At 64.9% G+C, this 57671-nt stretch carries 56 protein-coding genes (2 of these 56 running past the window's edge); 40 read left to right on the top strand and 16 right to left on the bottom strand.

Going from position 1 to position 57671, the window contains the following annotated elements:
• From pyrR to pyrF, 7 genes are all read left to right on the top strand, one after another.
• Positions 1-365: the 3' portion of a bifunctional pyr operon transcriptional regulator/uracil phosphoribosyltransferase PyrR gene (pyrR, locus tag FGL95_RS00835; protein ID WP_169584284.1), read on the top strand. It extends 304 nt beyond the left edge of the window; only the last 365 of its 669 coding nucleotides appear in the window; its start codon lies off the left edge, out of view; it ends in the stop codon at positions 363-365.
• Positions 362-1303 carry an aspartate carbamoyltransferase catalytic subunit gene (locus FGL95_RS00830; protein WP_169584283.1) on the top strand — a complete coding sequence of 314 codons (942 nt, stop codon included), beginning with the start codon at positions 362-364 and terminating at the stop codon, positions 1301-1303. The genes pyrR and FGL95_RS00830 overlap by 4 nt, the downstream gene beginning before the upstream one ends.
• 61 nt (positions 1304-1364) lie before the next feature.
• Positions 1365-2660 (top strand): dihydroorotase, encoded by a 1296-nt coding sequence (locus FGL95_RS00825; protein WP_169584282.1) that lies wholly within the window; start codon positions 1365-1367, stop codon positions 2658-2660.
• Position 2661: 1 nt separating this feature from the next.
• On the top strand, positions 2662-3192 hold the full coding sequence (locus FGL95_RS00820; protein WP_169584281.1) for a PH-like domain-containing protein: 531 nt from the start codon (positions 2662-2664) through the stop codon (positions 3190-3192).
• Positions 3189-4307 (top strand): glutamine-hydrolyzing carbamoyl-phosphate synthase small subunit, encoded by a 1119-nt coding sequence (carA, locus tag FGL95_RS00815; protein WP_169584280.1) that lies wholly within the window; start codon positions 3189-3191, stop codon positions 4305-4307. The genes FGL95_RS00820 and carA overlap by 4 nt, the downstream gene beginning before the upstream one ends.
• Positions 4307-7621, top strand: coding sequence for a carbamoyl-phosphate synthase large subunit (gene carB / locus FGL95_RS00810; protein ID WP_169584279.1), 3315 nt, complete (start codon positions 4307-4309; stop codon positions 7619-7621). Before carA ends, carB begins: the two co-directional genes overlap by 1 nt.
• On the top strand, positions 7618-8448 hold the full coding sequence (pyrF, locus tag FGL95_RS00805) for an orotidine-5'-phosphate decarboxylase (protein WP_169584278.1): 831 nt from the start codon (positions 7618-7620) through the stop codon (positions 8446-8448). Before carB ends, pyrF begins: the two co-directional genes overlap by 4 nt.
• On the opposite strand, the gene FGL95_RS00800 is transcribed toward pyrF, so the two are convergent.
• Positions 8445-9323 carry a TIGR03564 family F420-dependent LLM class oxidoreductase gene (locus FGL95_RS00800; RefSeq protein ID WP_169584277.1) on the bottom strand — a complete coding sequence of 293 codons (879 nt, stop codon included), beginning with the start codon at positions 9321-9323 and terminating at the stop codon, positions 8445-8447. The genes pyrF and FGL95_RS00800 overlap by 4 nt on opposite strands.
• A 278-nt stretch (positions 9324-9601) precedes the next feature.
• On the opposite strand from FGL95_RS00800, the gene mihF reads away from it, so the two are divergent.
• The 6 genes from mihF (at position 9602) to FGL95_RS00770 (ending at position 15499) form a co-directional block, all read left to right on the top strand.
• The gene (mihF, locus tag FGL95_RS00795; RefSeq protein ID WP_169584276.1) at positions 9602-9919 is read left to right on the top strand and encodes an integration host factor, actinobacterial type; all 318 of its coding nucleotides are present in this window, start codon (positions 9602-9604) and stop codon (positions 9917-9919) included.
• Complete coding sequence (gene gmk, locus FGL95_RS00790; protein WP_169585175.1) at positions 9909-10523, top strand: guanylate kinase; 615 nt, start codon at positions 9909-9911, stop codon at positions 10521-10523. Before mihF ends, gmk begins: the two co-directional genes overlap by 11 nt.
• Positions 10524-10549: 26 nt before the next feature.
• Positions 10550-10819, top strand: coding sequence for a DNA-directed RNA polymerase subunit omega (rpoZ, locus tag FGL95_RS00785; protein ID WP_420838017.1), 270 nt, complete (start codon positions 10550-10552; stop codon positions 10817-10819).
• 136 nt (positions 10820-10955) lie between these two features.
• Positions 10956-12194, top strand: coding sequence for a bifunctional phosphopantothenoylcysteine decarboxylase/phosphopantothenate--cysteine ligase CoaBC (coaBC, locus tag FGL95_RS00780; RefSeq protein ID WP_169584274.1), 1239 nt, complete (start codon positions 10956-10958; stop codon positions 12192-12194).
• 56 nt (positions 12195-12250) lie between these two features.
• Entirely contained in the window at positions 12251-13465 is a 1215-nt protein-coding gene (gene metK, locus FGL95_RS00775) for a methionine adenosyltransferase (protein WP_169584273.1), read from the top strand.
• A gap of 48 nt (positions 13466-13513) precedes the next feature.
• Positions 13514-15499 carry a primosomal protein N' gene (locus FGL95_RS00770; RefSeq protein ID WP_206071367.1) on the top strand — a complete coding sequence of 662 codons (1986 nt, stop codon included), beginning with the start codon at positions 13514-13516 and terminating at the stop codon, positions 15497-15499.
• Here the strand turns inward: FGL95_RS00770 and FGL95_RS00765 are convergent.
• Positions 15496-15996: a GNAT family N-acetyltransferase gene (locus FGL95_RS00765; RefSeq protein WP_169584272.1), complete on the bottom strand. Its 501-nt coding sequence runs from the start codon at positions 15994-15996 to the stop codon at positions 15496-15498. The genes FGL95_RS00770 and FGL95_RS00765 overlap by 4 nt on opposite strands.
• A gap of 92 nt (positions 15997-16088) precedes the next feature.
• Between FGL95_RS00765 and FGL95_RS00760 the strand changes: the two genes are divergently transcribed.
• Positions 16089-16742, top strand: a complete 654-nt coding sequence (locus tag FGL95_RS00760) for a PadR family transcriptional regulator (protein WP_169584271.1) — start codon at positions 16089-16091, stop codon at positions 16740-16742.
• A 61-nt stretch (positions 16743-16803) separates the two neighbouring features.
• Complete coding sequence (locus FGL95_RS00755; RefSeq protein WP_240962628.1) at positions 16804-17802, top strand: esterase/lipase family protein; 999 nt, start codon at positions 16804-16806, stop codon at positions 17800-17802.
• A 96-nt stretch (positions 17803-17898) separates the two neighbouring features.
• On the opposite strand, the gene FGL95_RS00750 is transcribed toward FGL95_RS00755, so the two are convergent.
• Positions 17899-18105 carry a hypothetical protein gene (locus tag FGL95_RS00750; protein WP_169584270.1) on the bottom strand — a complete coding sequence of 69 codons (207 nt, stop codon included), beginning with the start codon at positions 18103-18105 and terminating at the stop codon, positions 17899-17901.
• 131 nt (positions 18106-18236) lie between these two features.
• Here FGL95_RS00750 and def point away from each other — a divergent pair, with 131 nt between their 5' ends.
• From def to FGL95_RS00730, 4 genes are read left to right on the top strand one after another with little or no spacing between them, the layout of a single operon-like run.
• A complete protein-coding gene (gene def / locus FGL95_RS00745) occupies positions 18237-18791 on the top strand; it encodes a peptide deformylase (RefSeq protein WP_169584269.1) in 555 nt (184 codons plus the stop codon).
• A gap of 1 nt (position 18792) precedes the next feature.
• Complete coding sequence (gene fmt / locus FGL95_RS00740; protein ID WP_338079717.1) at positions 18793-19716, top strand: methionyl-tRNA formyltransferase; 924 nt, start codon at positions 18793-18795, stop codon at positions 19714-19716.
• Positions 19671-21044, top strand: coding sequence for an RsmB/NOP family class I SAM-dependent RNA methyltransferase (locus FGL95_RS00735; RefSeq protein WP_169585172.1), 1374 nt, complete (start codon positions 19671-19673; stop codon positions 21042-21044). The genes fmt and FGL95_RS00735 overlap by 46 nt, the downstream gene beginning before the upstream one ends.
• Positions 21044-21979: a squalene cyclase gene (locus tag FGL95_RS00730; RefSeq protein WP_169584267.1), complete on the top strand. Its 936-nt coding sequence runs from the start codon at positions 21044-21046 to the stop codon at positions 21977-21979. Before FGL95_RS00735 ends, FGL95_RS00730 begins: the two co-directional genes overlap by 1 nt.
• Here the strand turns inward: FGL95_RS00730 and FGL95_RS00725 are convergent.
• On the bottom strand, positions 21957-22355 hold the full coding sequence (locus FGL95_RS00725; protein ID WP_169584266.1) for an MmcQ/YjbR family DNA-binding protein: 399 nt from the start codon (positions 22353-22355) through the stop codon (positions 21957-21959). The genes FGL95_RS00730 and FGL95_RS00725 overlap by 23 nt on opposite strands.
• 55 nt (positions 22356-22410) lie before the next feature.
• Between FGL95_RS00725 and rpe the strand changes: the two genes are divergently transcribed.
• A complete protein-coding gene (gene rpe / locus FGL95_RS00720) occupies positions 22411-23085 on the top strand; it encodes a ribulose-phosphate 3-epimerase (protein WP_169584265.1) in 675 nt (224 codons plus the stop codon).
• A 5-nt stretch (positions 23086-23090) separates the two neighbouring features.
• Here rpe and FGL95_RS00715 read toward each other — a convergent pair whose 3' ends face one another.
• Complete coding sequence (locus tag FGL95_RS00715; protein ID WP_169584264.1) at positions 23091-23633, bottom strand: hypothetical protein; 543 nt, start codon at positions 23631-23633, stop codon at positions 23091-23093.
• 120 nt (positions 23634-23753) lie between these two features.
• Here FGL95_RS00715 and FGL95_RS00710 point away from each other — a divergent pair, with 120 nt between their 5' ends.
• The 6 genes from FGL95_RS00710 to FGL95_RS00685 all read left to right on the top strand — a co-directional run bounded on the left by FGL95_RS00710 (position 23754) and on the right by FGL95_RS00685 (position 27923).
• Positions 23754-23996: a hypothetical protein gene (locus FGL95_RS00710; RefSeq protein WP_169584263.1), complete on the top strand. Its 243-nt coding sequence runs from the start codon at positions 23754-23756 to the stop codon at positions 23994-23996.
• A 64-nt stretch (positions 23997-24060) separates the two neighbouring features.
• On the top strand, positions 24061-25053 hold the full coding sequence (ribD, locus tag FGL95_RS00705) for a bifunctional diaminohydroxyphosphoribosylaminopyrimidine deaminase/5-amino-6-(5-phosphoribosylamino)uracil reductase RibD (protein ID WP_169585171.1): 993 nt from the start codon (positions 24061-24063) through the stop codon (positions 25051-25053).
• A gap of 3 nt (positions 25054-25056) precedes the next feature.
• Positions 25057-25662 carry a riboflavin synthase gene (locus tag FGL95_RS00700; RefSeq protein WP_169584262.1) on the top strand — a complete coding sequence of 202 codons (606 nt, stop codon included), beginning with the start codon at positions 25057-25059 and terminating at the stop codon, positions 25660-25662.
• A 46-nt stretch (positions 25663-25708) separates the two neighbouring features.
• Positions 25709-26965 (top strand): bifunctional 3,4-dihydroxy-2-butanone-4-phosphate synthase/GTP cyclohydrolase II, encoded by a 1257-nt coding sequence (locus FGL95_RS00695; RefSeq protein ID WP_169584261.1) that lies wholly within the window; start codon positions 25709-25711, stop codon positions 26963-26965.
• The gene (gene ribH / locus FGL95_RS00690) at positions 26962-27435 is read left to right on the top strand and encodes a 6,7-dimethyl-8-ribityllumazine synthase (RefSeq protein ID WP_169584260.1); all 474 of its coding nucleotides are present in this window, start codon (positions 26962-26964) and stop codon (positions 27433-27435) included. The genes FGL95_RS00695 and ribH overlap by 4 nt, the downstream gene beginning before the upstream one ends.
• Positions 27432-27923 carry a PH domain-containing protein gene (locus FGL95_RS00685; protein WP_169584259.1) on the top strand — a complete coding sequence of 164 codons (492 nt, stop codon included), beginning with the start codon at positions 27432-27434 and terminating at the stop codon, positions 27921-27923. The genes ribH and FGL95_RS00685 overlap by 4 nt, the downstream gene beginning before the upstream one ends.
• Here the strand turns inward: FGL95_RS00685 and FGL95_RS00680 are convergent.
• Entirely contained in the window at positions 27898-29859 is a 1962-nt protein-coding gene (locus tag FGL95_RS00680) for a gamma-glutamyltransferase family protein (RefSeq protein ID WP_169584258.1), read from the bottom strand. The genes FGL95_RS00685 and FGL95_RS00680 overlap by 26 nt on opposite strands.
• Positions 29860-29903: 44 nt before the next feature.
• Here FGL95_RS00680 and uvrC point away from each other — a divergent pair, with 44 nt between their 5' ends.
• From uvrC to ppc, 10 genes are all read left to right on the top strand, one after another.
• Entirely contained in the window at positions 29904-31871 is a 1968-nt protein-coding gene (gene uvrC / locus FGL95_RS00675; RefSeq protein WP_169584257.1) for an excinuclease ABC subunit UvrC, read from the top strand.
• A 70-nt stretch (positions 31872-31941) separates the two neighbouring features.
• On the top strand, positions 31942-33291 hold the full coding sequence (locus tag FGL95_RS00670) for a cytochrome P450 (protein WP_169584256.1): 1350 nt from the start codon (positions 31942-31944) through the stop codon (positions 33289-33291).
• Between the two features lie 131 nt (positions 33292-33422).
• Entirely contained in the window at positions 33423-34334 is a 912-nt protein-coding gene (gene rapZ, locus FGL95_RS00665; protein ID WP_169584255.1) for an RNase adapter RapZ, read from the top strand.
• Positions 34331-35428, top strand: coding sequence for a gluconeogenesis factor YvcK family protein (locus FGL95_RS00660; protein WP_169584254.1), 1098 nt, complete (start codon positions 34331-34333; stop codon positions 35426-35428). The genes rapZ and FGL95_RS00660 overlap by 4 nt, the downstream gene beginning before the upstream one ends.
• Positions 35425-36402, top strand: a complete 978-nt coding sequence (whiA, locus tag FGL95_RS00655; RefSeq protein ID WP_206071365.1) for a DNA-binding protein WhiA — start codon at positions 35425-35427, stop codon at positions 36400-36402. The genes FGL95_RS00660 and whiA overlap by 4 nt, the downstream gene beginning before the upstream one ends.
• 85 nt (positions 36403-36487) lie before the next feature.
• Positions 36488-37507, top strand: a complete 1020-nt coding sequence (gene gap, locus FGL95_RS00650; RefSeq protein WP_169584252.1) for a type I glyceraldehyde-3-phosphate dehydrogenase — start codon at positions 36488-36490, stop codon at positions 37505-37507.
• Positions 37508-37510: 3 nt separating this feature from the next.
• Positions 37511-38722, top strand: coding sequence for a phosphoglycerate kinase (locus FGL95_RS32125; RefSeq protein ID WP_169584251.1), 1212 nt, complete (start codon positions 37511-37513; stop codon positions 38720-38722).
• A gap of 3 nt (positions 38723-38725) precedes the next feature.
• Positions 38726-39511: a triose-phosphate isomerase gene (gene tpiA / locus FGL95_RS32120; RefSeq protein ID WP_169584250.1), complete on the top strand. Its 786-nt coding sequence runs from the start codon at positions 38726-38728 to the stop codon at positions 39509-39511.
• A gap of 48 nt (positions 39512-39559) precedes the next feature.
• A complete protein-coding gene (gene secG, locus FGL95_RS00635) occupies positions 39560-39796 on the top strand; it encodes a preprotein translocase subunit SecG (RefSeq protein WP_169584249.1) in 237 nt (78 codons plus the stop codon).
• A gap of 148 nt (positions 39797-39944) precedes the next feature.
• Positions 39945-42719 (top strand): phosphoenolpyruvate carboxylase, encoded by a 2775-nt coding sequence (gene ppc, locus FGL95_RS00630; protein ID WP_169584248.1) that lies wholly within the window; start codon positions 39945-39947, stop codon positions 42717-42719.
• Positions 42720-42732: 13 nt separating this feature from the next.
• On the opposite strand, the gene FGL95_RS00625 is transcribed toward ppc, so the two are convergent.
• From FGL95_RS00625 to tkt (FGL95_RS00595), 7 genes are all read right to left on the bottom strand, one after another.
• A complete protein-coding gene (locus FGL95_RS00625; RefSeq protein ID WP_169584247.1) occupies positions 42733-42954 on the bottom strand; it encodes a hypothetical protein in 222 nt (73 codons plus the stop codon).
• A complete protein-coding gene (locus tag FGL95_RS00620) occupies positions 42947-43435 on the bottom strand; it encodes a GbsR/MarR family transcriptional regulator (RefSeq protein WP_169584246.1) in 489 nt (162 codons plus the stop codon). Before FGL95_RS00620 ends, FGL95_RS00625 begins: the two co-directional genes overlap by 8 nt.
• A 298-nt stretch (positions 43436-43733) precedes the next feature.
• The gene (gene pgl / locus FGL95_RS00615; RefSeq protein WP_169584245.1) at positions 43734-44450 is read right to left on the bottom strand and encodes a 6-phosphogluconolactonase; all 717 of its coding nucleotides are present in this window, start codon (positions 44448-44450) and stop codon (positions 43734-43736) included.
• The gene (gene opcA / locus FGL95_RS00610) at positions 44443-45351 is read right to left on the bottom strand and encodes a glucose-6-phosphate dehydrogenase assembly protein OpcA (protein ID WP_206071363.1); all 909 of its coding nucleotides are present in this window, start codon (positions 45349-45351) and stop codon (positions 44443-44445) included. Before opcA ends, pgl begins: the two co-directional genes overlap by 8 nt.
• Positions 45348-46901, bottom strand: coding sequence for a glucose-6-phosphate dehydrogenase (gene zwf, locus FGL95_RS00605; RefSeq protein WP_206071466.1), 1554 nt, complete (start codon positions 46899-46901; stop codon positions 45348-45350). The genes opcA and zwf overlap by 4 nt, the downstream gene beginning before the upstream one ends.
• Positions 46898-48022, bottom strand: coding sequence for a transaldolase (gene tal, locus FGL95_RS00600; protein WP_169584242.1), 1125 nt, complete (start codon positions 48020-48022; stop codon positions 46898-46900). The genes zwf and tal overlap by 4 nt, the downstream gene beginning before the upstream one ends.
• A gap of 4 nt (positions 48023-48026) precedes the next feature.
• Positions 48027-50126: a transketolase gene (gene tkt / locus FGL95_RS00595; protein WP_169584241.1), complete on the bottom strand. Its 2100-nt coding sequence runs from the start codon at positions 50124-50126 to the stop codon at positions 48027-48029.
• Between the two features lie 269 nt (positions 50127-50395).
• Here tkt (FGL95_RS00595) and FGL95_RS00590 point away from each other — a divergent pair, with 269 nt between their 5' ends.
• The 3 genes from FGL95_RS00590 (at position 50396) to FGL95_RS00580 (ending at position 55116) form a co-directional block, all read left to right on the top strand.
• Positions 50396-51379 carry a heme o synthase gene (locus FGL95_RS00590; protein WP_420838001.1) on the top strand — a complete coding sequence of 328 codons (984 nt, stop codon included), beginning with the start codon at positions 50396-50398 and terminating at the stop codon, positions 51377-51379.
• Between the two features lie 106 nt (positions 51380-51485).
• Entirely contained in the window at positions 51486-53552 is a 2067-nt protein-coding gene (gene tkt / locus FGL95_RS00585; protein ID WP_169584239.1) for a transketolase, read from the top strand.
• Between the two features lie 148 nt (positions 53553-53700).
• The gene (locus FGL95_RS00580; RefSeq protein ID WP_240962627.1) at positions 53701-55116 is read left to right on the top strand and encodes an MFS transporter; all 1416 of its coding nucleotides are present in this window, start codon (positions 53701-53703) and stop codon (positions 55114-55116) included.
• A 4-nt stretch (positions 55117-55120) separates the two neighbouring features.
• Here the strand turns inward: FGL95_RS00580 and FGL95_RS00575 are convergent, their stop codons facing one another.
• On the bottom strand, positions 55121-56086 hold the full coding sequence (locus FGL95_RS00575; RefSeq protein ID WP_169584237.1) for a quinone oxidoreductase family protein: 966 nt from the start codon (positions 56084-56086) through the stop codon (positions 55121-55123).
• A 74-nt stretch (positions 56087-56160) separates the two neighbouring features.
• Here FGL95_RS00575 and FGL95_RS00570 point away from each other — a divergent pair, with 74 nt between their 5' ends.
• A complete protein-coding gene (locus tag FGL95_RS00570; protein WP_169584236.1) occupies positions 56161-56508 on the top strand; it encodes a hypothetical protein in 348 nt (115 codons plus the stop codon).
• Here FGL95_RS00570 and FGL95_RS00565 read toward each other — a convergent pair.
• On the bottom strand, positions 56413-57444 hold the full coding sequence (locus FGL95_RS00565) for a COX15/CtaA family protein (protein ID WP_169584235.1): 1032 nt from the start codon (positions 57442-57444) through the stop codon (positions 56413-56415). The genes FGL95_RS00570 and FGL95_RS00565 overlap by 96 nt on opposite strands.
• Positions 57445-57540: 96 nt before the next feature.
• Positions 57541-57671, bottom strand: partial view of an ABC transporter permease gene (locus FGL95_RS00560; RefSeq protein ID WP_338079664.1) — the end only. It continues 643 nt past the right edge of the window; only the last 131 of its 774 coding nucleotides appear in the window; its start codon lies off the right edge, out of view; it ends in the stop codon at positions 57541-57543.

Raw genomic sequence — 57671 nt, 5'->3', positions numbered from 1 at the left:
TCTACCGCGACGACTTACGGACCAAACCGCATCGACCGCTGGAACGGACCTCCGTCCCCGACGGCGGGATCGAAGATGCGTTGGTTGTGCTGGTGGACGACGTTCTCTTCTCGGGCCGCACGGTCCGCTCGGCGCTCGATGCGCTGCGCGATCTCGGTCGGGCAAGGTCGGTGCAGCTGGCGGTCCTGGTCGATCGTGGTCACCGCGAACTCCCGCTGCGCGCCGACTATGTCGGAAAGAACGTCCCGACCTCCCGAGCAGAAGACGTATCGGTGCTGCTCGTCGAGCACGATGGACGCGACGCCGTCCTGCTCCACGCTGCCGCCGCGAAAAGCAGTGGCGTCGAATCCAGTGGCGTCGAATGAAGCACCTGCTTACCGTCGCCGATCTCACCCGAGAGAGCGCGACGTCGTTGTTGGACGACGCAGAGCGGTTCGAGCAGGCGCTGCTGGGTCGTGAAGTCAAGAAGCTCCCGACGTTGCGTGGTCGCACCGTGATGACCGTGTTCTACGAGAACTCGACGCGGACGCGAGTGTCGTTCGAGGTCGCAGGCAAATGGATGAGCGCCGACGTCATCAACGTGAGTGCCAGCAGTTCGTCGGTGTCGAAGGGCGAATCGCTCCGCGACACGGCGATGACGTTGCGCGCTGCCGGCGCCGACGCGCTGATCGTTCGCCATCCTGCCTCGGGCGCGGCTCATCAGATCGCAGCGTGGACGAGCAACCAAGGCGACGGACCTGCCGTCATCAACGCCGGCGACGGTACCCACGAGCACCCGACCCAGGCGTTGCTGGATGCGCTGACGATCCGCCAGCGCCTCGGCGGCATCGAGGAGAAGCGCATCGTGATCGTCGGCGACATTCTCCACAGCCGCGTCGCGCGCTCCAACGCGTTGCTGCTGGCGAAGCTCGGCGCCGAAGTGGTGCTGGTCGCGCCGCGCACGCTGTTGCCGTTCGGTGTGGAGACCTGGCCGGTGACCGTGTCGCACTCGATCGACGCCGAGTTGCCGGGTGCCGATGCCGTGCTGCTGCTGCGCGTGCAGGCCGAACGCATGAACGGTGGCTTCTTCCCGTCGGCGCGTGAGTATTCGGTGGCCTACGGACTGTCGGAGAAGCGGCTCGGCATGCTGGCCGACCACGCGACCGTGCTGCACCCCGGACCGATGCTGCGCGGCATGGAAATCGCGCACTCGGTCGCCGATTCATCGAAAACCGCTGTACTGCAACAGGTGACGAACGGAGTGCACATGCGGATGGCAGTGCTGTTTCGGCTGCTGGTCGGCACGGACGAGGCGGTTGCATGAGCGAGCGCAGCGAGCGAACAATCAGCACGAATGCGGCGCCCGAGCGCAGCGAGGTAGCCGCATGACCGTCCTCATCAAGGGAGCACGCCCCTACGGCGAGGGTGAGCCTGTCGACATCAGGCTCGGCGACGGTGAGATTCTCGAAATCGGCACGGGCCTGGCCGACGACGGTGCCCAGGTCATCGATGCGAGCGGTCAGGTATTGCTGCCCGGCTTCGTCGACCTGCACACCCACCTGCGCGAACCGGGCCGTGAAGACACAGAGACGATCGAGTCCGGCTCGGCCGCTGCCGCTCTCGGCGGGTACACAGCCGTGTTCGCGATGGCGAACACCAACCCGGTCGCCGACTCCGTCGTCATCACCGACCATGTGTTTCGCCGTGGCCAGGAGGTCGGGCTGGTCGATGTGCACCCGGTGGGCGCGGTGACGGTTGGGCTCGAAGGCAAGCAATTGGCCGAAATGGGCACGATGGCGGCAGGAACCGCCGGAGTGCGGATGTTCTCCGACGACGGCAAATGCGTGCACGATCCGCTGCTGATGCGGCGCGCACTGGAGTACGCGAGTTCGCTGGGTGTGCTGATCGCCCAGCATGCGGAGGAACCACGCTTGACCGAAGGTGCAGTGGCGCACGAAGGTGCCACGGCGGCGCGGCTCGGACTTGCCGGCTGGCCGCGTGCCGCCGAAGAGTCCATCGTCGCGCGGGACGCACTCCTCGCCCGAGACGCGAATACGCGAGTGCACATCTGCCACGCTTCGACGGCGGGCACGGTCGCCCTGATCGAATGGGCGAAGGCGCAGAACATTTCGATCACCGCCGAGGTCACTCCGCACCATCTGCTGCTGGACGACTCGCGGCTGGAGACCTACGACGCGGTCAACAAGGTGAACCCGCCGCTGCGCGAAGCCTCCGATGTTGCAGCACTGCGAAAAGGCTTGGCGGACGGCACGATCGACTGTGTCGCCACCGACCACGCCCCGCATGCCGAACAGGAGAAGTGCTGCGAATTCTCCGTCGCGCGTCCCGGCATGCTCGGACTGGAGACTGCGCTGTCGATCGTTGTGGAAACGATGGTGCGTCCTGGGCTGCTCGACTGGCGCGGGGTTGCCCGAGTCATGAGCGAACGGCCCGCGGAAATCGTTGGGCTCGACGATCACGGACGTCCGATCGACGTGGGCGAACCGGCGAACCTGGTGCTCGTCGACCCGGATGCGAGCTGGACGGTCCGGGGCCCGGAGTTGGCGAGTTTGTCGAAGAACACGCCGTACGAATCGATGACGATGCAAGGGCGGGTGACCGCGACGTTTTTGCGCGGCCGCGTAACCGCGCTCGGTGGCCAAGTGACAAAGAGGGGCTGACATGGAAAGAGCGTTGTGGGTACTCATAGTCGTCGCGGTCTGGGTGCTTCTCGTGTGGCTGATGTACCGCGGCTGGCAGCGGCGCGGGCGTCGGCAAGCTCCCGCCATCGGTGAGCTGCCTGCGGTGCCCAATGATTTCGGCGCGCAAGTCGTCGAACCGACCGCCGGCCTCTACGTCGGTTCGACGACGACGGAGACGTGGCAGGACCGTATTGCGGTGGGCGATCTCGGCTTCCGCGCCAGCGCCGAACTGACGCGGTTCGAGCGGGGAATCCTGCTCGAACGCACCGGAGCGAGCGCGATCTGGATCCCGAATGTGTCTATTCGCAACATCCGAACTCAACGCGGGTTGGCAGGCAAGGTGATGACGGCGGACGGACTGCTGGTCATCCGCTGGCTGCTGCCGACCGGTACCGAGATCGACACCGGGTTCCGCGCCAACGACAAATCTGTGTACTCGACGTGGACCCAACCGGTTGCGACGGAAGAACGGTCGCACGACCCTTTCGTGCTGAACGGAGAACTCGAATGACCCCGACACCCGCGGTGCTGGTGCTCGAAGACGGCCGCGCCTTTCCGGGATCCAGCTTCGGAGCGGTAGGTGAAACGCTCGGCGAAGCTGTCTTCTGTACGGCGATGACCGGCTACCAGGAAACGCTGACCGATCCCAGCTACCACCGCCAGATCGTCGTCGCGACCGCGCCACAAATTGGCAACACCGGGTGGAACGACGAAGACGACGAGGGCGCGCGAATCTGGGTCGCGGGATATGCGGTCCGTGACCCTTCGCGGCGGACGTCGAATTGGCGAGCCACCGGATCGCTGCAGGACGAGTTGGTCCGGCAGAACGTCGTCGGGATTGCGGGAATCGACACCCGAGCGGTGGTGCGGCACTTGCGCACTCGCGGGTCGATGCGCGCGGGAATCTTCTCCGGCGACGCGTTCACCTCGATCGAGAATGCACTCGAGCGCGTGCAAGCGCAGCCTTCGATGCTCGGTGCGGACCTCGCCAGCGAGGTCAGCACGACGAAGTCGTACACGATCGAGCCGGTCGGTGATGTGCGGTACACGGTCGCCGCTGTCGACCTCGGCATCAAGACGAACACGCCGCGCATGTTTGCGCAGCGAGGGGTTCGGGTGCACGTCGTCTCGGCGAACACCACGATCGACCAGATCCTGGCGCTGAAGCCGGATGGGGTGTTCCTGTCGAACGGGCCTGGTGACCCGGCTACTGCCGGAGGAGCGGTCGCGTTGACGCAGGCAGTGCTCGAACGCGGACTGCCGTTGTTCGGCATCTGCTTCGGCAACCAGATTCTGGGTCGGGCGCTGGGCCGCAACACGTACAAGATGAAGTTCGGTCATCGCGGAATCAACATTCCAGTCGTCGAACTCGAGACCGGCCGGATTTCGATCACCGCGCAGAACCACGGCTTCGCGCTGGAAGGTGAGGCCGGGGAGGAGTTCGACACTCCGTTCGGCCGGGCGGTCGTGAGCCACACCTGCGCGAACGACGGTGTGGTCGAAGGGGTTCGGTTGCTCGACGGTCGCGCCTTCTCGGTCCAGTACCACCCAGAGGCCGCGGCAGGACCGCATGATGCGGCGTATCTTTTCGACCGTTTTGTCAACACGATGGGCGGCAATAACTGATGCCGAAGCGCACAGATCTCCACCACATCTTGGTGATCGGCTCAGGTCCGATCGTGATCGGCCAGGCGTGTGAGTTCGACTATTCGGGCACCCAGGCGTGTCGCGTCCTGCGGGACGAAGGCCTGCGGGTGTCGTTGGTGAACTCGAACCCGGCGACGATCATGACGGACCCGGAGTTCGCCGATTCCACCTACGTCGAGCCGATCACGTGGGAGTTCGTCGAGAAGGTCATCGAAATCGAGCGCCCGGATGCGATTCTCGCGACGCTTGGCGGCCAGACCGCACTGAACACCGCTGTCGCACTGCATGAGCGCGGCATTCTCGCCAAGTACAACGTCGAGCTGATCGGTGCGGACTTCGAGGCCATCCAGCGCGGTGAGGACCGGCAGAAGTTCAAGGACATCGTCGCGAAAGTCGGTGGCGAATCGGCGAAGTCGCGGGTTTGCTACACGATGGCCGAAGTGCACGAGACGGTCGCCGAACTCGGCTTCCCTGTCGTCGTCCGGCCCAGCTTCACCATGGGTGGGCTCGGTTCCGGCATGGCGTACAACGACGAGGACCTGGACCGCATCGCGGGTGGCGGCTTGGCGGCGTCGCCGTCGGCGAACGTGTTGATCGAGGAGTCGATCCTCGGGTGGAAGGAATTCGAGCTCGAGCTGATGCGCGACCGCCGCGACAACGTGGTGATCGTCTGCTCGATCGAGAACGTCGACCCGATGGGCGTCCATACCGGCGACTCGGTGACGGTGGCGCCCGCGCTCACCCTGACCGACCGCGAGTACCAGAAGATGCGCGACCTCGGCATCGACATCTTGCGTGAGGTCGGCGTCGACACCGGCGGCTGCAACATCCAGTTCGCGATCGACCCGAGCGACGGCCGGTTGATCGTGATCGAGATGAACCCGCGCGTATCGCGGTCTTCGGCGTTGGCATCGAAGGCGACGGGCTTCCCGATCGCCAAGATCGCCGCCAAGCTCGCGGTGGGCTACACATTGGACGAGATCGTCAACGACATCACCAAGGAAACGCCGGCGTGTTTCGAGCCGACCTTGGACTACATCGTCGTCAAAGCACCGCGGTTCGCGTTCGAGAAGTTTCCCGGCGCTGACCCGACCCTGACGACCACGATGAAGTCGGTCGGCGAGGCGATGAGCTTGGGCCGCAACTTCGCAGAGGCGCTCGGCAAGGTGCTCCGGTCGCTGGAGACGAAGGCGACCGGCTTCTGGACACTCGACGACGGCAAGTGGACCGATCCCGAACAGATTCTCGAGGATCTTCGGACGCCGACCGAAGGCCGGATTTACCAGGTCGAGCGTGCGCTCCGATTCGGTGCCTCCGTCGAAGACGTGGCGAAGGCATCCGGCATCGACCCGTGGTTCGTCGAAGAGGTCAACGGGCTGGTCCAGCTGCGGCAGCAACTGCTCGACGCGCCGGTGCTCGACGCGCTGTTGCTGCGGCAGTGCAAGCACGCAGGACTGTCGGATCGGCAGATCGCCATGTTGCGCCCCGAACTCGCGGGGGAGGGCGGCGTACGGACCCTCCGTCACCGGCTCGGCGTTCGGCCCGTCTACAAAACTGTCGACACGTGTGCAGCCGAGTTCGAGGCCAAGACGCCGTATCACTATTCGACTTACGAGCTCGATCCCGATGCAGAGTCCGAGGTCGCGCCGCAGACCGAGCGGGGCAAGGTCATCATCTTGGGATCCGGGCCGAACCGGATCGGGCAGGGCATCGAGTTCGACTACTCGTGTGTGCATGCCGCGCAAACGCTTTCACAAGCCGGCTACGAGACCGTCATGGTCAACTGCAACCCCGAGACCGTCTCCACCGACTACGACACCGCGGACCGTCTCTACTTCGAGCCGCTGACGTTCGAGGACGTCCTCGAGGTTTACAACGCCGAATCCCAGTCTGGGACCGTCGTCGGCGTCATCGTCCAACTGGGCGGCCAGACGCCGCTCGGGTTGGCGCAGCGGCTGGAAGACGCCGGCGTGCCGATCGTCGGAACAAGTCCGGCCGCAATCGATCTGGCCGAGGACCGCGGTGAGTTCGGCGACGTGCTGACCGCCGCAGGCCTGCCTGCGCCGAAGTTCGGCACGGCCACGACCTTCCCGCAAGCCAAGAAGATCGCCGCGGAGATCGGCTATCCGGTGCTCGTACGGCCGTCCTACGTGCTCGGTGGGCGCGGGATGGAGATCGTGTACGACGAGCCGTCGCTGGAGGATTACATCTCTCGCGCGACCGAGATCACCCCTGAGCACCCGGTTTTGGTGGACCGCTTCCTGGAGGATGCGATCGAGATCGACGTCGACGCGCTCTGCGACGGCGTCGAGGTCTACCTCGGTGGCGTGATGGAGCACATCGAGGAAGCCGGTATCCACTCCGGCGACTCGGCGTGCGCATTGCCGCCGATCACGTTGGGGCGCAGCGATATCGATGCAGTCCGGCGCTCGACGGAGGCGCTGGCGAAGGGCATCGGCGTCAAGGGGCTGATGAACGTGCAGTACGCGTTGAAGGACGACGTGCTCTACGTCCTCGAAGCCAATCCGCGCGCGAGTCGGACCGTGCCGTTCGTCTCCAAGGCGACGGCGGTTCCGCTGGCGAAGGCGGCAGCGCGAATCATGCTGGGCGCCACCATCGCCGAACTACGGGCGAGTGGGATGCTCCCCGCGGAGGGCGACGGCGGCCATTCCCCGACGGATTCGCCGGTGGCGGTCAAGGAAGCGGTGCTGCCGTTCAACAGGTTCCGGCGTGCCGACGGCAGCAACGTCGATTCGCTGCTCAGCCCGGAGATGAAATCCACCGGCGAAGTGATGGGTATCGACTCCGATTTCGGTCGCGCTTTCGCCAAGTCGCAGGCTGCCGCGTACGGGTCGCTCCCGACCGAAGGAACGATCTTCGTATCCATCGCGAACCGGGACAAGCGGTCGATGGTGTTTCCCGTGAAACGATTGGCGGACTTGGGATTTCGTATCCTCGCAACCGAGGGTACGGCGGAAATGTTACGACGAAACGGCATTCCCTGCGAAGTTGTTCGCAAGGTGTCCGATCCGCTACCGGACGGTGAGCCCAACATCGTCGACCAGATCAAGGACGGCGAGGTCGACATGGTGTTCAACACACCGTTCGGAAACTCCGGTCCCCGCGTCGACGGCTACGAGATCCGCAGTGCCGCCGTCATGGTGAACATCCCCTGCATCACGACCGTGCAGGGCGCGGCAGCCGCGGTCCAGGGGATCGAGGCGAGTATCCGGGGCGACATAGGCGTGCGGTCACTGCAGGAACGGCACGCGGCGTTGCGGCCACAGTCGTGACGAAGTCGTTCGGCGCGAGGCTCTCGGCAGCGGTTGCCCACCACGGTCCGGTGTGTGTGGGAATCGATCCGCACCGCGAGCTGCTCGCCGCGTGGGAGTTGCCCGAAACTCCCGAAGGGCTCGAACAATTCGCGGAGATCTGCGTCGAAGCGTTCGATGGTCTCGTGGCCATCGTGAAGCCGCAGGTTGCGTTCTTCGAATCGTTCGGCTCGGCCGGGATCGCAGTCCTGGAGCGCACTGTCAGCGTGCTCCGGGCGTCCGGGACCCTCGTGCTCGCAGACGCCAAACGCGGCGACATCGGTACAACGATGGCCGCGTACGCACGCACCTGGCTCCACGACGAATCGCCACTGTGCTCGGACGCCGTCACCGTGTCGCCGTACCTGGGCTTCGGGTCGCTGGAGCCGGCCCTGCAGCTTGCCCAGGACAATCACCACGGAGTCTTCGTTCTTGCGGCCACGTCGAATCCAGAAGGCCCGCAAGTGCAGAACGCGATCAACCCCGACGGTCGGACCGTGAGTCAAACGATCGTCGACGAGGTCGCGGCGCGCAACGCAGGCTCGGACCACTTGGGTTCGGTCGGCGTCGTCGTGGGGTCCACGCTCGTCAGTGCGCCCGACTTGACGAAGCTGAACGGTCCGATCCTGATGCCGGGGATCGGCGCCCAAGGCGGCGGACCGGACGATGTGCGTCGCCTGGTCGGTGACGCATTGCACGGCGTGTTGCCGAGCGTGTCACGCGAGGTCCTGCGCGAAGGTCCGTCGGTGTCTGCGCTGCGGGCAGCGTTGACGAAGTCCCAGGAGAGCTTCGCCTTCCTGAATAGCTAGACCAGGGTCGCAGCCAGGTCGAGGGTTCGTTCGCGTTCGAAATAGGGGACGACGACGAACTCCGTGACGCCTGCGTCGGCGAACTCGGCGATCCGAGCCTTTACCGTCGCCTCGTCGCCCACGATCGCGACGTCGGCCGGCCCGCCAGCGCCTTCGCGGTCGAGCATCGCGCGGTACGACGGCAAATGGTTGTATACCGAGAACGCCTTCGCCGCGACTTTGCGCGCGGTCTCCTCGTCGTCGGTGACCGCAACGGGGAGCGAGGCGACGACCTGTGGGTCCGGCCGCCCAGCCGCGGTCGCACCGGCGCGGATGGACGGCACGACGTAGCTCGACAAAGTGTCGAGACCGGTCATCCAGGTCACGGTGCCGTCGGTGGTCCGGCCCGCGAGATCGAGCAGTTTCGGACCCAGCGCGGCCACGAGTACCGGGACGGGGTCTGCGGCGATGTCGAGCTCCAGGCGGCCGGTGAGAGTGTCGCCCGCGAAGTCCGCCTTCTCGCCGTGCAGAAGCGGCATGAGGATCGCCAGGTATTCGCGGAGGTGGCGAACTTCGCCCCACTTCATGCCGAGCATTCCCTCGATGACCACGCGGTGCGAGAGGCCGATGCCCAGGCTCAGGCGCCCGCCGGCGGTTTGCTGGGTCGTGAGCGCCTGCTGAGCGAGCGCAAACGGGTGCCGAGGGTAAGTGGGAACCACAGCGGTCCCCAAGCCGATCTCGGGGACCTCACGGGCGGCGACCGCGATCGCTGTCAGTGCGTCGAGCTGGAAAATCTGCGGCAACCACGCCCGGGCAAACCCGCGGTCGTGAGCGTCGCGAACACGCTCGACAATTTTGTCGACAGTCGCTTCCTGCGTAAAAACGCCGATTTTCATGCCTCGAATCCTGTCAGAACGTTGCCGGATACGGGGCTCCCACCTGGGATTTCTCTTGCTGCGCCGATTTGGGGAATCGGGTGCAAAACCGACTTTCGGTATGAAATCCTGGCGGATGCGGCCAGCGACGCGCCGGTCCAACACACCGGAAATGTGGCCTGACCAGGGGGGTGGGTTCGCAATCGATGATCAGCGTGGGTACGGTCGCAAAGGCTGCTGGCGAAATCACTCGACTTCGCCGGCGCAAACAAATTGCAAAACGATGAGACGGAGGAACCGTGGCCCTTCCCCAGTTGACTGCTGAGCAGCGCGCCGCTGCTTTGGAGAAGGCGGCTGCCGCTCGTCGCGCCAGGGCTGAGCTCAAGGAGCGCCTGAAGCGCGGTGGCACCGACCTGAAGCAGGTGCTCACCGACGCAGAAAAGGACGAGATTCTCGGCAAGATGAAAGTCTCCGCCCTGCTGGAAGCTTTGCCGAAGGTTGGCAAAGTCAAGGCGCAGGAAATCATGACCGAGCTGGAGATCGCTCCGACTCGTCGGCTGCGTGGACTCGGCGATCGTCAGCGCAAGGCGCTGCTCGCCAGGTTCGATTTCGACTGACGCGCAACGGGGTCGACTCATCGTCTTGGTCGGCCCCTCTGCGGTCGGGAAGACGACTGTCGTCCGTTGCGTCCGTGCGAAGCTGAGCAACCTGCTGTTCAGCGTTTCGGCGACCACACGCTCGCCCAGACCGGGCGAGGTGGACGGCGAGGACTACCACTTCGTGAGTCATGCCGAGTTCGACCGCATGATCACCGCAGGTGAGCTGCTCGAATGGGCAGACATTCATGGGGGTTTGCACCGATCCGGCACCCCTGCGGTGCCGGTCCGGCATGCCCTCGAAAAGGGACAACCGGTGCTGGTCGAAGTCGACCTCGCCGGTGCCCGGGCCGTCCACGAATCCATGCCTGAAGCGATCCGCGTGTTTCTCGCGCCGCCGAGCTGGGACGAATTGGTGGCTCGGCTGACGTCGCGCGGCACCGAATCCGAGGCCGTCATCGCGCGGCGACTCGAAACGGCGCGCATCGAATTGGCGGCCACCGGTGAGTTCGACAAGGTGATCGTCAACGCCGATGTCCAGCATGCGTGCGACGAGTTGGTATCCTTGTTGGTTGGACCGTCATTACGGTCCGATGAGCTGACGACCCCAGGAGTTTCCGAGTGAGTAGCCCCCTAGCAGCAGATTCCGAAATCAACGCGGTTCTGCCTGCCTACGACACCCCGCTCGGCATCACGAATCCGCCGATCGACGAGCTGCTCGCGCGCACGTCGTCGAAGTATGCGCTTGTGATCTACGCGGCAAAGCGTGCTCGCCAGATCAACGATTACTACAACCAGCTCGGTGACGGCATCCTCGAATACGTCGGCCCGCTCGTCGAGCCGGGCTTGCAGGAGAAGCCGCTCTCGATCGCGCTGCGCGAGATTCACGCCGATCTGCTCGAGCACACCGAAGGCGAATAACTGTGTCTAATGGCCTCGCTCCGCTCGGCGGGTTTGCGGGCCATGTAGGCACGGTCTTCCCTCGTCGCACTCAGTCGCTGCGCTCCCTCGCGCTCCTCAGTCCAGAGCGTGCCGGCCCGCAAACGAAGCAGGTTCCATGGCTCAGGTAGTGGTCGGTGTCGGCGGAGGGATCGCTGCGTACAAATCGTGTTCGCTGATCCGCGACTTCACCGAGGCCGGGCATCACGTGACCGTGATCCCGACCCGCTCGGCGCTGGAGTTCATCGGGCGCGCCACGTTCGAGGCGCTGTCGGGTAATCCCGTGCATACCGGCGTGTTCGAAGATGTTCCGCAGGTTCCGCACGTCCGCATCGGCCAACAGGCCGACCTCGTCGTGATTGCGCCTGCGACCGCCGATCTGATCGCGCGAGCCGTCCACGGACGAGCCGACGATCTGTTGACCGCGACCTTGCTGACAGCACGGTGCCCCGTGATGTTCGCGCCTGCGATGCACACCGAAATGTGGGAACACCCCGCGACCGTTGCCAATGTCGCGGCCCTTCGTGCGCGCGGCACCGTCGTCGTCGAGCCCGCAGTCGGTCGGCTGACCGGCAAAGACACTGGATCGGGGCGACTGCCTGAGCCGGGCGAACTGTTCGCCCTGGCCTCCCTGCTGCTGGAACGCGCCGACGCGCTGCCGCGTGACCTCGAAGGCCGTCGGGTCGTCGTGTCCGCAGGCGGCACGCGTGAGCCGCTGGATCCGGTGCGCTTTCTCGGAAACCGAAGCTCAGGCAAACAGGGCTACGCGATCGCACGCCTTGCCGTGCAACGCGGCGCCACTGTCACCTTGATTTCCGGCAATACCGCGGGCCTGGATGCGCCCGCCGCCGTCGAGATGGTGCACGTGCAGACTGCCGAACAGATGCGCGAGGCCGTCGACAAGCACGCGGTCAACGCCGAAGCGGTCATCATGTCTGCCGCGGTCGCCGATTTTCGACCGACGACGGTCGCGACGGCCAAGATCAAGAAGGGCGCAGACGAGCCCGACGTCATTCCGCTCACCCGCAACGAAGACATCCTGGCCGGACTGGTCGAAGCGCGTCGCGATGGTGCGCTTCCGCCGACCACGGCGATCGTCGGATTTGCCGCAGAAACGGGTGATGCTAATGGTGACGTTCTCACCCATGCTCGTGCGAAGCTGGTCCGCAAGGGTTGCGACCTGCTGGTCGTCAATCCGGTCGGCGAGGGAAAAGCTTTCGAAGTCGACAACAACGATGGGTGGCTGCTCACCGCTGACGGCCAGGAAATCGCTCTGGACCACGGCTCGAAATCGTTGATGGCGAGCCGCGTGCTGGACGCGTTGGCACGGTTGCTGGACCGCCCACCGAACGCTTGAACGCATCGGCGCTTACGCTGATATGAGGACACCTGTACCAGACGAGAGGGAGATCTGTGAGCAAGTACGGTCGTCGCCTATTCACCAGTGAGTCCGTGACCGAAGGGCACCCGGACAAGATCTGTGACGCGATCAGCGATTCCGTTCTCGACGCGCTCCTTGCCGAGGATCCCCGGAGCCGCGTTGCTGTCGAGACTCTGGTCACGACCGGTCAGGTGCACGTTGCAGGCGAAGTCACGACGACCGCCTACGTCGACATCCCCAGGATCGTCCGCGAAAAGGTTCTCGAAATCGGCTACGACTCGTCTGCCAAGGGTTTCGACGGCAATTCGTGCGGTGTGAACGTGGCAATCGGTGCGCAGTCACCGGAAATCGCTCAGGGCGTCGATCATTCGCACGAAGCACGAGTCGACGGCGTCCTCGACGACGAGATCGAGCGTCAAGGCGCTGGCGACCAGGGCCTGATGTTCGGGTACGCCACGATCGAAACCCCAGAACTGATGCCGCTGCCGATCGCACTGGCTCATCGCCTGGCCCGCCGGCTGACCGAGGTCCGCAAGTCGGGCGTGCTGCCGTACCTGCGCCCGGACGGCAAGACTCAGGTCACCATCGAATACGACGGCGACAACGCGATTCGCCTCGATACGGTCGTCGTCTCGACGCAGCACGCGGCCGATATCGACCTCGACAACCTGCTGACGCCCGACATTCGCGAAAAGGTATTGGGCTCGGTGCTCGCCGACCTCGAGCTGCCTTCGCTCGACACGTCCGACGTGCGGCTGCTCGTCAACCCGACAGGTCGTTTCGTCCTCGGCGGTCCGATGGGTGACGCCGGCTTGACGGGTCGAAAGATCATCGTTGACACGTACGGCGGTATGGCGCGCCACGGTGGCGGCGCGTTCTCGGGCAAGGATCCGTCGAAGGTGGACCGCTCAGCTGCCTATGCGATGCGCTGGGTTGCGAAGAACGCAGTGGCTGCCGGTCTCGCGCGTCGCATCGAGGTCCAGGTTGCGTACGCGATCGGCAAGGCAGCGCCTGTCGGCCTGTTCGTCGAGACGTTCGGCACCGAGGCGATCGATCCGGCGAAGATCCAGGCCGCGATCAGCGAGGTCTTCGACTTGCGTCCGGGCGCCATCATCCGCGACCTCGACCTGCTGCGCCCGATCTACGCACCGACCGCGGCATACGGCCACTTCGGCCGGACCGACATCGACTTGCCGTGGGAGCACACGGACCGCGCCGACAAGCTGCGTGCCGCCGCCGGCCTTTGACGCATGAATGTCACATTTAGTCGGTCACACTGAATCGATGTGACATTCATGCGGTCTGAGATCGCTAGAGTGCTGCCGCTTCTCTCGCTTGCGCATCTGGATCGGGAGTTCGACTATCTAGTTCCGCCTGAGCTGGATGACGTTGCGCAGCCTGGAGTGCGGGTTCGCGTCAGGTTCGCGGGGCGGCTCGTCGACGGGTTGTTGCTGGAGCGGGTGGCGGAGAGCGATCACCCGGGCAAGCTCGGCAAGTTGGACCGCGTTGTGTCCCCGGAGCGGGTGCTGACTCCCGAGATCGCGAGCCTGCTCGAGGCGGTCGCGTCGCGTTATGCGGGGACACGCGCCGATGTTGCGCGGTTGGCGGTGCCGCCGCGGCATGCTCGGGTCGAAGCAGAGCCGGTGCCCGAGGTCGTGCCGATGCCCGCGCCGAATGTCGACGTGACTGCGTGGCAACGATATTCGCACGGCGATGCGTTCGTGAACGCCCTCGGCGAAGGCCGCGCTCCGCGGGCGGCCTGGCAGGTGTTGCCGGGGGAGGACTGGCCGCGTCGGCTGGGCGAATTGGCTGCGACGGTGGCTGCGCGCGGACAAAGCGCGCTCATCGTGGTGCCGGATCAGCGTGATCTCGATCGAGTTCATGCGGCGTGTGTCGAGTTGGTCGGCTCGTCGGGCGCGGTCGCGTTGGCGGCCGGACTGGGTCCGGCTGCGCGGTACCGGCGTTGGTTGGCGGCGCTGCGCGGAACCGCGAAAGTTGTAGTCGGGATGCGAAGTTCGATCTTCGCGCCTGTGCCGGAGCTGGGGCTGATCGCGCTGTGGGACGACGGCGACGACAACCACGCCGAGCCACGTGCTCCTTATCCGCATGCGCGCGAGGTTGCGCTGTTGCGCGCACACGAGGCCGGCTGTGCGTTCGTCGCCGCCGGTTACGCCCGGACCGCCGAAGTGCAGTCACTGGTGCAGTCCGGCTGGGCGCACGACTTGGTGGCGCCACGCCAAATCTTGCGGGAAAGTGCGCCGAAGGTGACGGTCCCCGGCGACAGCGACCACGCGTTGGAACGTGACCCGTCGGCGCGCAGTGCTCGGTTGCCCGCCGTCGCGTTTGCGGCAGCGCGAGCGGCGCTCGATGCGGGTTCGCCCGTCTTGGTGCAGGTTCCGCGTCGCGGTTACGCACCGTCGTTGGCGTGCGGCAAATGTCGATCGCCCGCGCGGTGTCGTCGGTGCAACGGTCCGTTGGCGTTGCCGAGCGGGGAGGGTGCCTCAGCTCCCACGTGCAATTGGTGCGGCGTGGCCGATACGGCCTACCGCTGCGGGACCTGCGGGTCGCCGTCATTGCGGGCGGTCGTGGTCGGTGCAGGTAGGACCGCGGAGGAACTCGGGCGGGCGTTCGCGGGCGTTGCCGTCGTCAGCTCCGGTGGATCCGATGTGCTGCCCGAAGTACCTGCCGGTCCGAAACTGGTGGTGGCGACCATAGGCGCCGAGCCGATCGTTGCGGGTGGTTATGGCGCGGCCCTGCTGCTCGATGGGTGGGCGTTGTTGGGTCGGGCGGACCTGCGGGCAGCCGAAGAAGCGTTGCGGCGCTGGATGGGTGCGGCGGCGTTGGTGCGACCAGCCGCCGCGGGTGGGCAGGTGATCGTCGTCGCCGATCCTGGGATTCCGACGGTCCAGGCGTTGGTTCGTTGGGATCCGGTCGGGCACGCGGAAGCGCAGTTGGCCGAGCGTTCCGAGGTTCGGTTTCCACCTGCGATTCGGCTGGCCGCGGTCGATGGCAGCGGCGCGGCGATCGCGTCCCTGCTCGAATCTGCCGAGTTGCCAACGGAAGTCGAGGTGCTCGGTCCGGTGCCGTTGCCCGACGGTGCGCGCAAGCCGTTCGCGGGCGACAACCCCGAGCCGGTCGAGGTCGAGCGCATGCTGCTCCGCGTGCCACGGGCGGCGGGATCAGCGCTCGCCCGTGCGCTTGCCGCAGCGCAGGCTGCCCGTAGTGCGCGCAAGGCCGACGCGCCCGTGCGCGTACAGATCGACCCTGTAGATATTGGCTAGTTGCGGCAGGTCCGCACCATAGCGATCCGTGGCCATTCGTCGAGGCCGAGTTCGGTTTCGTGCGCCCGAATCGCCACCAATTCGTCTGGTGCGTCGGTCATTTCGTGAAATCCTAGGCGTTCGTAATACGGACCGTTCCAGGGCACATCGCGGAAGGTTGTGAGCGTGAGGGCCGTCAGACCGTGGTCTTTCGCCCACTGGTCGAGGTGTTCGATCAGCGCGGCACCGACGCCACGCCGACCGTAGTCGGGGTGCACCGACACCTGTTCGATGTGCGCGAACCCATCGATGCGGTCGGCGAGCAGGTAGGCGGCGACGACCCCGTCGACGGTCGATACCCACGCGCAATGCCGCTCGATGTACCCGGTGAGATTCTGCGTGGACGGGGGATCGTCATCGGCGATGCGGTCCATACCGATCGCACGAAATGGCTGACCAGCCGCTATCTCGATGTCCTGGAGCCGTTCGATGTCGGTGGTCAGTGCCGGACGAATCATGGCAGCAGTTTCGCACATGCTTGACGACGATCGATTGACGATATATCGTCGATACTGTCATTCCGACAAACTCAGCCTGAGGAGGCAATCACATGGAAGACACACAAAAAGAACACGGAATTTGGGGCAAGCGAGAACGCGGCCACAGGTTCGAACACCATCGTCGCGGCCCCCGCGGCGGCGCGTTCGGTGGCGGCGGCGGATTCGGTCCAGGATTCGGCGGATTCGGTCCGGAAGCGCACTTCGGTCGCGGCCGCGGTCGTGGCGGACGAGGCAGGCGCGGCGACGTGCGGGCGGCGATTCTGCTGCTGCTCGAGAACGAGTCGATGCACGGGTACGAACTGATCCAGCGGATCAAGGACCGCAGCGACGGCGTATGGAAGCCGAGCCCCGGTTCGATCTACCCCGCACTGGCGCAGCTCGAAGACGAAGGTCTGCTCATCATCGAGAAGGTCGCGGGTCGCAAGACCGCAAAGCTCACCGACGCTGGCAAGGAATACGTCGAGGCCAACCGTGCGGACCTGGGTGATCCCTGGGCCGATGTCAATGCCGAGGTGGGCGATCAGACGCTCGACCTTCGCAGCATCGTGGGCCAGTTGATGGGCGCAGTCCATCAGGTCGGCACCGCAGGCACCCCCGCGCAGGCCAAGCAGGCGAGCGAGGTACTCGTCGAGGCACGCCGGGCCCTGTACCGGATTCTCGCTGACGAAGGCGTCACCGAGACTGCGACGGATACTGAAAAGTAGACGCGTCGCAAGTTTTCACCGATTTGGTGGAACTAACCTCAGGCAGCCGTAATGATTGGTTATGGGCTGCTTGAAACGGGGGAGGTCCGCGCACGTTCGGACCTGGATGCTCGCGCCGCTGGTCGGCATCGTCATGGCGATGGGAACCTCATCGCCGGCGCTCGCCGATCCGGCCGGCAGCATCTGGACAATCCCGACGCAACCCGGCCCGGTGCAATCGGTGCACGGCTTCGCGATCACCTACGAAAAGCAAAATCAGGACGCCGCGCCATTGGGCGCGAACGACTTCGGCTGCGTGCCGAGCGAGGATCATCCCCGGCCGGTCGTTCTCGTCCACGGGACCGATTCCAGCGCCTATTCCGACTATGCGGCGCTCTCACCGCAGCTGGCGGACGCCGGGTTCTGCGTATTCGCGCTCAACTTCGGCCGTGATCCCGCCAAAACGACGTACGGCACCGAGGATTTGCGCACCAGCGCAGCACAACTCGGTCAGTTCGTCGAGCTGGTGCTCGACAGTACGGGAGCCCCGAACATCGACATCGTTGGCTATTCGCAAGGCGCCACAGTTGCCCGCTACTTCATCAACAAACTCGGTGGCGCGGACGTCGTCAACCGCTGGGTCGGCATCGCGTCGCCGAGCCACGGCGGCAACTTCTACGGCCTCGGCAGCGCGGCCGCAGCCATACCTGGCGCGGTCGATATGTTGACGCCGGTCCTGACGCCGGCGGTCGTCCAGCAAATCCAAGGCTCGGAGTTCCTGGCGGACCTGAACAGCGGCGGCGACACGGTGCCAGGTGTGGACTACGTGACAATCGGCTCACGGATCGACGAGATGATTCAGCCTGTCGCGGGAATCGCTCTGAGCGGTCCGAATACGACGAATCTGTTCATCCAGGACCTGTGCCCGGTGAACTTCACCGGTCATTTCCAACTGCCGTACGATCCGTTCACTCTTGCGCTGGTCATCACCGCGCTCGACCCCGCGGCCGCACAGACACCGAGCTGCGTTCCAGTTGCGCCGGGGACCGGAATTCCGGAAGTTATTGCGGCATCACACTGAACAAAGCGCAACGTCGGCGGCGGCCGGGCGGGGGACTCTCGACACCCCGCCCGGCCGCCACCTTTGTTTCTACCTGGCTTACAGGCTCACCGACCGCTATTCGGCCAGTTTTGCGACCGCTTGTGCCCAAAGGAAGTACTTGTTCGTGCCCAGATCCTTGACTGTCTTGACTCCCAGCGCGGCGAGTAGCTGCTCGGCCTTCGCGTCGCTGATGCCCTGAAGCGCCGCGACCGGCGCATTGGCGAGCTCTTCGATGGACTTGGTTTCGTATGCCTTGTCGAACTTCGTCTCAATGCCTGCCATGTGATCCTCCGTGTTGATAGGTCAGTACAACCACTGGACAGTTAATACGCCGACGCTGGCCCTGTACACGGTTTCCCGCTGAGAGTTCCCTGTTGTTAGTTGCTGGGAGTGCCCCTCCCTAGACTGGACCGGTGACAGTACAGCCAGTCCGACTCTTCGGCGACCCCATCCTGCGAGCCAAGGCCGCGCCGGTCGTCGACTTCGACCGCGAGTTGCACAAGCTCGTCGCCGACCTCACCGACACCATGCACGACCTGGGCGGGGCAGGCCTTGCCGCGCCTCAACTCGGTGTGGGGCTGCGCGTATTCACCTACGACGTCGGCGATTTCAGTGGCCATCTGGTCAATCCGACGTTCGATGTCGTCGGCGATGCCGAGCAGTTCGGTCCGGAGGGTTGCCTGTCGATCCCCGAATTGCGGGCGGAATGCCTACGCGCCATGTCGGTGATCGCGCGCGGCTTCAACATGCACGGTGAGCCGATCACGATCGAGGGGAGCGACCTGCTCGCCCGCTGCATTCAGCACGAGACCGATCACCTCGACGGCGTTCTGTTCATCGATCGCCTCGACAAGGCTGCGCGCAAAGAAGCCATGCGGTTCATTCGAGAATCCGAATGGTTCGGAGCCAACGAGGCGCCGCCGATCATGAAAGCCAACCCGCTCGGACTGCATGGGACGGGTCGCTGACGTGCGCGTCGTCTTCGCAGGCACTCCCGCACCAGCCGTGCCGTCGTTGCAGCGCTTGATCGCATCGGAGCGCCACGAGGTGATCGCGGTACTGACGCGGCCTGACGCCGTCGCCGGTCGGGGTCGTAAGGTGTCGCGGTCACCGGTCGGGCTGGTCGCCGACGAGGCCGGTATTCCGGTGCTGACGCCGCGCAAGATGTCGGAGCCCGATTTCGTCGAGCAGCTGACGGCGCTCGCTCCCGATTGTTGCCCCGTCGTCGCATACGGTGCACTGATTCCCAAGTCGCAGTTGGCGTTACCGAAATACGGCTGGATCAACCTGCACTTCTCCTTGCTGCCCGCGTGGCGTGGGGCCGCACCTGTGCAGGCGGCGATCAACGCGGGCGACGAATTCACCGGCGCAACGACTTTCATTATCGAAGAAGGGCTCGACACCGGCCCGGTGCTCGGTGTCATGACCGAGCGAATCGGTGCTGACGACACGGCAGGAGCGCTCCTCGACCGGCTCGCCGTGAGCGGTGCGGCACTCCTGGAATCGACGTTGGACGCAGTCGAAGCCGGTGTGATGCAACCTGTTCCGCAGCCGGTCGCCGATGTCTCGTATGCACCGAAGATCAGCGTGGAGGGGGCTCGAATTCGCTGGGACCAGTCGGCACTTGCGGTCCATCGCCACATCCGCTCGGTCACGCCGGCGCCAGGTGCCTGGACGACGATCGGGGGAGTCCGGGTGAAAGTCGGTCCGGTGTCGATAGCGGACGAATCGCTACCGATCCGCGAAGTACTCGTTCGCAAGGACGGTGTCTACATCGGCACCGCGACGTCGGCGGTCCGGCTCGATCACGTTCAACCGCAAGGGAAAAAGATGATGAGTGCACTCGACTGGTCACGCGGGGCGCGGCTCGATGCAACGACGGTAGTGGAGTGAAGCGCGACGAGCCACGCATCGTTGCCCGCGATGTCCTGCGCGCGGTTCGTGAGCGGGACGCGTATGCGAATCTCGTTCTGCCTGGCCTGCTTCGCGACCGCAAGCTGAGCGGTCGCGATGCTGCCTTCGCGACGGAGCTCGCCTATGGCGCCTGCCGAGCGCAAGGTTTGCTCGACGCGGTGATCGAGCGGTGTGCAAAGCGGCCCATAGCCGAGATCGACGGTCCGGTGCTGGATGTGCTCCGACTCGGGGTGTACCAACTGCTGCGGACGCGAACCGGTGCACACGCGGCGGTCTCGACATCGGTGGATCTGGTCCGCGCCGAATCCGGCGGCGGCAAAGCCGGTTTCGCCAACGCAGTGCTGCGCAGGGCGAGTGAGAAGACTCCCGAGCAATGGGTCGAGACGCTGTCGCCGACCGACCCCGTCGGTCGGCTCGCCTTCGAGTTCGCGCATCCGAAGTGGATCGCGCAGGCATTCTCCGACGCGCTCGGGGTGCGGGCGAGCGAGCTTCGGGATGCGTTGGCCGCCGACGACGCGCGTCCCGCGGTGCATCTGGTCGCGCGCCCGGGCGAGATCACCGCGGAAGAACTGGCCGTGATCACCGGTGGTGAGCAGGGCAAATATTCGCCGTATGCGGTGTACCTGGATGGCGGCGATCCTGGCCAGCTCGAACCGGTCCGCGACGGACTTGCGGGCGTGCAAGACGAAGGTAGCCAATTGGTCGCGCGCGCACTGACTCTCGCGCCGCTCGACGGTCCCGACAATGGGCGCTGGCTCGACCTGTGCGCCGGGCCAGGCGGCAAGGCGGCGCTGCTCGGCGGGCTCGCCGACATCGACGGCTGGCGACTGGATGCCGTCGAGCCTTCACCGCACCGGGCGGAACTGGTCCGTAAAACGACCCGCAATCTGCCCGTCGACGTGCACGTCGTCGACGGCAGAACGTCAGGGCTGACGCCGGGCTACGACCGCGTGCTTGTCGACGCGCCGTGCACCGGCCTCGGCGCACTACGTCGGCGGCCAGAAGCGCGTTGGCGCAGAAAACCTTCCGACGTAGCCGAGTTGGTGACGCTGCAGCGCGAATTGCTCGCTGCGGCCGTCGATCTCGTGCGACCTGGGGGAGTGGTGCTGTATTCGACGTGTTCACCGCATCTTTCCGAGACTGTCGGTGTGGTGGCTGACGCGGTCCGGCGGTTCGGGTTAGAGCAGTTGGATACTCGTGCACTTGTGCCTGGTGTGCCCGATGTCGGTGACGGTCCGGGCGTGCAGTTGTGGCCGCACCGCCACGGCACGGACGCGATGTTCCTGGCAGCGCTGCGGCGGCCCTGATGAGCGATTCGCTGACTGCGTGGCTGCTCGACTCCGACCCGGCGTTGCGCTGGCAGGTCGAGCGCGACCTGGTCGGCGAATCGCCCGAGGTGTGGGAAGCGACCCGAGCATCGATCGCCACCGAAGGCTTCGGCGCACGTCTGCTCGCGTTGCAGGAGCCGGATGGTCAGTGGGCGGGCGGGGCGTTCTTTCCGGCGGGCTTCGACGGCACCGAGGAAGGTCAGCCGTGGATCGCCACCACGTGGTCGCTCAACTCGCTGCGGGAGTGGGGTCTGGATTCGACCGTCCTACGCGGAACGGCTGCAAAGCTCGCGGAGAACTCGCGTTGGGAATACGAGAACCTGCCGTACTGGGGCGGCGAGGTCGATGTCTGCATCAACTCCTGGACCTTGTCGAACGGTTTGTGGCTCGGCGCCGACGTCCAGGGAATCGTCGACTGGTTTGTCGAGCATCGACTGCCCGACGGCGGGTGGAACTGCGAGTGGGTCGAGGGCTCGACGCGGTCGTCCTTTCATTCGACGCTCAACGCGCTCAAGGGACTGCTCGACTACGACAACGCGACCGGCGGCACCGACGCCACGCGCGAGGCCCGGCGGTCGGGCGAAGAATATCTGTTGGAGCGCAACCTGTTTCGTCGGCTGTCGACCGGAGACCCGGTGGCACCGTGGGCGGTCCGGTTCAGCTATCCGTTCCGTTGGTTCTATGACGTGCTCAACGCTGCCGAGTACTTCCGACTTGCGGGAGCGATGCCCGACCCACGCATGACCGAAGCAATCGAACTCGTTCGAGCAGCCCGGCAGCCTGACGGGACGTGGCTGCAAGGGCGTAGGCACCCTGGGCGGGTGTGGTTCGAGGTCGACGTGCCTGCGGGAGAGCCGTCGAAATGGGTGACCGTCTACGCGACGCGCGTCCTCAACTGGTGGGACGGTCTTTGAGATGTTCGGCGGCGAGGGCGGGCGGCGCATATACGAGCCAGCCGTCGAGCAGCAGTTCGCGCAACTCGTCTTCGTGCGTGTTCGGCAGATCGATGAGAACGGCGGCGTATCCGTTGAAATGCGGTATCGAGAAACATGATTTGGGATGGGCGGCCAGAATGGCCGCTTTCTCGTTGAGGTCCGCCGTCCGGACCGCCAGGATCGGACCTGCGGGCGGAGTCTGATCGCCGAAGCGTTTGATGTCCGCCTTGCTGAACGGCCGCTCCCACGCGAAGACCTTGCCCGCGACTGCCCACGATCGATTGCCGTAACGCTCGCCCTCGACAACCTCGGGAAGTGCCCTCACGAACTCCTCGGCTGATTTCACGCTCGCCATTCGCCCAAGCTAGCTGACGACGGTCTGCTGTGGCCCATTGGCTAAACTGCGACGCGTGCCAGCGCCGATGATCGCACCGTCCATCCTGTCCGCCGACTTTGCACGGCTCGCCGATGAATTGGCGGCAATCAAGGGCTCCGAATGGGTCCATGTCGATGTCATGGATGCACACTTCGTCCCGAACCTCACGTTGGGCCTGCCGATCGTGCAGAGCTTGCTCAAGGTGACCGACATTCCGATCGACTGCCACCTCATGATCGAGAATCCGGGCCGATGGGCGCCGCCGTACGCCGAAGCAGGCGCACACAACGTGACGATTCACGCCGAGGCGACCGACGATCCAATCGCAGTGGCGCGCGATATCCGCGCTGCTGGTGCAAAAGCCGGTCTGTCGATCAAGCCGAACACACCGATCGAGCCGTATCTGGAGATCCTCAAAGAGTTCGACACGCTGCTGGTCATGAGTGTCGAGCCGGGCTTCGGTGGGCAGTCGTTCATCCCGCAGGTACTCGACAAAGCCCGAATCGTCCGTCGCCTGGTCGATTCGGGGGAGCTGAAGCTGTTGGTGGAAATCGACGGCGGGATCAACGACGACACGATCGAGCAGGCCGCCGAGGCAGGCGTCGATTGCTTCGTTGCAGGCTCCGCGGTCTACGGCGCAGCCGATCCTGCCGAGGCGATTCGGGCACTGCGCGCGAAGGCGGCCAGCGCGGCCCCGCGCCTTCGGTAAGCGAGTTATCCGCGCTCGCCGAGGATTTCGCGTGATTTGTCGGTGAGGTGTCCACCGGCTCGACCCTTGACCATCGTCAACAGCTCGCGTTTGCGCGCTTCCTTGAGGTGGATCTTGATCGTCTCGGGTTTCTTGTCGACGAGTTCGGCGAGCCGGGCCGTCACCGAACGTTCACCCTCGGACACAAGTGCCACATAGGTTTTCGCCAGCCACGCGAGGTATTCGTCGGTGATACCGACAGCAACGAGTTTCTGAAGTCGTTGCGCGCGCTTGGTATCCACGCGTTCGGACCGGGTGTCTGTCTGCTTCCGCTGCTTTCGCCATTCCTTCGCGGCCTGCTGGAAGTCGAGTTGGCGAGCTATCGTCGACGAAATTCCACCCGCGAGGTCGGTTGGCGTGGCGCCCGTGGCCGGACGGATCGTCACGGTCCACGGACCGCCCTGTTCGGCCGCCGCAGGCCACAGGTACTCGACCTCCCACGGGCCGATCTGCTCGGTTATCCCCACCGTTTCGTTCTCGTCGTCGTGCGCGGGCGGCGAGTTTCTCACCGCAGAACCGTAGCATGACCCCCCGGTTTGATAACCGGGGTTGACATACCTGGGTGTGTCAGAGCTACAGTGGAGCGGCGCCGGGACCAGGCTCGGGGCGTGAGACGGGAGGCCTAGAACATGACGTTCCGACCCGTGGTGAACAAACCGAGGTACCTGCGGTGCAATGTCCAAGACGGTCTGCTCCGGGTATTCCGCTCGCCGGTGGTGCGCGATTCCGACGAGATCTATCAGGGTGTTGCGAAGATTCTTGGCACTCACAAACACGAGGTCGTATTCGATTTCACCGAGCCTGATCCCAGCATGGTGAGCGGGTCGGTTCACGTCACGATCTATCGATTGGCCGCGGGTCAGGCAAGCTGACCCGAACCGGTCGGGGGTGCGCCACTACGCTTCAACCGTGCCGATAACCACACCCGAGGCTGCGATGCGGCTCGCGATCGAGGCAGCCGAGGGAGTGCGAGGGACGACGAGCCCGAATCCGCCGGTCGGGGCGGTGATCCTGGACGCCGCGGGCGAGCTGGCGGGCATCGGCGCGACGCAACCCGCCGGCGGACCGCACGCCGAGGTCGTCGCGCTCCGACTGGCCGGCGAGCTCGCTAGAGGCGGCACCGCAGTCGTCACGTTGGAACCGTGCAACCACCACGGTCGCACCCCGCCTTGCACAGATGCGTTGCTCGCAGCCGGCATCGAAACCGTGTACTTCGCCGTCTCGGATCCGAACCCGGTTGCCGCGGGCGGCACAGCAATGCTCGAAACCGCAGGCGTCTCGGTCCATGCCGGACTGCTCGCCGACGATGTTGCCGCCGGACCGCTTCGTGCCTGGTTGCACTGGCAACGAACCGGCCGTTCTCACGTCACGTGGAAGTTCGCCGCGAGCTTGGACGGCCGGAGTGCAGCGTCCGACGGCACCAGTCAGTGGATCACCGGACCGCAAGCTCGGGCGCGCGTTCATGCCGGTCGCGCGAAACTCGACGCGATCGTCATCGGCACCGGGACGGTAATCCAGGACGATCCGTGGCTGACCGCCCGAACGCCCGACGGGAACCTCGCGCCACACCAGCCGTTGCGCGTCGTCGTCGGTACTCGCGACATCCCGAAAACCGCGAGGGTTCTCGACGATGCCGCGCCCACACTCGTCTTGAAGACCCGCGACGTAGCGGAGGTCATCGATGCGATGGCCGACTATCCCGACGTGCTGCTCGAAGGTGGTCCGACGCTGGCGGGTGCGTTCCTGGCAGTGCAACGAATCGACCGCATCCTCGCCTACATTGCCCCGGTGCTGCTCGGGACGGGTGCGGCGGCCGTAGAGAATGCTGGGGTTGGGAATATTGCGCAGGCTCTGCGCTTTCGACGTGAGTACGTGGAGACGATCGGGCCGGACGTGTTGCTGAGCCTTGTGCCGGCTATGGAGGAGTGAGGAATGTTCACAGGGATCGTCGAAGAGCTGGGCGAGATCGTCGCCAAGGCCGAGTTGGGTGACGCGGCGCGTTTCACCGTGCGCGGACCGCTCGTGACATCCGATGCAGGCCACGGCGATTCGATCGCCGTCAACGGGGTGTGCCTGACCGTCGTCGAGGTGGTGGACGGCAGTTCGTTCACTGCGGATGTGATGAAGGAAACGCTGGATCGGTCGAGTCTCGGCGCGCTGCACGTCGGAAGCACCGTCAACCTCGAGCGTGCAGCGGCCCTCAACAGCCGCCTCGGTGGCCATCTCGTGCAGGGTCACGTCGACGGCACCGGTGCTGTTATCAGCCGGTCCCCGTCGGAGCACTGGGAGGTCGTGCGAATCTCGTTGCCCGACAGCATTGCTCGCTACGTCGTCGAAAAGGGCTCGATCACCGTCGACGGGATTTCGTTGACCGTGTCGGCTCTCGGCATCGACGAGCAAGGCGACTATTTCGAGGTTTCGCTCATTCCCACGACCCTCGCATTGACCACGTTGGGCAGTGCCGCAGTGGGCACGCCGGTCAATCTGGAGGTCGATGTGATCGCCAAGTACGTCGAGCGGCTACAAGCGCGGGGATGACCAGCCGTACCCTGAAGTAACAAACATATGACCAAGGAGCCCGGACGTGACCAGGTTCGACAGCATCGAACGTGCAGTCGCCGACATCGCCGCAGGTAAAGCGGTCGTTGTCGTCGACGACGAAGATCGCGAGAACGAGGGCGACCTCATTTTCGCCGCGGAGAAAGCCACACCGGAACTGGTCGCTTTCATGGTCCGCTACACCTCCGGCTACTTGTGTGTGCCGCTCGCAGGTGAGGATTGCGATCGGTTGGGCCTCCCACCGATGTACGCGACCAATCAGGACAAGCACGGCACTGCGTACACCGTGACGGTCGACGCGCGTGAAGGCATCGGCACCGGCATCTCCGCCTCGGACCGCGCGGCGACCATGCGCAAGCTTGCCGACCCGAACACGCATGCCAGCGACTTCACTCGCCCGGGCCACGTGGTCCCGCTGCGGGCGAAAGAGGGCGGCGTCATGCACCGGCCCGGCCACACCGAGGCCGCGGTGGACCTGGCACGCATGGCAGATCTGCGGCCAGCGGGCGTCATCTGCGAAATCGTCAGTCAGAAGGACGTCGGCGCGATGGCGCAGACCGAAGAGCTGCGGGTCTTCGCCGACGAACACGGTCTGGCGATGATCTCCATCGCGGACATGATCGCGTGGCGCCGCAAGCACGAAAAGCACGTCATCCGGATCGCGGAAGCACGGATCCCGACCCGGCACGGCACGTTCCGCGCAGTCGGTTACCAGAGCATCTACGACGACGTCGAGCATGTCGCGCTGGTGCGCGGCAACATCCCGGGCGAAGACGGCAACGGCGAAGACGTGCTCGTCCGCGTGCACTCGGAGTGCCTTACCGGCGACGTGTTCGGGTCGTTGCGCTGCGATTGCGGTCCGCAGCTGGACGCCGCACTCGACCTGGTCGCACAGGAAGGCCGCGGCGTCGTGCTCTACATGCGCGGTCACGAGGGGCGCGGCATCGGACTGCTGCACAAGCTGCAGGCCTACCAGCTGCAGGATTCGGGCCACGACACCGTGGACGCGAACTTGGAGCTCGGGCTGCCCGCCGACGCCCGCGATTACGGGACCGGCGCTCAGATCTTGGTCGACCTCGGCATCAGCTCGATGCGGCTGTTGACGAACAATCCAGCCAAGCGGGTCGGGCTCGACGGTTACGGTCTGCATATCACCGAGCGGGTTCCTATGCCGGTCCGAGCGAACTCTGAGAACCTGACGTATCTGCGCACCAAGCGCGACCGCATGGGGCACGACCTCATCGGCCTCGACGACTTCGATCGTGACGGGATTGCACCATGAGTGGCTCTGGGGTTCCTTTTCTCGAACTTGCCAACGCGAAAGACATCAAACTCGGCATCGTCGCGTCGCGGTGGCATTCGGTGATTTGCGATGCGCTGCTCGAGGGTGCGACGCGCGAGGCCGAGAAGGTCGGCATCACCGATGTCACGGTGGTGCGTGTCGCCGGGGCGGGTGAATTGCCAGTGATCGCACAGGCTTTGGCGCGCGACAACGACGCCGTCGTGGCGTTGGGTGTCGTGATCCGTGGCGGTACGCCGCATTTCGAGTACGTGTGCGATGCGGTCACTGCCGGGTTGACTCGGGTGTCGCTGGACGAGGGCACTCCGATCGGCAACGGCGTCCTCACCACCAACAACGAGCAGGAGGCCCTGGCCCGTGCGGGGCTCCCGCATTCGGATGAGGACAAGGGTGCTCAGGCGGTAGAGGCGGCAGTCGATGCGGCCCTGACGCTGCGTGGGTTGCGTAAGTGAGCTGGGAACTCGAGGTGCGGCCGCGTAAATCGACGCGGTACGCGATCGGTTCCGCGCTGTTTCTGGTCGTTTCGTTCGTCACTGTCGCCATCCTGCTGCGGCACTCCGACACCGGTGTGTATTTCCGGCCCGCGGACCAAGCGGCCATGATCCTGCTCGGATGTGCCCTGGCAGGCGGAGCCCTGCTACTCGCGCGTCCCCGGCTTCGGGTCAGTGCCAAAGGCGTGTGGGTTCGCAACGTCTTCGGCGAAAAGTTCGTCGATTGGGACCTTGCGAAAGGTTTGTCGTTCCCCGACGGATCGGCCTGGGCACGAATCGAATTGCCGGACGACGAATACATTCCGGTGATGGCGATTCAGGCAAACGACCGTGCGTACGCCGTCGATTCGATCCGGCGGTTCCGCGCTCTGGGTCAGAAGTACGCGACCTCGGCCGAGCCGACTGCAGAGCAGGCGAACGACGTCACGGCGTCCACCGATCTCCCGTAACGACGCCTTCGCGTCGGGGGTCTGCGCCACCGATCCAGCCGCCGTCTTTGCGTAGCAGCACGCTGAGACCGCTCGACCGTGGTGCTACCGAAACTTGATGGCCCATCCCACGCAGAGCCATGACCAGGGGATCGAGCGCACCGTCGTCGGTGACGTTCACCGAAGGATGCTCGCCGCCTATGCCGGTGATCGGTGAGTTCGCGGCACCGAACGAAATTGCCGAGATGGCTTGTTGCGGGTTCAGCCCCCAATCCAGCACGCCGACCAGGGTTTCCACCACGAATTGGATGATCACGGAGCCGCCCGGCGACCCGGTGACCAGCGCGAAATTGCCGCGCGTGCCGTCGGTGCCACGGTCGAAGACCAGGGTCGGCGACATCGAACTGCGTGGGCGTTTGCCGGGTTCGACGCGGTTCGCGAGCACGGCGCCGTCCGGACCGGTCGGGGTTGCCGAGAAGTCGGTGAGCTGGTTGTTGAGGATGAAGCCGTCGACCATGTGGAACGACCCGAATGCGGACTCGACCGTGGTGGTCATCGAGGCGACGTTGCCGTATTTGTCGGCGATCGATATGTGGCTCGTCCCATGCTCGCGGTCGGGAACCGAACCTGCCGGACCGAAGTCGCCAGCCTTGGCGGTGCCCATGCTGTGCTCGGGATTGATCAGGCCGGCACGTTGCTTCAGGTACTCCTTGTTCAGGAGCGTGTCCGTCGAATTTCCTGGTAGCGGCACGAAATCGGTGTCGGCGACGTACTTGTCGCGGTCGGCGTAGGCCAGCCGCTCGGCTTCGGTGATGAGGTGGACGGCCTTCGCATTCGGGATGCCGCCGTCCTTGTCGATCGACGACGGTCCCAGCGCGCCGAGGTCGAAGTTTTCGACAATGCCCAGTGTCGCGGCGACCGCGGTGCCGCCTGAAGAGGGGCTCGGCATGCCGCATATCTCGTGGTTGCGGTAAGTCGTGCAGAGCGCGGTTCGCTTCTTCGCCTGGTATCCCGCCAGGTCATCGAGGGTGAGCTGGCCCGGGGTTCTGCCACCGGCGGTCGAGGCCGATGCGTCGACGATCGCCTCTGCGATCGCGCCGGTATAGAAAGCGTTCGCCCCGTCGGTCGCAATTGCGTTGAGGGTCTTCGACATGGCGGGGTTGGTGATCTTGGTGTTCGCGGGCTTCGGCGACCTATCCGAATTCAAGAAGTACGCTCGCGCGTCGTCGTCGACAGCGAGGTCTGCGGCGGAAGCGGCGATCTGCTCCGCGAACCGCGGACTGATCGTCACGCCGCTGTCGGCCAGGGCGATCGCCGGACCGAACAAGTCGCGCCATGGCGTCTTGCCGTGTTCGTTGTGTGCGAGCTCGAGCATCCGCAGCACGCCCGGCACGCCGATGGACCGGCCACTGGCACGGACATTCGGTCGCGGTTCGGTCTGGTCGGCGTCGCTGATCCAGCGCAGATAGTTCTCGGTGGCCGCCTTCGGCGCGGTCTCACGGCCGTCGTATGCCTCGACGGTCTTCTTCGCAGCGTCGTAATAAAGCAGGAATGCGCCGCCACCGATTCCGGTGGCCTGCGGCTCGACCAATCCGAGCACCGTTTGGGCGACGATCAGGGCGTCCGCCGCGGTGCCGCCGTCCCTGAGCACCTCACAGGCAGCGATGGTGGACACTGGATTTGCCGTCGACACGGCGTAGGTCCGGGTGTCGACCGGAACCATCCCTTTGCGGTAACCGGTCGCGACTTCCGGGTTGGTCGACAGGTTCTGGCTGGTGGGGCCGTCGGGTTTCGGCGGCGACGAGGACACGATGACACCGTTTGCCGGGGTGGCGCACGGTTCGTCGCTCTTGGCGGATCGGTCTTCGTCGGACGAACAGGCCGTCAGCGCACCGAATGCCAGTACGGCGACCAGAGCCGCCCGGAATCCGGTTGCGATCCTCGTCGCGGGGGTCATCATCCGACGCTAACAGTGTCGGGGCTCCCGACTAACCTGATTAAGTGCCCGACCCTTCGACCTACCGGCCAGCCCCGGGTTCGATTCCGGTGGAGCCCGGTGTCTACCGCTTCCGGGATTCACATCGCCGGGTCATCTACGTGGGCAAGGCGAAAAGCCTGCGCAGCCGCCTGAACTCGTACTTTGCCGACATTTCGTCGTTGCATCCGCGCACGCGGCAGATGGTGACGGCGGCGGCGAGCGTCGAGTGGACTGTCGTGTCTACCGAGGTCGAGGCACTGCAGCTCGAATACAACTGGATCAAGGAGTTCGACCCACGTTTCAACGTCCGCTACCGGGACGACAAGTCGTATCCGGTGCTCGCGGTCACGTTGAACGAGGAGTACCCGCGGCTGTTCGTGTATCGGGGTGCGCGGCGCAAAGGTGTCCGATATTTCGGTCCGTACTCGCACGCCTGGGCGATTCGCGAGACGCTCGACCTGTTGTTGCGCGTCTTTCCTGCGCGTACGTGTTCGGCCGGAGTGTTCAAGCGGCACAACCAGATCGGGCGGCCCTGCCTGCTCGGTTACATCGACAAGTGTTCGGCTCCTTGCATCGGTCGCGTCGATGCCGCCGAGCACCGCCGCATCGTCGAAGACTTCTGTGACTTCTTGGCCGGGCGCACGGACAAGCTGGTCCGCGATCTCGAACATCGGATGCAGGAGGCAGCCGAGCAGCTCGATTTCGAAACGGCGGCGCGGCTCCGTGACGACGTCGGCGCCCTGCGTCGCGCGCTGGAGAAGCAGGCCGTCGTCCTCGGCAGCGGAACCGATGCGGACGTCGTCGCGTTCGCAACCGACGAGCTGGAGGCCGCCGTTCAGGTCTTCCACGTCCGTGGTGGCCGCGTGCGTGGTCAGCGCGGCTGGGTGGTCGAAAAGGCGGGTGAGGCAGTCGAATCCGGCGTCGCCGACGAGGGCGACCTCCCCATTCTGGTCGAGCAGTTCCTCACCCAGTTCTACGGCGAGCAGGTCGCCCTGGTCGACGGCGTGGACGAGTTGGACCAGCCTGCTGCTGTGGTGCCGAAAGAAGTCCTGGTCCCGGCGCTGCCACCCAACGCGGATGAGGTGCAGCAGTGGTTGTCCGACCTGCGCGGATCCGCCGTGCAGTTGCGGGTGCCGCAGCGGGGTGACAAAAAGGCGCTCGCCGAGACCGTGCAGCGCAATGCCATGGAGGCGCTTGCGCAGCACAAACTCAAGCGCGCGAGCGATTTCACGTCGAGATCGGCCGCATTGCAGGGGATTCAAGACGCACTCGACCTCGACACTGCGCCCTTACGCATCGAATGTATCGACATCAGCCATGTGCAGGGCACCGACGTGGTCGCCTCGTTGGTCGTCTTCGAAGACGGGCTGCCGCGAAAATCCGACTACCGTCATTACGCCATCAAGGAGGCTGCCGGAGACGGGCGTTCCGACGACGTCGCCAGTATCGCCGAGGTCACTCGCCGTCGTTTCCTGCGCATGCGGGCAGACGAGCCGGCCGCCGACGCGCCCCTCGATCCGCAGACCGGCAGACCGAAGAAGTTCGCGTATCCGCCCAACTTGTTCGTGGTCGATGGCGGCGCACCACAGGTCGCCGCGGCCGCCGAAGTGCTGGACGATCTCGGCATCACCGACGTGTCGGTGATCGGCTTGGCCAAGCGGCTCGAGGAGGTATGGGTACCGGGGGAGGCAGATCCCGTGATCCTGCCGCGGACGAGCGAATCCTTGTACTTGTTGCAGCGGGTCCGCGACGAGGCGCACCGCTTCGCGATCACCTTCCACCGCAGCAAACGGTCTCGCCGAATGACGGCCTCGGCGCTGGATTCGGTGCGCGGCCTGGGGGAGACACGCCGTACCGCGTTGGTCCTGCATTTCGGCTCGGTCGCGCGGTTGAAGAAGGCGACTGTCGAGGAAATCACCGAAGTGCCAGGCATCGGGGTGGCTACGGCCAAAGCCGTACTCGCCGCATTGGGAGCCGACGGAAACGAGTAGTCGGCTACGCGGTCGTGGGGTTGCCTCGCATGGAATTCTGAGATGAAGAGTTCTAGGAGTGGAGTACGTCATGCCCGTCCAAACCCCACCCACGATGCCCGGATCGCGGACGCTCGGATCGTTGCCGGACTTCATGAAGAGTCCGCTCGAACTCGTACTTCGCGCCAACACACAACTCGGTGACGTCGTCCATTTCGTGCTCGGTCCGCCTGGGTTGCGCCAGGAAATCTACGGCGTCTACCACCCGGACGGCGCCGAACACGTGCTCGCGGCGCGGTCCGCGACGAACTACCGCAAGGACCAAGTCTTCTATCAGGAGATGCGAAACCTGTTCGGCGACGGACTTGTGACCAGTCAAGACGAGACATGGCTTCGGCAGAAGCGATTCATCCAGCCGCTTTTCACGGTCAAGCGGGTCGACGGTTATGCGGCGACGATGGCAGAGGAAATCGAGCGTTTCACCGTCGGCTGGCGCAGCAGGTCGACCGGCGTGGTCGATCTGTGGACCGAAATGACGAGCCTGACTCTGCCGCTGGCGGTGCGAATCCTGTTCGGCGACGACGCGCACACGATGGTGCCCATTCTGCAGAGCGCCTTTCCGGTGTTGAACACAGCAGTTCGCAAGCGTGGGATCGCACCGGTCAAGGCTCCGCTGCACTGGCCGACGCCGGCGAACCGCCGGATCCGGGCCGCTCAGGAGCAGATCTACGGGGTGTGCGACGAGATCATCGCGCACCGTCGCGCGAATGGCGTCCACTCCGATGATCTGGTGGGCCGACTCGTGTCCGCTCGGGACAGCGGCGAAGGTCTGACGGACGAGGAGGTCCGCGATCAGGTGATGATCTTCCTTCTGGCCGGCCAGGAGACGACGTCGATCGCCCTGACCTTTGCGTTGTGGCTGCTCGGGCGACACCCTGACGTCCAGGCGCGGGTCCGCGAGGAGGCGGATCGAGTGCTCACCGATTCGCCGACAGCAGCGGAAATCAAGTCGCTGACCTTCACTGAGATGGTTGTGAAGGAGGCAACGCGTCTCTTTCCCCCGGTCCCGTTCATCGCCCGCAACAGCGCCGAGGACGCCACCGTGTGCGGGTACGCCCTCCCAGCCGGCGCGCAGATCGCGCTTTCGCCGTGGGCGATTCATCGTCGGCCCGACATCTTTGCCAACCCCCACCGATTCGAGCCTGAACGATTCAGCGCTGAACGTGAGAAGTCACTGCACCGCTACGCCTGGTTTCCGTTCGGGCACGGACCACGGGGGTGTATCGGCCAGCATTTCGCAATGCTGGAGGCAACTCTCGCGCTCGCTTACCTGGTTCGCGAATTCGAGCTCGTCACTCCGTCCGGCGTTCCGAATCTGAATGTCGGTATCACTTTGCTCGCACCGGACGGTGTGCCTTGTTATGTGCGCCGACGCGAGTAGCGTTGTCTGCCTGCGAATGTCGGGCGCATCGGCCCGACGCGGTCGACGCGGTCGCCCCGCGTAGGGAATGATGGCCTTCGACCGGGTTGCCTCGAGGTAACCAGAGCGGAAACGACGAACAGGCGGTACGCGTGGACGAGCCAGCACGCGACGACTCGACTTCCGGCAAGGCCGACGTCGACGTCGTCCTCGTGACCGGTCTGTCAGGCGCGGGGCGCGGCACGGCTGCGCGTGTGTTGGAGGACCTCGGTTGGTACGTCGCCGACAACCTTCCGCCCGAACTGATTTCGCAGATGATCGACCTCGGAATTGCGTCGGAGCCGAGTATTCAGCGGCTGGCTGTCGTGATGGATGTGCGGAACAGATTCTTCACCGACGACTTGAGCAGCGTGATCGAAGAATTGGAGTCGCACTCGGTCCGTACGCGGGTGCTCTTCCTCGAAGCGTCCGACGAGGTATTGGTACGGCGGTTCGGTTTTGCTCGCAGGCGGCACCCGTTGCAGGGCGACAGTGCCGACGGCACGCTCTCCGAAGGCATCGCCTTGGAACGGCGTCGGCTGCAGCGGGTCAAGACTGCGGCGCATCTGGTGATCGATACGACGGCGTTATCGGTGCATCAGTTGCATCGCAAGATCGAAGAAGAGTTCGGCGGCGACGCGGGCGGGACGCTGCAGATCACCGTGCAATCGTTCGGCTTCAAGTACGGGGTTCCCATCGACGCAGATGTGGTGTTGGATTTGCGTTTTCTCCCCAATCCGCACTGGGTTCCGGAGCTGAGGGAACACACTGGACAGGAGGCCGCGGTGCGCGACTACGTACTCTCCCGCAACGGTGCCGCCGAGTATCTCGAGACCGCGCATCGTCTCGTCGAATTGACGTCTGCGGGCTACCGTCAGGAAGGCAAGCGGTACATGACGATTGCCGTCGGCTGCACGGGCGGAAAACACCGAAGTGTGGCGATCTCGATGGCACTGGCGGACTTGATCAGTAACGACGAGGGCCTCGCGGTCAGGGTTGTACATCGGGACTTGGGGCGTGAATGAGCTTTCCTTCCACGGGTGAGCCGGGCGAGGGGACTCGATCCGACCGTCCGGCGATCGTCGCGCTCGGCGGCGGACACGGGCTGTACGCGACGCTCAGCGCGGCGCGACGGCTCACGACCGCCGTCACAGCCATCGTGACCGTTGCCGACGACGGCGGATCCTCCGGGCGGCTACGGTCCGAGCTGGGCGTCATCCCGCCAGGTGATCTTCGGATGGCGCTCGCAGCGCTCGCCGGTACCGACGTCGGCGCCGAGGTGTGGCGAAACACCGTTCAGCACCGGTTCCGCGGGACCGGGGCGTTGGCCGGTCACTCGGTCGGGAATTTGATCCTCGCGGGCCTGACCGAGGTGCTCGGCGATCCTGTTGCCGCGCTCGACGAACTCGGGCGTGTCATGAAGGTCGACGGCCGGGTGCTCCCGATGGCGCCGATCGCGCTCGCCATCGAGGCCGACGTTGCTGGTCTCGAAGCAGACCCGCGGGTGAACAGGTGCATTCGTGGCCAGGTTGCAGTCGCCACGACGCCCGGTCAGGTCCGACGTGTCCGGTTGATTCCGTCCGATCCGCCGGCGTGTCCCGAAGCGCTCGACGCGATCGATCACGCCGACATGGTCGTGCTCGGGCCGGGCTCGTGGTTCTCCAGCGTGATCCCGCACGTCTTGGTCCCGGAGTTGCTCGACGCTTTGATCACCACCCGCGCGCGCAAGGTCCTCGTGCTCAATCTGGCCGCGCAGCCGGGGGAGACCGCGGGATTCTCCGCGGAGCGGCACCTACACGTATTGTCGCAACACGCACCGGGTTTCAAGGTCCATGACGTTGTGGTCGATGCGGAATCGGTTCCGGAGGGACGGGAACGCGACCACCTGCGTCGGGCCGCCCGCAAACTCGGTGCGCAGGTTCGGTTTGCCGATGTGTCGGAGCCGGGAACGCCGAAGCATCACGCGGGGAAGCTCGCCGGAGTGCTGGCGCAGATTGCTCGTGACCGCGAAGGCGGGGCCGACGACACGACGACGGACGATGTGCGGACGAGTTATGACGGCTGGCAACTGGGTGTGCGCCCGGGCATTGGCGGAAAGGAGAGCGCCTCGTGGCGATGACCGCTGAAGTGAAGGACGAGCTGAGCAGGCTCGTGATCACGGCGCAGAGCTCACGACGTGCCGAGCTTGCAGCCCTGCTGCGATTCGCAGGAGGATTGCACATCGTGGGCGGCCGCGTCGTCGTCGAAGCGGAGGTCGACCTGGGGTCGATTGCTCGCCGATTGCGTCGTGAGATCTTCGAGCTGTACGGCTACGGCTCCGACGTGCACGTGATCAGCGCGGGCGGGCTTCGGAAGAGCTCGCGTTACGTGGTCCGGGTTGCCAAGGAGGGCGAGGCGTTGGCCCGCCAAACCGGTCTGCTCGATGTGCGTGGCCGACCAGTCCGTGGCTTGCCTGCCCAGGTGGTCGGCGGCAGCGTAGGCGACGCCGAAGCGGCATGGCGCGGAGCATTTCTCGCGCACGGATCGCTCACCGAACCCGGCAGGTCTTCGGCCTTGGAAGTCAGTTGTCCCGGACCCGAAGCCGCGTTGGCGCTGGTGGGGGCGGCGCGTCGGCTGGGCATCGCAGCGAAGGCGAGGGAAGTGCGCGGCACCGACCGCGTCGTCGTGCGGGACGGCGAGGCAATCGGCGCGTTGCTGACGCGCATGGGCGCCCAGGACACCAGGCTGACGTGGGAAGAGCGGCGCATGCGTCGCGAGGTCCGTGCGACGGCCAACCGGCTCGCCAATTTCGACGACGCGAACCTGCGCCGATCGGCGCGCGCGGCGGTCGCTGCCGCTGCTCGCGTGGAGCGCGCGCTGCAGATTCTCGGCGACGACGTCCCCGACCATCTCGCGGCTGCCGGGCAACTCCGCGTTGCGCACCGGCAGGCGTCGTTGGAAGAACTCGGCCAGCTCGCCGACCCGCCGATGACGAAAGACGCTGTGGCCGGTCGAATTCGGCGACTGCTGTCGATGGCGGACCGCCGGGCGAAGGAGACGGGGATCCCGGACACCGAATCTGTGGTGACCGCGGATCTACTGGACGAAGCGTGACGGAAAACATAGCTGACCGTTGGGTGTTAACCCTGGCGCACTAAGGTAATGCTGAATACCGCTGACATCTCAAAAGGAGCGAATTGTGACGGTACGGGTAGGCGTGAACGGCTTCGGCCGAATCGGACGAAACTTCTTCAGAGCTGTGGAGGCGCAGAAGGCGCTCGGCACCACCGACATCGAGATCGTCGCGGTCAACGACCTCACCGACAACGCACACCTCGCGCACCTGCTGAAGTACGACTCGATCCTCGGCCGACTGCCGCAGGATGTCAGCTTGGACGGCGAAGACACGATCATCGTCGGCGACCAGCGCATCACGGCGCTCGCTCACCGCGGTCCACTGAGTGAGCTTCCGTGGGGTGATCTCGGTGTCGACGTCGTCGTCGAATCGACCGGCATCTTCACCGACGCCGCAAAGGCCAAGGGCCACTTGGAAGCCGGTGCCAAGAAGGTCATCATCTCCGCGCCCGCCAAGGGTGAGGACGTCACCATCGTGATGGGCGTCAACGACGACAAGTACGACGGCAGCCAGAACATCATCTCGAACGCCTCGTGCACCACGAACTGTCTCGGACCGCTCGCGAAGGTTCTCGACGACGAATTCGGCATCGTCAAGGGACTCATGACCACGGTCCACGCCTACACCCAGGATCAGAACCTGCAGGACGGCCCGCACAGCGACCTGCGTCGTGCCCGTGCCGCCGCGCTCAACGTGGTGCCCACCGGCACCGGTGCCGCCAAGGCGATCGGCCTCGTGCTTCCGCAGCTGCTCGGCAAGCTCGACGGCTACGCGCTTCGCGTCCCGATCCCGACCGGTTCGTGCACCGACCTGACCGTGCAACTTCGCACGGCCGCAACGGTTGCCGAGATCAACGCCGCGATGAAGGCTGCCGCAGAAGGCACCCTCAAGGGCATTCTCAAGTACACCGAAGACCCGATCGTGTCGTCGGACATCGTGACGGACCCGCACAGCTCGATCTTCGACGCCGGCCTCACCAAGGTCATCGAGGATCAGGCGAAGGTCGTCTCGTGGTACGACAACGAGTGGGGCTACTCGAACCGCCTCGCAGACCTCATCGGTCTCGTCGCGAAGTCCCTGTAAACGATGGTCAAAACGCTCAAGGACCTGCTCGACGACGGTGTCGAAGGTCGTAGCGTCCTCGTACGCTCCGACCTGAACGTCCCGTTGGAGAACGGTGAGATCACCGATCCAGGCCGCATCATTGCTTCTGTCCCGACCCTGAAGGCACTGGTCGACGCCGGTGCCAAGGTCATCGTCACAGCGCATCTCGGTCGCCCGAAGGGCGCGCCGGACCCAGCGTTGTCGTTGGCACCGGTAGCCGCGAAGCTCGCCGAACTGCTGGGTCGCAACGTGCAGCTCGCCGGGGATGTCGTCGGCCAGGACGCGCTCGCTCGCGCCGAAGGGCTCACCGACGGCGACGTCCTGATGCTGGAGAACATTCGGTTCGATCCGCGTGAGACCAGCAAGGACGACGCCGAGCGCGCGAAACTTGCACGGGCTCTCGTGGACCTGCTCGATCCGGGCGGCGCATTCGTCTCCGACGGTTTCGGCGTCGTGCACCGCAAGCAGGCTTCGGTATTCGACGTGGCCGAGTTGCTCCCGTCGTACGCCGGAAACCTGGTCGCTGCCGAGGTCGAGGTGCTCGCGAAGCTCACGACCGAGCCGGAACAGCCGTATGCGGTCGTCCTCGGCGGGTCGAAGGTCTCCGACAAGCTCGCCGTGATCGAGGCACTCGCACCGCAGGTCGACACCTTGGTGATCGGCGGCGGAATGTGCTTCACCTTCTTTGCGGCACAGGGTTACTCGGTCGGCGACTCGCTCTGCCAGACCGAGATGATCGATACCTGTAAAGATCTGCTCGATCGGTTCGCCGACGTGATCCATTTGCCGCGCGACGTCGTTGTCGCAGACAAATTTGCGGCGGACGCCGAATTCAAGACGGTCGGTGCGCACGAGATCCCGGACGGTTGGATGGGCCTCGACATCGGTCCGGAGTCGACGAAGCGGTTCGCTGCAGTGCTCGGCGCCGCGAAGACGATCTTCTGGAACGGCCCGATGGGTGTGTTCGAGTTCGAGAACTTCGCAACCGGCACGAGGGGCGTCGCGGAAGCGATCGTCGGCGCGACGGCCAAGGGTGCGTTCAGCGTGGTCGGCGGTGGCGACTCAGCCGCCGCGGTCCGGAGTTTCGGTCTGCCCGAAGACGCGTTCTCGCACATTTCGACCGGCGGCGGGGCGTCATTGGAATACCTGGAGGGCAAGGAGCTCCCAGGCATCGCTGTGCTCGAGAAGGAATAGTCGTTGTCACGTAAACCCCTCATCGCCGGCAACTGGAAGATGAACCTCAACCATCTCGAGGCCATCGCGCTGGTGCAGAAGATCGCATTCTCGTTGCCTGCGAAGTACTTCGAGAAGGTCGACGTCACAGTGCTGCCGCCCTTCACCGACATCCGCAGCGTGCAGACGTTGGTCGAAGGCGACAAGTTGCTGGTCACGCACGGCGCCCAGGACATCTCGAAGTTCGATTCCGGTGCTTACACCGGCGAGATCAGCGGTTCGATGCTGGCCAAGCTGGGCTGCAGGTTCGTCACCGTCGGGCACTCCGAGCGCCGGGCTATGCACGGTGAAGACGACGCGAGCGTGCTGGAGAAGGCGAAGGCAGCACTACGCCACGGCCTGACGCCGATCGTCTGCGTAGGGGAGGGCATCGACGTTCGCCAGGCAGGCAAGCACGTCGAGTACAACACCGAAAGCCTGCGCGGCTCTCTTGCGGGACTGTCCGCGGACGAGGTCTCGAAGGTCGTCATCGCCTACGAGCCGGTCTGGGCAATCGGCACCGGTCAAGTCGCGACGCCTCCCGATGCGCAAGAGGTGTGCGCAGCACTCCGCGCCGAAGTGGCGTCGCTGGCATCGGCCGAGGTCGCTGCCGGTATTCGCATCCTCTACGGCGGATCGGTGAACGCCAAGAACGTCGGCGATCTGATTGCTCAGACCGACATCGACGGCGCACTGGTCGGTGGTGCATCGCTCAAGGGCGACGAGTTCGCAACCTTGGCCGCCATCGCGGCGGGTGGACCGTTCGTTTGATCGCCTCAGGTATCGTGTACGAGGCCGACGAACTGGAGAGATGACACTGTGGAACTGTTCCTGAAAATTGTGCTGGTTATCAGCAGCTTGCTGCTGATGCTGCTGGTGCTGTTGCACCGCGCCAAGGGCGGCGGCCTTTCCAGCCTCTTCGGTGGCGGCGTCCAGTCCAGCCTGTCGGGTTCGACGGTCGTGGAGAAGAACCTCGACCGCATCACGGTGTTCGTCTGCGTCGTCTGGGTCATCTGCATTCTCGGTATGGGCCTGGAGATCAAGTTCACCAACTGATCTCTCGGCGTTGATGCCCGTGGGCCCGCCTCCCACTTCGCATGAATGTCACATTCAATCGATCTGTCGAATTGAATGTGACATTCATGCTGTCGGGAGATGGGGTCAAGTCACCCGCGCGTAACGGCGAGCGGCAATACTCGGGGCTATGACTGAGCCCGATGGTCGCACCGCGACCGAGCCCGATACCGGCCGCGCCGCCAACGAACCACTGCGCGAAGACGTTCGACTGCTGGGCGCAATGCTTGGGCAGATCGTCCGTGAACAAGACGGCGAAGACGTATTCGAGTTGGTCGAGAAGGCCAGGGTCGAATCGTTTCGGCTGCGACGGTCCGAGATCGACCGTGCCGAGTTGGCCGAATTGTTCGACGGCATCACCATCGGCAAAGCGATTCCGGTAATTCGCGCATTCAGCCATTTCTCGCTGCTCGCGAATCTCGCGGAGGATCTGCATCGGGAACGCCGTCGGGCGGTGCATGTTCGCGCAGGCGAACCGCCGCAGGACAGCAGCCTTGCTGCCACGTACGCGAAGCTCGACGCAGCCGAGATCGACTCGGCCACCGCGGAAGACCTGCTCCGAGATGCGCTCGTCTCGCCCGTCATCACTGCCCATCCGACCGAGACCCGTCGCCGGACCATCTTCGAAGCTCAGACCCGCATCACCGACCTGATGAGACGGCGACATCACGCCGAAGCCGACCAAGACGACATCGACGTCCAGCTGCGCAGGCAGATCATCACGCTGTGGCAGACCGCGCTGATTCGGTTGTCGCGGCTGCGGATTCAAGACGAGATCGAGGTCGGTCTTCGCTACTACGACATGTCGCTGCTCGATGTGATCCCGCGGATCAATGCCGAGCTGCGGGACGAGCTGCGGAGGCGGTGGCCTGACGCACAGCTGTTGGCCGAACCGATGTTGCGGCCTGGATCGTGGATCGGCGGCGACCGCGACGGCAATCCATTCGTCGACGCCAACGTCGTCAATACGGCGACCCAACGCGCGGCGTCGGTGGCGATCGAGCACCACCTCGGTGAGCTGTCGTTGCTCGAGCAGGAACTGTCCATGTCCGCGCGGTTGGTGACGGTCAGCTACGCGCTGCAGGAGCTGGCCGATTCGAGTGGCGATTCCGGTTCCAATCGGGCAGACGAACCGTATCGCCGGGCACTGCGCAATATCCGTGGGCGCCTGACGGCCACCGCCGAACGCATCCTCGACGAGCTGCCAGCGAACGGTCTGTCAGCAGGCTTGGAACCCTACGAGTCGCCGAGGCAGGCGCTCGACGACTTGGACATCGTCGACGCATCGTTGCGCAGCCACGGCGATGCGATTCTTGCCGACGACAGGCTGGCACTGCTGCGCAGTTCGATCGAGACGTTCGGCTTCCACCTGTCCGGGCTGGATCTGCGGCAGAACTCGGAGGTTCACGAGGAGGTCGTCGCGGAATTGTTCGCGTGGTCGGGCGTGCATCCCGACTACGCCTCGCTGTCCGAGGATGAGCGGGTCGCAATTCTGTCGGACGAGCTGACTACCCGACGGCCGTTGACGACGCCTGACGCCGAGCTCAGCGAGCTCACGACCAAGGAGCTGGCAATCACCCGGGCGGCAGGCCATGCGGTCCGTACGTTGGGCGCGGGGGCGGTGCCGAACTACATCATCAGCATGTGCACCTCGGTCAGCGACATGCTGGAGGCTGCGTTGCTGCTCAAGGAAGCAGGCATCCTCGATCCAGGCGGCGGCCACCCGACCTCGCCGATCGGTGTGGTCCCGTTGTTCGAAACCATCGGTGATCTGCAGCAAGGCGCGGCAACTCTGCTGGCAACCCTCGATGTTCCCGTCTATCGCGCGCTGGTGCGGTCGCGTGGCGACAACCAGGAAGTGATGCTCGGCTATTCCGATTCGAACAAGGACGGCGGGTACCTCGCCGCGAACTGGGCGCTCTATCGCGCCGAGTTGGACCTGGTCGAGGCGGCACGCAAAGCCCGAATTCGATTGCGGCTGTTCCACGGTCGAGGCGGAACGGTCGGGCGCGGTGGCGGTCCGAGCTACGACGCGATCCTTGCGCAGCCGGTCGGCGCGGTCACCGGGTCGTTGCGCATCACCGAGCAGGGCGAGGTCATCGGCGCGAAGTACGCCAACCCGAAGCTCGCTCGCCGCAATTTGGAATCGCTACTCGCAGCGACGATCGAATCGACGCTGCTCGACGTCGAAGGCCTCGGCGACGCCGCCGAGCCGGCGTACGCGATTCTCGACGACCTCGCCGCACGGGCACAGGCCGCGTACGGCGCTCTGGTCCACGAGACACCGGGTTTTGTCGAGTACTTCCGCATGTCGACGCCGGTAGCAGAGATCGGGGAGCTCAACATCGGGAGTCGGCCTGCATCGCGGAAGCCCACCAATTCGGTCTACGACCTGCGCGCGATCCCGTGGGTGATGTCCTGGAGCCAGTCGCGGGTGATGCTGCCCGGTTGGTACGGCGTCGGCACCGCGTTCGAGGAGTGGGTGGACGGTAGTGACGAGAAGCTCGCCAGGTTGTCGGATCTGTACGAGCAATGGCCGTTCTTTCGGTCCGTGCTGTCGAACATGGCAATGGTGATGTCGAAGTCGGACCTCGGTCTGGCGGCCAGGTATGCCGAGCTCGTTCCCGATGTGGAATTGCGGGACAAGGTGTTCGGAATGATCAGCGACGAATACAACCGCACGATCAAGATGTATCAGGCTGTAACCGGTCACGAGAATCTGCTGGCAGACAACCCCGCGATGGCGCGCGCGACGATCAACCGCTTCCCGTATCTGGAGCCGCTGAACCACCTGCAAGTGGAACTCCTGCGCCAATACCGCGCCGGCGACGACCGTGAACTGGTCAAGCGGGGGATCCTGCTGACCATGAACGGTCTCGCCACGGCCCTGCGCAACAGCGGCTAACACTCACGAGGGGTTACTCCTCGGTGAGCTCCTCGAGGATGTCGGCGGCGTCGGAATTCCCGGCATCGGCGAAGCGCCTCAGTTCGTCGAGGTCTTCCCGGCTGCCCGCGAGTTCGACAAGGATGTCGGTCGCGTCGCTGCTTCCCGCGGCGGACAGACGCCTGAGTTCGTCGAGATCTTCGCTCTCTTGGGCCAGTTCGACCTGTTCGTCGATGGACAGTTCGGAATCAGTCATTGTGTGCACTCTTTCGTCGAAGTTCGTCTCGGTGGGCATGCCATTCGTCGCGTAGCGCTGGGAGTCGTTCGCTGAGGAACTCGGCGAGGGCGACCATCTCCTCGAGCGGTGCGCGGCGCTCGGCAGGCGCGTCGGCCAGCAACGCCAACCCCTTGCGGAACAGGGCGGCATGCTCGACGTGGATTGCGGAATCGAAATTCTGCGGTTGCTGACTTGCTGGGTCGATGCTCACGCGATCCACCCGTTCACCCGCGACGCGCGTGCGGCGGGCAATCTTGTAGCTCTCGAGCAATTTCACCGCGCCGGTGATTGCACTGCGGCTGGCCAGCAGTGCCTCGCCCAGTTCGTCGATCGTCTGCTCCGGTGGATCGCATACGAACAGATAGCCCAGCAGCCGTCCCGCCATCGGCGGGAACGCGTACTGACGCGCGTAGAACCGGCCGACGTGGTCGGCAAAGATCAATTGCGCGTCGTGCGGCATGCCATGAACATAGCAGGGATGACTGAAATAACACATATATGTGTTATTTGTATGCACCCCACCCTCGTGAGTCTTTTAGGAGTCCAGAGACTCCAAAAAGACTCACGAGGGTGGGGTGGAACCAAACCGGACACAGCGGCGTCCAACTTCATATGGACCAATGCATCGGCTGCTACACGGCGTGGCGAAAAGGAATCGGCAGGCATCCGCGCCCGGTGTTCCGTCGTGGTCCTGCCGGGGAACCAACCCAGAAGAATCCACCGACCCCGCGTACGAGGCCGACCGAACACGACGACGCCTAGAGCTTGCTCGCTGCCGCTTCGTCGACGAGCCAGACCGTTGCCTCGGTGCCGCGCGCACCCGCCGATGGCCAGTCGTCGGAATCGGCGCCGCCGACAGCCGCAGCTACCGCCTCAGCCTTGTTATCGCCGGACACGATCAACCACACCTGCCGCGCTCGCTGGACCGCGGGCAACGTCAGCGTGACTCGAACCGGGGGAGGCTTCGGCGAATCGGTCACTGCCACAACGGTTGCGACCTTCTCGCGGACCGCGTCGGTATGCGGAAACAGCGAATTGATGTGGCCCTCGCCGCCCATGCCGAGAAGGTGAACGTCGAACTGTGCGCCCTCGATGACGTCGGCGTACGCCGCTGCGGCAGCGGCGGGGTCGTTGCCGAATTCACCGTCGGACGCCGCCATCGGATGCACGCGCGCGGCGTCGATGTCGACGTGATCGAGCAAGGCTTCGCGAGCCTGCAACTCGTTGCGCTCGGGATCGTCGTAGGGAACGAATCGATCGTCGCCCCAATAGATGTCGATCGCCGACCAGTCGATGGCTCCCGGATCGGCCCGGACCGCCGCCAGCAGACCGATGCCGGTGCCGCCACCGGTCAGGACCACCGACGCCGAACCTCGATCGGCCTGCGCGCTGACGACCGCTGCGACGAAACGACGAGCTGCCGCGGCAACGAGAGCATCGGTATCGGCGTAGCGTTCGACGATCAGCTCACTCATACTCGACCCTTTCGAGACCCTCTAGTGCCGATTCGTAGATCTGGTCCGCGTCGAGCCTGCGCAGATCTTCCGCGAGGCAGTCGCGAGTCTTCCTGCGCGCCAAGGCCAGCCGTTTGTCGGGCTGACCGGTTCGGCTCAGGGTCGCGGTTCTGCCGAGCTGTGGCCGAGCGATCACCACCGACGAGTTCTCGCGGTCCAGTTCGACGCGCAGTTCGCCGCCGAGCCGCTTCACCGGGCAGTTCAACCGAATCGCGAGCCAACCTGCGAGGACGTCCAGAGCCGGCTCGTCCAACAAGCCGGACACCGTTGCCGATGTGATCGGCTCGAACGGCGGTTCGTCGAGAGCCGCAGTCAGCAGAGCGCGCCAGTGCGTGATCCGCGCCCACGCGAGGTCGGAGTCGCCGGAGGCATACGTTGCCCCCCGCGTCTTGATCGTCGCCATCGGATTCGGCGCGAAGGTCGCATCTGTGATTCGTCGAACTGCCAAGCGGCCCACCGGATCTTGTGACGGCGCTGCCGGTGCAATTTTGGGCCACCAGGCGACGACCGGGGTATCGGGCAGCAGGAACGGCGTGATGACGCTGGCTTCGTGATTCGCCAGCTCACCGTGCAGGTTCAGCACCAGCACCTCGGATGCGCCTTCGGCGCCACCGAGCCGGATCTGGGCATCGAGGCGGTTGTCCGCGTCCGCGTCGCCGCGGACGAGAACGATGATGCGGCACGGATGTTCCTTGCCCGCTTCGCTCGCTGATTCGATCGCGTCTTCCACGTCGGCCGCGTCGGAAAGGCACACGACCAGCGTGAGCACGCGACCGAGCGTGACCATTCCCGTGCTCTCGCGCAGCTCGACCAGCTTCTTGTTGATGGACGCGGTGCTGGTTTCGGGGACGTCGACTCTCATGGCCGCCGCCATTCGCGACCGGTGCGGCCGAGCATCTCGTCAGCCGAGTGCGGACCCCACGTACCCGATTCGTAGGGCTCGGGTTTGCCGCCCGCCGCCCAGTGGTCGAGGACGGGGTCGAGTATCCGCCAAGACAATTCGACCTCCGCGTTCACGGGGAACAGTGACGGCACGCCGAGCAGGACGTCCAGGATCAACCGCTCGTACGCTTCGGGGGAGGACTCGGTGAACGCTTCGCCGTAGCTGAAATCCATGTTGACGTCGCGAACTTCCATGCCCGACCCAGGGACCTTCGACCCGAACCGGATGGTCACGCCTTCGTCGGGCTGAACCCTGATGACGAGTGCGTTCTGCCCGAGTTCCTCGGTCATGGTCTGGTCGAACGGCAGGTGCGGAGCCCGTTTGAAGACGACGGCGATCTCGGTGACCCTGCGGCCCAGCCGTTTCCCGGTCCGCAGATACCACGGCACCCCAGCCCACCGGCGCGTGTCGACTTCGAGTGTGATCGCCGCGTAGGTCTCGGTGCGGGAATCCTTAGAGAAGCCCTCTTCGTCGAGCAGCCCGACGACCGGCTCGCTGCCTTGCCAACCGGCGGCGTATTGCCCGCGTGCGGTCGTCTCGTCGAGCGGTTCGACGAGTTTCGTCGCGGACAGCACCTTGATCTTCTCGGTCTGTAGCTCGGAAGGATTGAAGCTGACTGGTTCTTCCATGGCGATGAACGCGAGCAGCTGCAGCAAATGGTTCTGAATGACATCGCGTGCAGCGCCGATGCCGTCGTAGTAACCCGCGCGGCCACCGAGACCGATGTCTTCGGCCATCGTGATCTGTACGTGGTCGACGTAGTGCGCGTTCCAGATCGGATCGAATAGCTGGTTCGCGAAGCGCAGCGCCAAGATGTTCTGGACGGTTTCTTTGCCCAGGTAGTGATCGATCCGAAAAACGGTCTCTTCCGGGAAGACTCGATTGACGACCGCGTTGAGTTCCTTCGCGCTCGCCAGGTCGTGACCGAACGGTTTCTCGATGACGACCCGCCGCCACTGTCCTTCTTCGCGCTTGGCCAGCCCGGACTTCGAAAGCTGTTCCAGCACAACCGGAAACGCTCCCGGCGGAATGGACAAGTAGAAAGCGTGATTGCCGCCGGTGCTGCGTTCGACATCGAGGTCCGCGAGCGTCTCCGCCAGCTTGACGAAGGCATCGTCGTCGTCGAACGCGCCTCTGACGAAACGAATTCCTTCGGCGACGCGTTCCCAGATCTCGTCGCGAAACCCGATTCGGGAATGCGCCTTGACCGCTTCGAGCACGACCTGCGCGAAATCCTCGTGATCCCAGTCGCGACGCGCGAAACCGACGAGGGAGAACCCGGGCGGGAGCAAGCCACGACTTGCGAGGTCGTAAATCGCCGGCATCAGCTTCTTACGTGCCAGGTCGCCGGTGACACCGAAAATCACCAGAGCGCAAGGTCCTGCGATATGCGGGACGCGCTTGTCCCGCTCGTCGCGGAGTGGATTGACCCACTCCGCGACGCCATCCGCTGGGTCCGCCACGGTCAGCTGTTTTCCGCGGCTGCCTTCATGGTCTCGGCAGTCGCATCGAGCAGCTCCTGCCAGGACTTCATGAACTTGTCGACACCCTCGGATTCGAGGATCGCGAACACGTCGTTGAGGTCAACGCCCGCCGCGCTGACCGCGTCGAAGGTCGCCTGCGCAGCATCGGCCTGCCCGGTGACCGCGTCGCCGTGGATCTCGCCGTGGTCGGCGACAGCCTGCAGCGTCTTCTCCGGCATCGTGTTGACCGTGTTCGGGGCAGCGAGCTCCGTGACGTACATCGTGTCGGAGTATTCCGGGTTCTTCACGCCCGTCGATGCCCACAGCGGACGCTGGAGGTTCGCGCCTGCTGCCGACAGCTCGGCGAAATCGGTTCCGGGCTCGAAGACGTTCTGGTACGCCGCATATGCCAGGACCGCGTTCGCAACGCCTGCCTTGCCGCGCAACGCGAGTGCCTCGTCGGTCCCGATCGCTTCGAGCCGCTTGTCGATCTCGGAATCGACGCGCGAGACGAAGAACGACGCGACCGAGTGGATCTTCGAGAGGTCGCGGCCGGCTTCCTTCGCGATCTTGAGGCCCGCGATGTAGGCCTCCATAACGGCGACGTGGCGCTCGACCGAGAAGATCAGGGTGACGTTGACGCTGATGCCCTCACCGATCGCCTGGGTGATCGCAGGCAAGCCCGGCAGCGTGGCAGGAATCTTGATCAGTACGTTCGGCCGGTCGACGATCTTCCACAGCTCGATTGCCTGCGCGACCGTCTTGTCGGTGTCGAACGCGAGGAACGGGTCGACCTCGATCGAAACCCGACCGTCCTTACCGCCGCTCGACTCGTAGATCGGCGCGAAAACATCGCACGCCGAGCGAACGTCGTCGGTGGTGATGGTCCGGATCAGCTCGTCGACGGACGCGCCGCGGGACGCGAGATTTTGCACCTCGGTGTCGTAGGTTTCGCCCTTCGACAATGCCGCCTGGAAAATCGACGGGTTCGTGGTGACGCCGACGACGCTGCGGGTCTCGATCAGTTCGGTCAGGTTGCCGGACTGAATCCGCTCCCGTGACAGGTCGTCCAGCCACACGGAGACGCCGACATCGGAGAGCGCGACGAGATTGGGGTTCTGAGTCATTGGTCTATCCCTTCACATTGGAGATTGCTCGTTGTGCGGCCGCGACGACTGCTTCTGGGGTGAAGCCGAATTCGCGGAACAAAGTCTCGGCATCGGCGGACTCGCCGTAGTGCTCCAGCGACACGATCTCGCCGAAGCCACCGACGAGCGGGTACCACGGCATTGCGATGCCCGCTTCGACCGAGACGCGTGCCTTCACCGTGGGGGGCAGCACCTGGTCGCGGTAATTCTGGTCCTGGCTCATGAACCATTCGACACACGGCATCGAGACCACACGAGTGCCGATTCCCTGTGCCTCCAAGGTTTCTCGCGCGGCGACGGCGAGTTGCAGTTCCGAGCCGGTCGCGATGATGACGACGTCCGGCGCGGCGCCGGAGGCGTCGGCCAGGATGTAGCCGCCCTTCGCGACGCCCTCGGCGTTCGTACCTTCGAGAATCGGCAGGTTCTGCCGAGTAAGGGCCAGGCCGACCGGTCCCGAGCTGCTCGACTTGGCGAGCGTCGCCCGCCATGCGTACGCGGTCTCGTTCGCATCACCCGGTCGGACGAAGCTCAGGTTCGGGATCGCCCGCAACGCCGCGTAGTGCTCGACCGGCTGGTGGGTCGGACCGTCCTCACCGAGGCCGATCGAGTCGTGCGTCCACACGTAGATCGGATCGATGTCCATGAGTGCAGCAAGCCGGACCGCTGGGCGCATGTAGTCGCTGAACTGCAGGAACGTGCCGCCGTAGGCGCGGGTCGGTCCGTGCAGGACGATGCCGGAGAGGATCGAGCCCATGGCGTGCTCGCGGACGCCGAAGTGCAGGGTCCGGCCGTACGGTTCGGCGTTCCAGTCGTCGGTCGAGATGGTGACCGGACCGAACGACTTCTCGCCCTTCATCGTGGTGTTGTTGCTGCCCGCCAAGTCGGCGGAACCGCCCCACAATTCGGGCAGGACCGGTGCGAGAGCGTTGAGCACCTCACCCGAGGCCGACCGCGTCGCGACGGCTTTGCCGCCGGGCTCCCACGAGGGAAGCGCATCGGACCAGCCGTCGGGCAATTTGTCGGCGGAGAGGCGGTCGAGCAGCTTCTTGCGTTCGGGCTCGCGGGCGGCCCACGCGTCGAAGTCGGCGTTCCAGGCCTCGTGTGCCTTGCGTCCGCGCTCCTGGAGCTCACGGGTGTGACCGATGACCTCGTCGGAGACCTCGAAGGACTTCTCCGGATCGAAACCGAGAATCTTCTTGACCGCGGCGACCTCGTCGGCGCCGAGCGCCGAGCCGTGCACGCCGCCGGTGTTCATCTTGTTCGGCGCCGGGTAGCCGATGATCGTGCGAAGCTGAATGAACGACGGCTTGTCGGTGACCGCCTTGGCCGCCGCAATGGCTTCCTCGATGCCGACGACGTTCTCGCCACCGTCGACGGTCTGCACGTGCCAGCCGTACGCCTCGTAGCGCTTGGCAGTGTCTTCGCTCAACGCGATCGCGGTGTCGTGCTCGATGGAGATCTTGTTGTCGTCGTAGAACACGATGAGGTTTCCGAGCTGCTGCGTGCCTGCCAGCGACGACGCCTCCGACGTCACACCCTCTTCGATGTCACCGTCAGAGGCGATCACGTAGATGAAGTGGTCGAACGGGCTTTCGCCGAGCGCGGGCTCCGGGTCGAACAAGCCGCGCTCGCGACGGGCGGCCATCGCCATCCCGACCGAGGACGCGAGGCCCTGACCGAGCGGTCCGGTCGTGATCTCGACGCCCTTTGTGTGGCGGAACTCGGGGTGCCCCGGCGTCTTCGACTTGAACGTGCGGAGCGCTTCGATGTCGGCCAGTTCCAAGCCGAACCCGCCCAAGTACAGCTGCAGGTAGATCGTCAGGCTCGAGTGCCCGCACGAGAGGACGAAGCGGTCGCGGCCGAGCCAGTGCTGGTCGTTCGGATCGTGCCGCATCGTGCGCTGGAACAGCGTGTAGGCGAGCGGCGCGAGGCTCATTGCCGTGCCGGGGTGGCCGTTGCCGACCTTTTGGACAGCATCTGCGGCGAGCACGCGCACTGTATCGACCGATCGAGAGTCGAGGTCTGTCCAGTCAGAGGGGTGATTGGGCTGAGTGAGAGCGTGGACGTCGGCTTTTGTCGACACGAGCAGATGTCTCCTGATGTATTGATTACAACGACGATTTTCCGGGACGGGATTTAGGCGCGTAACGAGCGTCACTGCTATCCCACCACACTAGTTCGCGCGCGCGATCGAAGTCGGCGCATCGGGGGATCCATCCATTCGAATCGGGTAAACGTCAGGAATCGCCGGTTCGAGGGGTTCGACAATGTGATGCTGGGTCCAGCGTCTACCATCTTGCGTAGTAGTCAGCCGGGTTAGGCGTGAACGAGGCGCCGTTGCGAGGAGTGAGAGTGCGGATAGGGCAGCAGCGCCACGGCCATGGCCATGGCGTTTCGTCATCCGTGGCTGTCGAACAAGAACCGACCGCGCCACAACGGCGCGCGATCTCGCTACCGCTGGCGTACCTGGCGTTGACGAAGCCGCGCGTCATCGAATTGCTGCTCGTCGCAACGATTCCCACGATGCTGTTGGCATCGCGTGGCACGGTCGACATCGGCTTGATCGCGGCCACGTTGTTCGGCGGCTGGCTCGGTGCGGCCAGCGCCAACACCCTGAACTGTGTTGCCGACGCCGACATCGACAAGCTGATGAAGCGCACGGCTCGACGGCCATTGGCACGCGAAGCCGTGCCAACGTCGCATGCGTTCGTCTTCGGCGTCGTGCTTGGTCTCGGGTCGTTCGCGTGGCTCTGGTGGCAGGCAAACCTGCTCAGCGGCCTGCTCGTCGTCGGGACGATTCTTTTCTATGTTTTCGTCTACACCCTCGGCCTGAAGCGGCGGACCTCGCAGAACGTGATCTGGGGCGGCGCAGCAGGCTGCATGCCGGTGCTCGTCGGGTGGGCCGCCGTAACAGGGTCCATCGGCTGGCAGGCGATCGTGCTGTTCTCGGTCATCTTCTTCTGGACGCCGCCGCATACGTGGGCGTTGGCGATGCGCTACAAGGAGGACTACCGCGCTGCCGGGGTCCCGATGCTTCCGGTCGTGGCGACCGAAGAGAAGGTCACCAAGCAGATCGTCGTCTACACCTGGTTGACCGTCTTTGCGACGCTCGCGCTCGTCCCTGCGACGGGTGCCATCTACGCCGCCGTCGCGCTGGTTGCCGGCGCGTGGTTCCTGTTGATGGCTCACCAGCTGTATTCAGGGGTCAAGCGCGGCGAATCGGTGAAGCCGCTGCGGTTGTTCCTGCAGTCGAACAACTACCTCGCGGTCGTGTTCTGCGGCCTCGCGATCGACTCGGTACTCGGCTGGAGCACGGTAGGGGATTTCCTCAGCTAACTGCTCGTGAGTCTTTTAGGAGTCCAGGGACTCCAAAAAGACTCACGAGTCGGGTATGCCCTGTCAGGATTGTCGGCGAGTGTGACCGACAACCCAAGGAACCGCGATGACGGCAGTAGTTGCACGACCAGACATCGATTCGCTGAGCGTAAACACCATTCGCACCCTCTGTATCGACGCCGTCCAGGCTGCGAACTCGGGGCATCCGGGCACACCGATGGCGATGGCGCCGGTGGTGTACGAGCTGTGGCAGAACATCCTTCGATTCGATCCGTCGGACCCGATCTGGCCCAATCGCGACCGCTTCGTACTGTCGGCCGGTCACGCCTCGACGCTGCTCTATTCGATCCTGCATCTCACCGGCGTGCAGGCGGTCGATACGAAATACGAGACGGTCGGCAAACCGTCGGTCGAACTCGACGACCTCAAGAAGTTCCGGCAGCTCGATTCGAAGTGCCCCGGCCACCCTGAGTACCGCTGGACCTCCGGCATCGAATGCACCACCGGACCGCTCGGCACCGGCTACGCGACCAGCGTCGGCATGGCGATCGCGAGCGGCTGGTTGGCAGCGAATTACAACCGGCCAGGTCACGACCTGTTCGGCTTCAACGTCTACGCACTGGGCGGCGATGGCTGCATGATGGAAGGCGTCGCGTCGGAGGCGGCTTCGCTCGCAGCGCATCTGAAGCTGTCGAACCTGTGCTGGATCTACGACAACAACAAGATCACCATCGAGGGTTCGACCGACATCGCGTTCACCGAAGACGTGGCGACCCGATTCATCGGCTACGGCTGGAACGTCACCCGGGTCGGCGATGCCAACGACCTCGAGATGCTGGGTCGCGCGTTCGCGACCTTCGCCAACGAGACCAGCCGCCCGACGTTGATCATCGTCGACAGCCACATTGCGTACGGTGCCCCGACCAAGGAGGGGACCGCGTCGGCGCACGGCGAACCGCTCGGCGTCGACGAGGTCGCGGCGACGAAGGAGTTCTACGGATTCCCCCCGGACCAGCAGTTCTATGTTCCCGAAGGCGTCTACGAGAATTTCGCCGACGGCATCGGTGCCCGCGGCAAGGCACTCCGTGAGAGCTGGGAATCGGCGTTCGAGCGCTACCGGGCCGAATTCCCGGACCTGGCAGATGAATTGGACCGGATGCAGCGTCGTGAGCTGCCCGAAGGCTGGGATGCCGACATTCCAGAATTTCCCGCGGACCCGGCAGGGATCGCATCGCGGGCGTCGTCGGGCAAGGTGCTCAATGCGCTGGCCAAGAACTACCCGTGGTTGATCGGCGGCGCGGCGGACCTCGCACCGTCCACCAAGACGCTGCTCACGTTCGACGGCGCCGGCGATCTGCAGGCCGACAACCGCGGTGGTCGGAACCTGCATTTCGGGGTCCGTGAGTTTGCCGCGGCGACCATCGCAAACGGCCTGGCGGTCACCAAGATTCGGCCGTATTGGTCGGGTTTCATGATCTTCTCCGACTTCGCTCGCGGCGCGATCCGGCTGTCGGCGATCATGGAGATCCCGACGATCCACATCTTCACCCACGACTCGATCGGCGTCGGCGAAGACGGTCCGACGCATCAGCCGGTCGAGCAGCTGCTGTCCTTGCGGGCGATTCCAGGTCTGCTGGCGATCCGTCCCGGCGACGCCAACGAGGTCGCCGAGGCGTGGCGATTCATCGCCCAGCTCAAACACGAGCCGGTGGCGCTGATCCTGTCGCGGCAGAACCTCCCCACGTTGGACCGCACGGTCTACGCGCCTGCGTCCGGACTGGCGAAGGGTGCGTACGTCCTCGCGTCGGCAGACGATCCTGAAGTGATCCTGATGGCGACCGGCAGCGAGGTGGACCTCGTCGTGAAGGCCTACGAGCAGCTCACTGCCGAAGGAGTCCGTGCGCGAGTCGTCAGCATGCCGTGCCTCGACCTGTTCGAGCAGCAGGATCAGGAGTACCGCGACAGCGTGCTGCCGCCCACGGTCCGGGCGCGGGTCGCGGTGGAGCAGGCCTCGACGCTGGGCTGGCATCGCTATGTCGGGCTCGACGGCGTCGTGATCGGCATGGAGACGTTCGGTGCGTCGGCGCCGCTGAAGGAGCTGCTCACGAAGTTCGGCTTCACCCCGGACCGAGTTCTCGAAGCCGCCCGACAGACCATCGCGGCGACTTCCTGATCAAACGTCGATACCCAGGGTTTACACAGCAAATCCTGGGTATTCGACGTTCATGGCGATAGAAGCGGGACCTGAAAAGTCGGGAGTCGTTCTCAGTCTCATACCGGCGCGCATCGACCGATTGCCCTGGTCGAAGTTTCATACGCGCATGGTCGTCGCTCTGGGCGTCGCGTGGGTCCTCGACGGTCTCGAGATCACCATCGCGAGCGCGGTGTCCGATGTCCTGACCAAACCGGAGACGCTCAACCTCTCGTCCGCTCAGGTCGGGCTGATCGCGTCTGTCTATCTCGCTGGCGAAGTCGTCGGGGCGCTGTTCTTCGGCAGCTTGTCCGACAAGCTCGGCAGGCGAAACCTCTTCATGATCACTCTCGGCGTCTACCTGTTCGGCAGCGGCCTCACCGCATTCACGCTGGGCAACGGCACAGGCTGGATCGTCTTCCTGTACTTCACCCGGTTCATCGCGGGCATGGGCATCGGTGGCGAATACGCGGCCATCAATTCGGCGATCGACGAGCTGATACCCGCGAAGTACCGCGGCCGCGTCGACATCGCCGTCAACGGAACATATTGGGCGGGAGCCATTATCGGCACCCTCGGCACCTACGTGCTGCTCAACCACGTTGATCTCTCGCTCGGCTGGCGCATCGGATTCCTGATCGGTCCGGTGCTGGGTCTCGTCGTTCTCGTGGTCCGCCGCAACCTGCCGGAAAGTCCGCGGTGGCAGGTGATGCACGGTCAGGAGGAAGCGGCGGAGCAGTCGATTGCCGAGATCGAGCGCGAGGTCACGGCGACCGGGGTGACGCTGCCGCCGATCGACGAGAGCAAGGCGATCGAACTGAAGCCGACGGACCAGATCGGCTATTTCGCGCTGACCCGCGTCCTGTTCAAGGAGTATCCGAGCAGGGCAATCCTCGGCGCCACGCTCATGATCAGTCAGTCCTTCCTGTTCAACGCGATCTTCTTCACCTACACCCTCGTGCTCGGGAAGTTCTATGGCGTCTCGTCGGAGGCGACTCCGCTCTATCTGATCGCGTTCGCTGTCGGCGCGTTCTCCGGGCCGATGACGATCGGGCGGTTGTTCGACACAATCGGACGGCGTCGAATGATCGCGGGCACTTATTTGATTTCCGGTGTCCTGCTTGCGATCAGCGCCTGGCTCTTCTACGCCGGCGTGCTGAATGCGGTCACCCAGACGATCGCCTGGACCGTGATCTTCTTCTTCGCCTCCGCTGGCGCGTGTGCCGCCTACCTGACGGTGAGCGAGATCTTCCCGCTCGAAGTGCGGGCCAAGGCGATCGCGGTGTTCTTCGCCATCGCGCAGTGTTTCGGCGCGCTGGGCCCGGTCATCTACGGCGCGCTCATCGGCGAGGGCGACGAGCCAGTGAAGCTGTTCTACGGCTTCCTGCTCGGCGCGGCGGTCATGATCGTCGGCGGATTGGTGGCGCACTTCATGGCCGTCGACGCGGAGGGCCAGTCCTTGGAGGACGTGGCCCTGCCGCTCTCGGCAACCCGCCGGACCGGCATCGTCCGCGCCGAGGGCGCAGGTTCTCCGTTCGGCACCTAAGCAATCAGGGTCGCAAGACGATCGAACCGCTGGTCGCGCGGGCCTCCAGATCCGTGTGCGCACGCGTGGCCTCGGTGAGGGCGTACTGCGCGCCCACGCGGATGCGCAGCGACCCGTCGACGATGGCTGCGAACACTTCCCCTGCACGCCAGAGCAATTCGCTGCGGTCGCGGGTGTAGTGCACGAGCGTCGGCCGGGTCAGGAAGAGTGAGCCAGCTTGGTTGAGCCGTTGTGGATCGAACGGTGGCACCTTCCCGCTCGATGCACCGAACAGCGCAAGTGTGCCGCGTATGCGGAGCGAGGCGAGGCTGGCTTCGAAGGTCGCAGCGCCGACGCCGTCGTACACCGCGGACACGCCTTCGCCGTCTGTGAGTGCCCGGACTTGTTCGGCGAGGTCGTCGCCGTAGCGCAGGACTTCGGCGGCACCTGCAGCGCGCGACAGTGCTTCTTTCTCATCGGTCGACACCGTCGTGATGACCCGAATACCGTGCGCCACCGCGATCTGGGTGAGTATCAGCCCGACGCCGCCCGCACCCGCATGGACCAGGATCGATTCACCCTGCTGCGGCCGATATACCGAGTTGAGCAGATAGTGCGCGGTCATTCCTTGCAGCAAGGCCGACGCTGCGACCGGCACCTCGACGCCTTCGGGAACCGGAACTATTTTGTCCGCGTCGACGGCAACCTTGGTGGCGTAGCTGCCTTCTGCGTTCGCCCACGCGACGCGATCGCCGACGCTGATGCCCGTGATATTGCTGCCGATCTCGTCGACCAGGCCCGTGCCTTCCGAGCCAGGGATGAACGGCAGTTCGCGCGGATACGCGCCGGAGCGGAAATAGGTGTCGATGAAATTGACGCCGATCGCGTCGACCGCGACCCGGACTTGGTCGGGCCCGATTGTGGGGTCGGGTAATTCGACAATTTCGAGAACTTCGGGGCCACCGTGCCGTGACACTTGTATTGCGCGCATGTGGTCCGTTCTACACGTGTGCACCACCGCCCTCGGGAGGCACCTGCGCCTCGCGCACAGTATTGTTTTTTCCCATGACGACCGAAGCCGGACGCTCCGCGGTGACAGTGCCCGCAGACGTGGCGAAGTCGGTCGAAGAGTTTCTCGCTGGGCACGGCGAAACGGCGAGCGCCGTTCTGCAACCGGCCGGTCGCGAGGGTATCCGGATCACTCTGGTCGGCGCGGACGAAGTAACGGCCGACTACGTGGTGGATGACGTCGACACCGCTCGGGCGGTCGTGGATCAGTTCGACGCGATAGCAGTGTCGGAGTGGGACAACTCCTTGCTATCTGTCGTGATTCGCCGGTTCGGCGCGGTCGAGAAGGCCGCTGGCTGGGCCGTCGGCCAGATCCCATTCCTCAAGCTCGGCCGGGATTCCTGACGCGATTTCCCGGGTCCGGCCGCTCGCCCACAGCGCGGCCGTCGCGGCGGTGCAGGCTGCCGCACCACCCACATGGACCGCGACCAAGGCTGCGGGGACGTGCGTGAAGTACTGCACGACGCCGACCAGCCCTTGCGCGGCGACGAGGACCAGCAGCACTCGCACCCGCGTCAACACCGGTCGCGCCGCCCGGACCGCGTAGAGCCCGAAGGCGAGACCGACCACCAGCGCCAGGTAACCGACGACCAGCTGCGCGTGCGCGTGGACGAGCGTGACGATCTCGATTTCGAGGCGGGGAACCGTGCGGTCCAGGCTCTTGTCGCCGGCGTGCGGTCCGGCGCCGGTGACGAGGGTGCCGGCGACGAGGACGCCGGACAGCGCGACGGCAGACAATGCGGTCAACCAGCGCAACGGTCCGGGGATGCGGACGACCTCGACGCCGTCGTCGGGTTCGGCGATCTTGGCGTAGAGCAGCACCGACAGCCAGACCATCAACATCGACGCGATCAAATGCACGGCCACGGTCCACCAGAGCAGACCGGTCCGGACGGTGATGCCGCCGATGACCGCCTGCAGCACGGTCCCGCCCGGCATCAGCCACGCGAACAGGATCACCTCGCGGCGCCGATGCGCCCTGGTCACCGCCAAAACGACTGCGGCTGCGAAGAGTACGACGACCGAGGTCAGCATGCGGTTGCCGAATTCCACCGCCTGATGGATGACTGCGACCTCGGACACGCCGACCGGGGTGAAGCTGCCGGGAAAGCACTGCGGCCAGGTCGGGCAACCAAGGCCCGACGCGGTCACACGGACGATGGCGCCGGTGACTGCAATGCCTGCCTGGGTGAGGATCACGCCGAGCGCAATCCACCGCTGCCATCGCAACGACGGAAGCGGCAGTCGATCGACCAAGCTGAGGTAGCCGCGATAAAGCACGGCTCGATGGTAGAACGTCGTCAACTACACGGCGTCGTTGACCCAGCAGACTGTGCGTGAATTTCACCCCTGGAAGGGTGAGACGCGCGCACGGGGTCAGGTGAAGCGGAACAACCTCGAGGCCGCCCAGCCAGATGCCGCGGCCCACACCGCAAGGACGGCAACGCCGAACCAATCGATGGACAGGTCCAGCGCCTCACGCAGCGTGTGGGCCAGCGCGCCGGACG

Source organism: Antrihabitans stalactiti, assembly GCF_012932915.1.
GTDB classification, from domain to species: domain Bacteria; phylum Actinomycetota; class Actinomycetes; order Mycobacteriales; family Mycobacteriaceae; genus Antrihabitans; species Antrihabitans stalactiti.
This window is presented reverse-complemented; position numbering and strand designations above follow the sequence as displayed.

Coding starts and splice junctions, on each gene's coding strand:
- carB (WP_169584279.1), top strand. CDS start 4,307: ATGCCGAAGCGCACAGATCTCCACCACATCTTGGTGATCGGCTCAGGT.
- FGL95_RS00670 (WP_169584256.1), top strand. CDS start 31,942: ATGCCCGTCCAAACCCCACCCACGATGCCCGGATCGCGGACGCTCGGA.
- ribD (WP_169585171.1), top strand. CDS start 24,061: ATGCGGCTCGCGATCGAGGCAGCCGAGGGAGTGCGAGGGACGACGAGC.
- FGL95_RS00730 (WP_169584267.1), top strand. CDS start 21,044: ATGAGCGATTCGCTGACTGCGTGGCTGCTCGACTCCGACCCGGCGTTG.
- tkt (WP_169584239.1), top strand. CDS start 51,486: ATGACGGCAGTAGTTGCACGACCAGACATCGATTCGCTGAGCGTAAAC.
- FGL95_RS00725 (WP_169584266.1), bottom strand. CDS start 22,355: ATGGCGAGCGTGAAATCAGCCGAGGAGTTCGTGAGGGCACTTCCCGAG.
- FGL95_RS00620 (WP_169584246.1), bottom strand. CDS start 43,435: ATGCCGCACGACGCGCAATTGATCTTTGCCGACCACGTCGGCCGGTTC.
- FGL95_RS00765 (WP_169584272.1), bottom strand. CDS start 15,996: ATGATTCGTCCGGCACTGACCACCGACATCGAACGGCTCCAGGACATC.
- FGL95_RS00770 (WP_206071367.1), top strand. CDS start 13,514: ATGCGGTCTGAGATCGCTAGAGTGCTGCCGCTTCTCTCGCTTGCGCAT.
- FGL95_RS00750 (WP_169584270.1), bottom strand. CDS start 18,105: ATGGCAGGCATTGAGACGAAGTTCGACAAGGCATACGAAACCAAGTCC.
- ribH (WP_169584260.1), top strand. CDS start 26,962: ATGAGTGGCTCTGGGGTTCCTTTTCTCGAACTTGCCAACGCGAAAGAC.
- FGL95_RS00760 (WP_169584271.1), top strand. CDS start 16,089: ATGGAAGACACACAAAAAGAACACGGAATTTGGGGCAAGCGAGAACGC.
- whiA (WP_206071365.1), top strand. CDS start 35,425: ATGACCGCTGAAGTGAAGGACGAGCTGAGCAGGCTCGTGATCACGGCG.
- FGL95_RS00580 (WP_240962627.1), top strand. CDS start 53,701: ATGGTCGTCGCTCTGGGCGTCGCGTGGGTCCTCGACGGTCTCGAGATC.
- FGL95_RS00830 (WP_169584283.1), top strand. CDS start 362: ATGAAGCACCTGCTTACCGTCGCCGATCTCACCCGAGAGAGCGCGACG.
- FGL95_RS32125 (WP_169584251.1), top strand. CDS start 37,511: ATGGTCAAAACGCTCAAGGACCTGCTCGACGACGGTGTCGAAGGTCGT.
- carA (WP_169584280.1), top strand. CDS start 3,189: ATGACCCCGACACCCGCGGTGCTGGTGCTCGAAGACGGCCGCGCCTTT.
- FGL95_RS00575 (WP_169584237.1), bottom strand. CDS start 56,086: ATGCGCGCAATACAAGTGTCACGGCACGGTGGCCCCGAAGTTCTCGAA.
- FGL95_RS00820 (WP_169584281.1), top strand. CDS start 2,662: ATGGAAAGAGCGTTGTGGGTACTCATAGTCGTCGCGGTCTGGGTGCTT.
- opcA (WP_206071363.1), bottom strand. CDS start 45,351: ATGAGAGTCGACGTCCCCGAAACCAGCACCGCGTCCATCAACAAGAAG.
- FGL95_RS00825 (WP_169584282.1), top strand. CDS start 1,365: ATGACCGTCCTCATCAAGGGAGCACGCCCCTACGGCGAGGGTGAGCCT.
- FGL95_RS00710 (WP_169584263.1), top strand. CDS start 23,754: ATGACGTTCCGACCCGTGGTGAACAAACCGAGGTACCTGCGGTGCAAT.
- ppc (WP_169584248.1), top strand. CDS start 39,945: ATGACTGAGCCCGATGGTCGCACCGCGACCGAGCCCGATACCGGCCGC.
- FGL95_RS00755 (WP_240962628.1), top strand. CDS start 16,804: ATGGGCTGCTTGAAACGGGGGAGGTCCGCGCACGTTCGGACCTGGATG.
- FGL95_RS00800 (WP_169584277.1), bottom strand. CDS start 9,323: ATGAAAATCGGCGTTTTTACGCAGGAAGCGACTGTCGACAAAATTGTC.
- coaBC (WP_169584274.1), top strand. CDS start 10,956: ATGGCTCAGGTAGTGGTCGGTGTCGGCGGAGGGATCGCTGCGTACAAA.
- FGL95_RS00660 (WP_169584254.1), top strand. CDS start 34,331: ATGAGCTTTCCTTCCACGGGTGAGCCGGGCGAGGGGACTCGATCCGAC.
- FGL95_RS00680 (WP_169584258.1), bottom strand. CDS start 29,859: ATGACCCCCGCGACGAGGATCGCAACCGGATTCCGGGCGGCTCTGGTC.
- pgl (WP_169584245.1), bottom strand. CDS start 44,450: ATGAGTGAGCTGATCGTCGAACGCTACGCCGATACCGATGCTCTCGTT.
- FGL95_RS00625 (WP_169584247.1), bottom strand. CDS start 42,954: ATGACTGATTCCGAACTGTCCATCGACGAACAGGTCGAACTGGCCCAA.
- FGL95_RS00570 (WP_169584236.1), top strand. CDS start 56,161: ATGACGACCGAAGCCGGACGCTCCGCGGTGACAGTGCCCGCAGACGTG.
- tal (WP_169584242.1), bottom strand. CDS start 48,022: ATGACTCAGAACCCCAATCTCGTCGCGCTCTCCGATGTCGGCGTCTCC.
- FGL95_RS00700 (WP_169584262.1), top strand. CDS start 25,057: ATGTTCACAGGGATCGTCGAAGAGCTGGGCGAGATCGTCGCCAAGGCC.